This window comes from Enterococcus sp. C74 (assembly GCF_040887125.1).
Taxonomy (GTDB): domain Bacteria; phylum Bacillota; class Bacilli; order Lactobacillales; family Enterococcaceae; genus Enterococcus_B; species Enterococcus_B hirae.
The window spans coordinates 57,672-115,342 of record NZ_JBFOFA010000009.1 but is presented as its reverse complement, the minus strand read 5'-3'; the positions used below and the strand labels follow the sequence as shown (position 1 = coordinate 115,342).

Sequence of the window (57,671 nt, the reverse complement as noted above, 5' to 3'; positions counted from 1 at the left end):
GTTTACTTTCCCCAAAGAAACATGTCGAAAAAGAGTACTTCGCTGAAGTCAACGGTATCATGACCGAAGCCGATGTACAGGCATTTAGTCAAGGATTGACCATTGACGGTGGCGAAGAAACCAGACCTGCTCAATTAACCATTGTTTCAGTCAATTCGGAAGATGAAACATCGGTGATTCGCTTGATCCTGCATGAAGGAAAATTCCATCAAGTCAAACGGATGGTCAAAGCCGTAGGAAAAGAAGTCACTTATCTTAAAAGAATCCGAATGGGGAATTTCCTGCTCCCAGAAGACTTGGCACTCGGCGAGTATCGGCAAATGACAGCTGAAGAAGTCAAGCAGTTAGAGGGAAAGGAATTGTAATCAAACGAAATACGATGAAGAAACAAAAGCCAGCTAGCCTGTTTTTAGGCTCATTGTCAAATGATAAAATGATAGTTAGGGTATCTTTGATAAGCTAAGTAAAAGACATCTTGAATCCTTCGATGAATTGGTTCGCCCAATTCATTCTAAAGGAGTTCAAGGTGTCTTTTCTATTTTTTGAATCCTAAAAAAGATGTTGGCGAATTTCACCAACATCAAAAAGTATAGAATCGTTATTTATAGAGAGATCAGGTTAATACTAGCTTTGAAGTCAAGAAATAGCAGTTTGTCTTTACTTTAATTATTTAATTAGTTGTACAATATTTTTGTAGAAATAAAAAAGAAGTGAAGGGAATGAAAGCAGTAGCTTATTCAAATTTCCGTCGAAACTTACGTAGTTATATGAAACAAGTGAATGAAGATGCCGAAACGCTTATTGTAACAAGTAAAGATGTAGAAGATACTATTGTTGTATTATCGAAAAGAGATTATGATTCTATGCAAGAAAGGTTGAGAACACTTTCTAATAATTACGTTATGGAAAAAATTCGTCGAGGTGATGAGCAATTTTCTAAAGGTGCATTTAAGACACATGACTTAATCGAGGTTGGATCTAATGATTAAGGCTTGGTCTGGTGATGCTTGGGATGATTATCTTTATTGGCATGAACAAGGAAATAAAAGCAACATAAAAAAATTAACAAGTTAATAAAAGATCTCGATCGTTCTCCCTTTGCTGGATTAGGAAAGCCCGAACCATTAAAGCATGATCTATCTGGAAAATGGTCAAGAAGAATTACCGATGAACATAGATTGATATATAGAGTTGAAAATGAGACGATATTTATTTATTCTGCAAAAGATTACTATTAGTAGATTAAAACTATGTCAAGGGACAAAACGTTTAAGTTTTTGTCCTTTCTTATTATATTACAGACACATCACTTTAGTTTATATAAAGCAATATAGTTGCTGTTAACAAAAGAGTGAATAGAAGCAGTATAGGATTGATCGTCTGTTCAAAACTCCTGTTCAACTAATCGTGAGTATTGTCTATCTCAAAACGAATATATCTTGTACAGTAGCAACTTAAATACCTACTAGAATATCAGTGATTTTCATTCTAATGAGCGGCTGATTTTTCTGCATGTTCGACTTCTTTATCTATACCTAACACCCTTTTTTTATGCTCATTTCATTCGTGTTTATTTAGAAATTACTGCCATTAGCCAACGATTTTTTGAAAAGATTGATCGCTAAAATTGAACCTCTGCCTAATTTTGTTATCTATATTTTGTATCATTTTATCTATAATTTGTTTATTTATTCCTTTTGTTGTAAGCGCTATAATTGGCTTGTGAATGACACGAAAGGAGTTTTACGATGAAAAAAAGAAAGGGGTTAAATCATTTTTTTGCTAATCTATGGCGCTACAAAGCTTTAGTACTGATGGCTGTGCCGGGGATGCTATGGATGATTTTTTTCTTTTATATCCCAGTATTAGCAAACGTAGTAGCATTTAAAAACTTCCATATTTCTGCTGACGGGTTTTTAGCTAGTTTAAGAGAAAGCCCTTGGGTTGGTTGGGAAAATTTCCGCTTCTTATTTACTTCTGATCAAGCTTTCTTGATCACTAAAAACACCATTTTATATAATGTTACTTTTATTCTTTTGAATTTATTGATTTCCGTTGTTTTTGCCATCATTATGAGTGAATTACGGAATAAACGACTGGTAAAAGTTTACCAAACAATGTCGTTACTTCCTTACTTTCTATCATGGGTCATCATTGGGTATTTTGTTTATGCCTTCTTGAGTCCTGACAAAGGAATCTTTAATCAGTGGATCACTGGGCATGGTGGAGAAGCGATCAACTGGTATAACGAACCGAAGTATTGGCCGTTTATTCTTGTCTTTATCGGTACGTGGAAAGGGATTGGCTATAACAGTATCATTTATTTTGCTTCTGTTATGGGGATCGATCCTACTTATTATGAAGCAGCGATGGTGGATGGTGCCAGCAAATGGCAACAAATCAAACATGTGACGATTCCACAATTGATTCCGTTGATGACGATCTTAACGATTCTAGCTGTCGGGAATATTTTCCGAGCAGACTTTGGTTTATTCTACAATATCCCGAGAAATTCCGGGGCACTTTATGATGTCACACAAGTATTGGATACTTACATTTATAATGGCTTGACCTCTACTGGTGACTTTGGAATGACAGCTGCAGCGGGATTGTATCAATCCGTTGTCGGGTTTGTTCTATTGATGATCACAAATACGATTGCTCGTCGTTTCGACAGCGAATCAGCATTGTTCTAGGGAGGAGAAAGAAATGAAAAAAAAGAAAGTCGAACGAGTACAGATTCGTTCATTTAACAAAACAACCAATTTTTTCTCTAACTTGTTGATCGCATTGTTTGCTCTTTCTTGCATCTTACCGTTTCTATTCGTGATTGCGATTTCTTTTACGAAAGAATCCGCTTTGACACAATATGGCTACAGTTTTTGGCCAAAAGAATTTAGTACATTTGGGTATACTTACTTATTCGGTCAAATGCAAGACAAGATTTTCCAAGCTTTATTTGTGACGATCCTTGTCACTGTTCTAGGGACTTTGATCAATAGTACAGCGACTTCTTTATATGCTTATGCGATTTCACGATCAAACTTCCCATTTCGGCGCTTCTTTACCGTATTTTGTTTGATCACGATGTTGTTCTCACCAGGGATGGTTGCGAACTATTTAGTAATGACGAATCTCTTGCAGTTAAAAGATACGATCTGGGCATTGATTTTGCCAATGGCGGTCAGTCCGTTCAATATCATCGTGATGCGAACGTTCTTCAAACGCTCGGTCTCAGATTCGATCATTGAATCTGCAAGAATTGATGGGGCTAGTGAGCTGCGAATCTTTGTGCAAATCGTTTTACCGCTGGCAATTCCAGGGATTGCAACGATCAGTTTGTTTGCTGCCTTAGGGTATTGGAATGATTGGTTTAATGCGTTGCTTTATATTCAAGATGATAAACTGGTTCCTTTGCAATATTTATTGATGAAGATCCAAAGCAATATTCAATATTTGACACAAAATTCAGGAGCGGGCAGTCAATTGACAGGCGGACTTGCTTCTGTTCCGGGAGAATCAGCTCGAATGGCGATCGTCGTGATTTCTACTTTACCGATTGCGATCAGCTATCCATTCTTCCAGAAACATTTTGTTAAAGGATTAACGATTGGTGGAGTAAAAGAGTAATGCAATAAAAATATAAAACAATTTAGGAGGAAGAAAAATGAAGTTATGGAAGAAATTAGCCTTTACTGGCGTTTCTGCAATGATGGTTGGAACATTGGCAGCCTGCGGATCGGGGACAAAAGAAAAAGCTGAAGCAAGTGATTCAACAACCCTTCAAATGTATCAAATCGGTGATAAACCAGAGAATTTCGATCAGTTGATGGACATTGCAAATAAACGGATCGAAGATAAAATCGGAGTCAAAGTCAATATCAACTACATCGGTTGGGGCGATTACGAGAAGAAAATGAATGTCATTATCTCTTCTGGTGAAAACTACGATATTGCCTTTGCCAACAACTATGTATCAAATGCGCAAAAGGGTGCATTTACTGATTTGACAGAATTAGCACCAAAATATGCGAAAGAAGCGTATGATTCTTTAGATGAAGCGTATATCAAAGGGAATTTAGTTAACGGGAAATTGTATGCCTTTCCAGTAAATGGCAATGTGTTTGCCCAACAAGTGTTGACTTTCAACAAGCCGTTATTAGACAAATACAATTTATCGATTGATGGGATCGAATCTTATCAGGATGCGGAAAAAGTGTTACAAGAATTCCATAAAAAAGATCCAAATACAGCTGCTTTTGCGATTGGACAAGGATTTAAGGTCCAAGGAGATTTCGATTATCCATTAGGGAATACATTACCATTTGCGGTTGATTTGAACGGCGATGACACTAAGATCATCAATCAATACGACAACAAAACGTTTATCGAATTATTACGTACGATGCACAGCTGGTATAAACAAGGATTGATTCCTAGCGATGCTGCTACTAGTAATAAAGATTACCCACTTGAAGGGAATACTTGGTTAATGCGTGGCGAAACGCAAGGACCATACGATTATGGCGATACGATCTTGACTAATGCAGCGAAACAAGAATTGGTTTCAAAAGCAATCACTGTTCCATTGAAATCAACTGGACAAGCACAAATGGCCAACTTTGTCGTATCAAATACCTCTAAAAACAAAGAAAAATCAGTTGAATTTTTAGGTTTATTAAATAGCGATCCAGAATTATTGAATGGTTTAGTTTGGGGTATCGAAGGCGAAGCATGGAAAAAAGATGGCGATGACAAGATCAAATTATTAGATGGGTACCAACCAAACATGCACATGTCTGCTTGGAATACCGGTAACAATGAAATCTTATACACACAAGATACGATCACAGATGAAATGATTGCTGAAAGAGATAAATCAATCGAAGAAGCAAAAACTTCTCCAATCTTAGGCTTTAGTTTCAATACAGATAGCGTAAAAACAGAACTAAGTAATATCTCAAATGTCATGAATCAATACCTAGATGGATTAAATACTGGGACAGTTGATCCTGATGAAACATTACCGAAACTAAAAGATGCTTTGAACAGAGCAGGTTATGACAAAGTATTAACAGAAATGCAAAAACAATATGATGCATTTCGTAAGGAAAGTAAATAATTCAAGAAACTGAATCAGTTTCTAGAAAGAAGCAGAACTTTTTCCGAAATTTGCATGTCGAATTTTTGGAGAGTTCTGCTTTTTGATTAGTGTCCGAAGAAATGAAAGAAAAGCAACCAAGTAGCTAAAAGTTCATTAGGCTTTTTATCAAACTGGTTCTTTTACTTTTTTACTACTCTTGTATAATGAAAGGGAATACAATGTTTTTTATGGAGGGAATCGCATGTTAGGTAAAGCACTAGAAACATTATTTATCAGAGTGTGGGTGGTCATGAAATTAACTTTTTATTTTTGGATCTATACACTGATGGGAGCCATCGTATTAGGGATTGGACCTGCTTATAAAACAGTCAACGAATTGTTTTATCTTTATGGTTTTGAATATAAAGAGATTACGTTTAAGCGAGGGTGGGAAACATTTAAACAAACATTTGTCCGTGGGAATGTGTTGTTTGGTTTATTTTTAGCGGGGACATTTTTGCTTGGCTATAATTTATACTTATCTGTTCAAATTCAAGGCATTCTTTTTTTGATTACTGATTTTATCCTGATTTTTAGTTTACTTTATATTTACTCCACTTATCAGTATAGCTTGATTTTAGATAGTGAATACGAAATTTCGATTTCTAACCTACTTAAGTTAAGTTTTGTTTCAGGCTTTTCCAGTTTTTCGACCTTTTTGAAATTGTTGATTGGCGGAGGCATTATTTTTTGGCTAACTTGGAATTATAAAGGACTGATTCTCTTTGGTGTGATTGGCTTATTGACTGTTTGGAATGGGCTGGTAACCAAACAATGGCGGGAAAAACTGGATATGCAGTTAGAAAGCTATGAATAAATGGCGTATTTTATTTTCACAAGGAACACTTTTGAATCGTCTTTTCCGAAAATATGCGCTCGTACTGATTTTATTAACAACGGTGGCGACTGCTATCATCAGTGTTCATACGTGGGTACAAACGCAAGAGCAAGCCAAGCGAACGACAAGTGAGGCGTTACAAAGTACCAGTCGTACACTGAACGATAAAACGACACTAAGTAAAATCATTAAAGACCAATTGTTGGGGAACTCTGATAAAATCGAGAATGCGACTACTTATCTGACAAAACCGATCAATGAATATTTGATGTACGCTTATGATCAACAACAAAAAACGACCGATTTTGTCTCTTTTCCTTATCTAATGAGAGATATTTATGTCAGCTATGAGGAAGTCAGCTCCGTCTATGTTGTTTTCAGTCAATTGCCTGAGTATCTGGAATCTTCTAGAGCAAATAAAGGTGGGGTGATTAAAAGTGGTACGCCTAAATTGACAGATGCTTTTTATATCAAAATGTCGATCACGCAAGGTGGAAGCGAAGTCGGAAGCATGTTCGTCGGTTTTGAAAAAGCGGAATTGGATGCGGCATTAAAGAGTTTGAATACCTTTAGCGGCTTATCATTGTATATGATCTCTGGTACCACCAACCGTTTATACACATTCCATGATCAAGGAATGACAAAGGATAAACTAGCAACCCAAGAACAATTGATTACAACCAGCCTTCAAGAAAATTCCACTTTGCCACTGATAAACCTTGAAAAAAATAATTTCATCCAGTACCAACAATTACCCGATGATTACCGGATATTGGCTACTTTAGATCGTTCGATGGTTAGACGAGCGGTTATCCAAGATTTAGCACCATTGATTTTCGGTGTATTTCTATTAGATGTCAGTCTGTTATTCTTTTTATACCAAACCTTCAAGCGCTATTCGCAACAAGTAGATCTCGTGATGGATGCAATGAATGAAACGGCTAAAGGGAATTTGGAGACGCGGATCGATACGACCCAAACGGAATATGAATTAAAAGACCTTTCTATAGGGATCAATGAGATGTTGGATAGCATCAACCAATATGTTGAAGATATCTATAAATTGGAAATCAAACAGCAAGATGCCCACATGCGTGCATTACAAGCACAAATCAACCCTCATTTTCTCTATAACACGTTAGAGTATATTCGGATGTATGCGTTAAGTGAAGGCAGCGAAGAATTGGCAGATGTGGTGTATGCTTTTTCGGCCTTGTTGCGAAACAATACTAATCAAGAAAAGACGATCAGTTTAAAGGAAGAACTGGACTTTTGCGAAAAATATGTCTATTTATATCAGATGCGTTACCCCAACCGGATCGCCTATCATTTTTCCATTGATCCATCATTAGCAAGTATCGAAGTACCGAAGTTTGTGATTCAACCATTGATCGAAAATTATTTTAAACATGGGGTCGATTTTACACGTTTTGATAATGCCTTAAGCGTGAAAGTGTTTCGTGAAGGGCAACGAGTCCAGATTATTGTGAAGGATAACGGCAAAGGGATCACACCGGAACGCTTGGCAGAGATTGAATCAAGATTGGCGCATCCTAAAGTCGAATTGTATCAATCGATTGGATTGCAAAATGTGAATGAACGTTTGCGTGCAAGTTTTGGACATAGTTATCAGATGAAGCTAAGTACCAATCAAGAAGGAGGATTGTCTGTCACTATTACATTTAAAGAAAAGGGGTAGGAACATGTACCGAGTGTTATTAGTCGACGATGAATATATGATCTTGGCAGGGTTGCAAAAAATTGTTGATTGGGCAAGTTTGGGATTTCAGGTAGTCGCAACGGCAGAAAACGCGATGCAAGGATTGTCTGTTTTAGAAAATCAATCCATTGATTTAGTTATAACAGATGTCACGATGCCCGAAATGAATGGTTTAGAATTTATCGAGGCGGCTCAAAAGGAACATCATGCGTTTGAATTTATGATTCTTTCTGGTTATCAGGAATTTGATTATTTAAAAAGTGGGATGCAATTAGGGGCCATCAATTACTTGATGAAGCCGGTTAATAAAACCGAACTGATTGCTAGTTTAACCAAAGTGAAGCAGCAATTAGATCATCAAATTGAACAGAAAAATCAGCAAGAAATCTATCAAGAAGTCCTTTTTAGTCAGTGGCTCAATGAAGAATTAGATGAAGTGAGTGAAGAAGAGATTTTAGACAAAATCGGAGGGAAACAACGAAGAGTTTTACTCGCTCAAGTGTCTAGATCCGTCGGGAAATCAGTGAATCAGTGGCTGAAAAACCACCAAGAACTTTTTTATTATCAACGAAACTTTGGAGACATGGAACGCTTTACTTTGTTGCTGGAAGAAGCGTCAGTTTCTGCATTTTGCCGCTTCATTCAAGAGAAGAGTATGGAAGAAAACTGGTTGATCAGTATTGGAGATGAAACAGCAGATCCTGATAAGATCCCTGAGAGTTATCAACATGCCAAAGATAATTTACAACTGCATCAATTCTACGGTGAAAAAGACCAACATATCTTTTTTGCCGAACAAGAAGCAGCAAAAGAACAGGCAATTGATTTTTCTTCGTTTAATCGTGTGTTGAAAAGCGGGCAATTGGCTAGTGCCCAACAAATGATCACTCAATTTTTTGATCAATTCCAAACTGCTGTGATGACACCGGATGATATCCGTCATTTTAGTTTTTTGTTGTTTATGGATATCCACCGGGAATTGATTCGGCTAGAAGACGATGAATATTTAAAAGGGATTCAACAGATCAATCAAGCAAAAACAGTCCAAGAACTGCATCAACTCTTACTATCTTTGATCAAGGAACAGCAAAAACAAGTCCGATATAGCGAGAATGTCGAACGAGTGATGACGATCTTACACGAACACTACCGAGAACCTTTAACCTTGAAAGAAGTTTCAGAAAGCCTGCATTTGAATGTGATGTATTTGGGGCAATTATTCAAAAAAGAAACGAAAAAAAGTTTTTCAACTTATTTAAATCATCTCAGAATGGAACAAGCGAAATGGTTGCTGCTGCATAGCAATCAAAATATCAATGAAATTTCTAGTGAGATCGGCTACAACAACACAACCTATTTTTCAAAGTTGTTCAAAAAAATCGTCGGAAAGTCACCAAAAGAATATCGTGAAAAAAATGGAATGATCGTATAAAATCAGCTACTGTGGTTCAGGTGAAAGTGCTCATTACCCTCATCAAGTAAATCCAAGGTGCCGCATGTCTTGAAGCTTGTTTAAATTAGTATAATTCGGTACAATTTTTCTAGATGATGTTTAGAATTTTGAAAGAAAGCGAGCATGAAACTTTCTTTTTTCTGGTTGGTGAAAAGAGGATGCAGGATGGATTTTTTACGTAAATATGGATTTTATTTTTTATTGTCAGGAGTAGTAAGTGATTTTCTGACACCGTATGTTTTAGGAATTTTTTATCCTAAACTTAATCAAATGACTGCTGTGATCAGTCTTTTTGGGGATGTTGGTAGTCCCGTACGAAAAGCATTTTTGATTTGGTCGGTCATATCTGGCTGCTTGTATGTTTTGGCAATGCCAGCGTTATATCAAGCTTTTGTTACTACTTCAAAACCACTTGCTCTATTAGTGACAGCTGCCATCGGTCTATATGGTGTTACAGATTGTATTTTTACCGGGTTATTTAGTGTGGACACGAACGAAACTTCTTGGAATTTTTCGACTTGGATCCACAATCTTGGTTCAGGGATTGGGTATGGTGGATTTATTTTGTTCCCTTTATTTGTTTTCTTATTGTATCGCAAAATGGGCGATGCACAATTAACTCAATCGTTTTTTATTTTACTAGTTGCCAGTTTGGTTTTTGCAGGAATTTATGGCGTAGCACGTATTCCCGGATTAAATCAATTGCCGGTTTTGAATCAGTTAGGTTTTTGTCAACGGATCAGTTTTTTCTTTAATTATTTACCAATTGTGTGGTTAAGTATATTACACATTAGGGCATAGCGGACTGTAGCCCTAACTAAATGCTGGAAATTCGTAAAACTGATTGAAACCACAGGATAAATGTGTCAGACTAAACCTTGACCGCACATCGTGATGTGCAAATGTATATCGTAGGGGAGTCTAATGAAAGACATGAGAAATATCAAATTAACGATCGAATATGATGGGAAACGTTACTCAGGCTGGCAACGTCTGGGAGATGACGATAAAACGATCCAAGGCAAAATCGAAGCAATCATCTCACAGATGACTGGAGAAAAAATTGAGATCATTGGATCGGGGCGCACGGATTCTGGGACACATGCCAGAGGACAAGTGGCAAACTTTAAAACGACTTCTCAAATGAGTCGTAATGAAATGCTAACTTTTCTCAACCGCTATCTACCAAGAGATATCGTGATCAAAAAAGTGGAAGAAATGCCTGAACGCTTTCATGCTCGATACAATGCGACAGGGAAAAAATATAGCTATTATGTGTGGAATAATCCCGTTCCAACTGTTTTTGAACGAAATCATAGTTTCTATTTTCCACAAGAACTAGACCTGGAAAAAATGAATGAAGCTTGTCAAAAACTAATGGGAAGTCATGATTTTATCGGTTTTTCTGCCTTGAAAAAATCAAAAAAATCAACAGTTCGTACAATTCATGAACTCTCAATCGAACAAGAAGGCGGCATGTTGCACTTTACCTTTGTGGGCAATGGCTTTTTGTATAAGATGGTTCGGATCTTGATGGGTACACTCTTGGAAATCGGTACAGGAAAGTTACCTGTTTCGGCGATTGATGATATTTTTGAGAATAAAGTAAGACAACAGGCAGGAGAAACCGTGCCGGCACATGGTTTATTTTTAGACGAAGTGTATTACCAATAAACATTCATATCAAATAGAACAAACTGAGAGAGTCGTTTGATTGCCTGTAGCAGGCAAAAGAATGGCTGTCTCAGTTTTTTTGATTAACCTAATCTCTCCCACGACTCCTCTAAGCGGTCTATTCGCAATTTCGCTAGTTTCGTGATACATTCAGGACGAATTTACATATTTGACCAAGAAGTGAGGGGAAAAGTGGTGGAGCAAGAGCTAGCAGAATTATACAATCTCATTTTAAACCCTAATACCCGTGAATGGGAACGGACATTGTTGATCCAAGCGAAAAACCAAGTAGGGGAAAGAAAACAAAGAAAAGAAATCCTTGAAATGATTGAAGTCTCTTTACGACCACTAGCACTTCGGGGGAATTTGACGCCTGACGTCATGGACTTTTATTTGAAGATCACCCATGATCCGATGGGACAAGTGTCTTACGACTTTGCGAAACACCAGATCACCGATGAACGCTATCAAGAAAAAGCCGTCTTTGCCGGGGGCTGTTTCTGGTGCTTAGTCGAACCGTTTGAAACACGGCAAGGGATTATTTCCGTGTTGTCCGGATATACTGGCGGGGAGGTCGAACATCCTAACTATGACCAAGTTAGCAGTGGCACGACTGGGCATGTGGAAGCAGTGGAGATTATTTTTGATCGGCGAATGATAAACTATGAAGAACTATTAGCGATTTTTTGGCAAGTCACCGATCCAACAGATGCCTTTGGACAGTTTCAGGATCGTGGGGATCAATACCGCTCTATCATTTTTGTAGAAAATGAAGAACAAAAAATACTAGCAGAAAAATCCAAGCAACAAGTGATCGCTTCGCATCAGTTTGCGGAACCAATCGTCACACAGATTAAGCCAGCAACAACCTTTTGGCCTGCTGAAAATTATCATCAACAATTTTACAAAAAACAACAAAAACGTTATAAGAAGATCAAGAAGTCTCATCAACAATTTTTATTTTTTAAGCGGGCAAAGAAAAAATGGTCTGGGGAAGACGAATAAGTAATCGTGTAAGTGGAAGATGTTCTGTAAAAATCAGTCATTCCCTTAAAATTGCTAGATGATTTAATAACGATTAAAATCTAATAATACTTTTAAGTAAGCGCTGTTGATTAAGTGGTACACTTATTTGAGAAACCTCTCTCAAATAAAAGAAAGAAGGTACCTATGATGAAGAAAAGGCGTTTATTGGTTTTTAGTGTTCTTTTTGTATTTTCAGTATTTTCAATATTTTCAACATTTTTTGTGGTCCATACTTATGAAAAATCAGAAAGCACCCAAACAATTATCACTGAAAGCAAACAGCATTTACTAGACAATGTGGTGGCAAAACAACGTAACAATCGAGTAAATTTGTTGGATTCGGGGTCAGGCATTTCTGCTTCTGAAAATAGTAGACCGCCAAAAGATTTTATTGATGTTTCCTCACATAATGGTTATTTATCTGTCGAAGCATATGAAACAATGAAAAACTATGGGATCACAGGTGTAGTAGTTAAGTTAACAGAAGGGGATTCTTATAGGAACCCGCTGGCCCCTGAACAAGTTGCGAATGCTATCCAGGCGGGGTTGAAAGTGAGTGTCTATCATTATGCTTGGTTTAATTATGCAGAAGACACCGAAAAAGAAGCCCACTATTTATTAGCCTATCTAAAAGAATTAAATTTACCTTATTCTACTGTAGTTGTGAACGATAGTGAAAATCCTCAAATGAATCTAGCAAGAGCAACTGAAAATGCGCAAGTGTTTAGTCAGGCCATTCAAGCAGCTGGTTTTTCCCAGGTGGTTCATTATTCCAATCTTTCATGGTTTACGAATGGAACTTTAGACTTGGATGTCTTAGGAAAAGAGAACTGCTGGGTAGCACAATGGCCTCAGAATCCTTCAGAAAACGAACTTTTACATACAGAAAAAGCTGCTTGGCAATGGGCAAGTGATTTATACTTTCCAGAATTTACCGAAAAACAATTCGATATCAACGCCGATTACCTAGGGATATTTACCAAATGATCCATGGTGATGATTGAGGCTAAAGAGGATTTTTGTTAGTAATTCGCCAACGATAAGCGTATAATGCACATAGAACGATAGTTATCAAAAACGAAATACACGTACGCATACTAGGAAAAAGAAGTGACGAGTCGCATTTTTTGAAAGCGTATACTTGTTTAGGAGGAGAAGAATATATGTATGTAGCAAATCAGCAGCGATATGAAAAAATGACGTATCGAAAAACTGGAAAATCTGGGTTGAGATTGCCTTTGCTGTCTTTAGGATTATGGCAAAACTTTGGTGATTATGATCCTATAAGTAATCAACGGGAAATTTTACGTGGCGCCTTTGATATGGGGATCACACATTTTGATTTAGCCAATAACTATGGTGGTCCAGCAGGAGCAGCAGAGAAAAACTTCGGTCGGATCTTTAAAGAAGATTTTCAAACGTATCGTGATGAAATGATTATTTCAACCAAAGCGGGTTATCACATGTGGGAAGGGCCTTATGGGGAATGGGGTTCCCGTAAATCGATCATTGCTAGTTGTGATCAAAGCCTCAAACGGATGGGGTTAGATTACGTAGATATCTTCTATCATCATCGTCCTGATCCAGATACACCTTTGGAAGAAACGGCAGAAGCGCTTATGCAATTAGTTCGTCAAGGGAAAACACTGTATATTGGGATCTCTAACTACAACGGGGAAGACACGAAGAAAATGTCTGCTATCTTACGTGAAATGAACGCTCCATTTATTATCCACCAAATGCGTTACAATATGTTTTCAAGAGAGTTATTAGAAGAAGATTTAGCACCTGTTTTAGAAGAGACCGGTCTGGGAGCTATTACTTTTAGTCCTTTAGCGCAAGGGTTATTAACTAAACGCTATTTACATGGGATTCCAGAAGATTCTCGAGCCCATCGTAAAGAAATTCCTTTTCTATCAGAAGATCAAGTGACACCTACATTGGGTAAGATCAAGCAATTACAGGATTTAGCTGATTTGCGTGGACAGACGTTAGCACAAATGGCTTTAGTATGGAATCTACGACAAGAGTCAGTTACCAGTGTGCTTGTAGGCGCTAGTCGACTTAGTCAATTAGAAGAAAGTGTTCGGATGATGGATAATCTTTCCTTCTCACCTGAAGAAGAACAGAAAATTGAACAAATCTTAGGACACTAATGAAAGCTGTTTTTTCCTTTTTCTCAGAAAAATAACGTAAAGGAGGAGTTGCCATGGCTCATCAAGATTACGTTCATCTGAAAACAATTGATACAGATATTCGTTCATTTATTTTACAAAAAAATAAGAAACTGACCATAGAGTCCCAAATCCCTTTTATTACTTTTATGAATTATCATTTTGAGTATATAAAAGAAAAAATCATTCAAGACCAGAATGAAACAAAAAAAATTAATCAAGAAATGCTAGAGCAGTTGAAAAATAAGCAAATCATTAGTCAAAATTTAAATACAACGATCAATCAAAAAGCGACTTTTGGTCAAAAATCAGCAGATGCAATTGCCAATTTTGGTGGTAGTTGGCCGTTTATCTTTCTCTTTGTAGTGATTTTAGGTAGTTGGATCTTGTTGAATACGTTACATTTTTTTGGCCTATCATTTGATCGATATCCGTTCATTCTTTTGAACTTAGTGCTTTCTTGTTTAGCTGCTATCCAAGCACCGATCATTATGATGAGTCAAAACAGACAAGCAGCTAGAGATCGGATAGCAGCCGACCATGATTATCAAACAAACCTAAAAGCTGAGTTAGAAATTAGTTTGTTGCATGAAAAAATCGATTATTTGATGTCACAGCAATGGCAACAAATGCTGGAATTACAACAATTACAAATTGAGTTATTAACCCAATTAAATGAAAAATTCCAAGAAACGACAAAAAGTGAATAGTAGGACAAGCAGTTGAAAATAAGCTGGAATTCGCACAAAGGAGTCATTTTTGCGAAACTACGGCTTATTTTTTTTGATACCATGAATGAGCTACACAAATTTATCAGAGAAATGATCAACGTTTGCACACTAATTTTAGTGTGCAAAGAAAAAAGAAGTGTGCATCTATACAGTGTCCTCTTGAAAGCGTTAGCACGACAAGGGATTAAAGCGCTTTAAAAGTTGGCACGGTAATTGCTTTATATAAAAGTGTAAGATACAAGAAAGGGAAGTGTAGAAAATGGAAAAGAAAACAATCATGCTTGTATGCTCAGCTGGAATGAGTACTAGTTTATTAGTAACAAAAATGCAAAAAGCGGCAGAAGAAAAAGGAATCGAGGCTGATATCTTTGCAGTATCTGCTTCAGATGCAGACAATCAATTAGAATCAAAAAATGTAGACGTTTTACTTTTAGGTCCACAAGTACGTTTTATGCAAAATCAATTTGCTGAAAAATTAGCACCAAAAGGAATTCCTTTAGATGTAATCAATATGCAAGATTACGGAATGATGAACGGTGCCAAAGTATTAGAACAAGCAGAATCATTAATCAATAAATAATGGAGGAAACCAACAATGCAAGAGCAAAAAAATCTTGAAGCAATCATGGGTTTGATCATGTTTGGCGGAAATGCAAAAAGCGATGCAATGGAAGCGATTGCTGCAGCGAAAAAAGGAGATTTTGAGTTAGCTGATGCAAAAATCAAAGATGCGGAAGAATCTTTAGTGCAAGCTCATCACTCTCAAACAGAAATGTTAACACAAGAAGCACAAGGTAATCATATGGAAGTGACTTTATTAACGGTTCACAGCCAAGACCATCTGATGACTTCGATTGCATTTACAGATTTAGCAAAAGAAATCATTGATTTATATCGACGTTTAGATGCTTAAAGTAAACTGGTGAAATAGAAAAGAGGAAAGAAACATGGATAAATTTGTTGCATTTATGGAGAAACATTTTATACCTGTGGCATCAAAAATTGGTGCTCAACGTCATTTAGTAGCGATTCGTGATTCATTTATGGTCAGTATGCCTTTGATGATTTTAGGTGCGTTAGCAGTAATGATCAATAACTTGCCTATTCCTGGTTTCCAAGAATTAATGAATAAAATTTTTGGTGGCGAAGCTTGGAAAGGATTTGGCGCAGCTGCTTGGAATGGTACATTTGCGATTCTTTCAGTTTTGATCGCCTTTCTACTTGCTTATCATTTAGCAAATGGTTATCGTAAAGACGGCGTTTCTGCTGGAGTAATTTCTTTAGGTTCATTCTTCGCATTAGGCGGAGCGTTGGGCATGAGCTCAAATGGTTTATTTATTGCAATTATTGTTGGGATTATTTCAACAGAAATCTTTGTTCGTTTAAGTGGAAATGAAAAATTAATCATCAAAATGCCTGATGGCGTGCCACCAGCTGTAGCTAAAGCCTTTGCTTCATTATTACCTGCAATGATCACGATCTCATTCTTTGCTTTGATTGCTGCGATCTTTGCTGCATTTGGTGTAGATGATATCGTAGGCGCGTTTTATACAATTGTTCAAGAACCATTCATGGGACTAGCCAATTCTTATCCTTCAGCTTTGTTGTTAGCATTCATTACACCATTCTTATGGTTCTTTGGATTACACGGAGCAAATATGGTAGACCCTTTGATGCAAACAATCAATGCACCAGCAATCGAAGCGAATGTTAATGCGATTGCTGCTGGTCATAGCGCACCATACATTGTAAACAAACCTTTCTTTGATAGCTTTGTCAACTTAGGTGGTACAGGGGCAACATTAGGTCTGTTACTAGCGATTTATTTAGTGGGACGTAGAAATAAACCTTATATGGTTGTTACGAACTTGTCGATCGCACCAGGTGTTTTCAATATCAATGAACCAACAATGTTTGGTTTACCAATCGTATTGAACCCAATTATGTTTATTCCGTTTATTTTAACCCCAATGGTTTTAGTATCTGTTGCTTATTTTGCTACTGCTACCGGACTAGTTCCAGCTGCAACGGTGATGCCACCATGGGTAACACCACCAGTAATCGGTGGGGTATTAGCAACAAAAAGTATCGCTGGCGGTGTCTTAGCTGCTATCAACTTAATCTTATCTGTCTTGATTTACCTACCATTTGTGAAAGTAGCGACAGTTCAAGAAAAAAGAAAAGAAGCATTAAACGGCTAAAAGCACATAAAGGAAAGAAACAGCACATACAATCAAAAGTAGCTATTCTTTAGTGAAAAGATCTTGTTTCGTTTAATGAGCGATCAAAAAAAACAGTTGTCTGACAGAGGTCATGACAACTGTTTTTTTTTGGATAAATGGCTCAAGGATAGCTTTCTTTTTTCTTAGTGAAAAAGAAGGATAAAAGGAGGTTTTTTTGGAGTTTAAAAAAACCATTTCGATAACAAGCGTGCTATAATAGTGCAAATGTATAGGGGAGTGAAAGGACGAAATGAAAGGTTATGAGTTGGTTAAGATCAGAGAAAGACCTGAATGGTTGGAACAGGCAGCGCAATGGTTTACGTCAAAATGGCATCTTCCGCTTTCCTTTTACCAAGAGAGCATGGAAGATTCTCTTCAATCATCTAACGCTGTTCCTCAATGGTATATAGTCGTGACGTCAGAACAAAAAATTATCGCTGGAGCAGGGGTCATCGCGAATGATTTTCATGATCGTCCAGATTTGACTCCGAATGTTTGTGCGTTGTTTGTTGAAAAAGAGTATCGTAATCAAGGAATTGCCAAAGAGATTTTATCATTTATTCGAGAGGATATGGGAGCGCTTGGGATTTCGCAGCTCTATGTAGCGACTGACCATACAGGTTTTTATGAAAGATATGAGTGGGAATATCTGACGACGGTACAAGATAATGAAGGGATCCCGGTTTATTTATATCAACTAGCGATTTTTACAACGTGATCGGAGTTGATTACTCAAAAGGGTTCTTTATCTGATCAGTAATCTTTTGTTTCTGGTGAGCAATGCCAAGAAAAATCGGAAATTGTTTCTTGATGCTATTTTTGTTGGTATATTGGTTATTCGAGTATTATTAGTGGACGGTCCCATTTTTTAGCTTCAAAAAAATTCCAGGAGCAATAGAAAGTTCTATCAGTCCTGGAATTTAGAATGGTTGATTTGTTGGAAAAGCATGAATGAGCTCGCTGTCCTAAATAGGCGTTCCGTCTTTTTACCGAAAAATTAGGAAGCTTTCTTATTCATTCTTTTTTTCGCTCTTTTTTTGTTTTTTTTTCTCGTCATAGATGAAGACATTACGTACTATTTTCAAAATAGGTCGTGCAGTCAAAAAGATCGCTCCTACTAGATAACAATAGGTACTATAACGGTCTGGAATATCTGTTAACAACGCTACGCTTCCAAAAATATAAAAAATCCCTGTTAATAAATCAACTGCAAGAGACAATAATGTATAGCGGTTCTGGAAATAAAGACGAAAACGTTGTCCAGCAATTTCGATATCTTCTTCTTTCCCAATATCTATTTCATGGCTTTTTCGTTTTATTTCTGGCATCTCTCACTCACCTATCTGTGAACAAAGCTAAGGTTTCAAAACAACTTTGATATTTTTATCTTCTTTTTTGTCAAAAATCTCGTATGCTCGGGCAGCATCAGCTAAAGGCATCGCATGTGTGATGATTTGGGTTGGATCGAACAGACCCGCAGCAATCATCTCGTAAATTTTAGGCATCAAATGAACGATCGGTGCCTGACCATGCTTCACTGTGATATCTCTCATGAAAAATTCTTGTAGTGGGTACGAAGAAGCCGGGGTCATATAAACACCAGTGATTTGTACGGTTCCAAATTTTTTGACAGCTTGCGCAGCCATTTGGATCGGTGAAATCGTCCCGCTTTGCAAACTAACGAGATTCTTAGCTTTTTCTTTCACTGGTTCCAAGCCATCCATCCCTACACAATCAATGATGACATCAGCGCCACCTTTTGCTAATTCGTAAAGTTCTTTCCCAGCAGACTGAGTATCTTCTAACAAATAAGTTTCTACATGATTGTAACGAGCGGCTTTATCAATACGATGTTGGACCGGATCGACAGCAATCACTCGCTCTGCTCCTGCCATAGAGGCAAATTTTTGTGCAAACAACCCAACTGGTCCTGAACCTAAGACCACTACAGTGTCGCCTTTTTTTACGTTAGCATTTTGAACGCTCCAATAAGCAGTTGGAAGGATATCAGATAAGAAAAGGACTTTTTCGTCTGCAAGATCATTGTCAGGTACGATAAACGAAGTGCTATCAGCAAACGGTACCCGAAGATACTCAGCTTGACCACCCCAATGATTCCCATTTAAACGGCCAAAGCCAAATAAACCACCATAAAGTTGATCTGGATTTGAGCGATCACATTGACTTTCCATCTCATGGGTACAGAAATGACAATGCCCACAACTAATATTAAAAGGAATAACGACCCGCTGTCCCTTTTTTAGTTTTTTTACTGCAGGACCTACTTCTTCAACAATCCCCATTGGTTCATGACCAACGACATATCCTTTTTCTAAGACAGCCTCCCCATGATGATAGAGGTGAAGATCCGAGCCGCAAATCGCAGTAGCGGTAATTCGAATAATAGCATCTGTCGGTTCCACGATTTTTGGATCATCTACGTTTCTGATTTCCATTTTTTGTTTTCCTTGCCAGGTAACAGCTTTCATGAAATAAAACTCCTTTCTTCAAACCCTATAACATGTCATTTTTTGAACGAACAGCTAATTTCATTCTAAAGGAGGAGCTGGCTTTTGAGTAGTGAAACGCTTTTAGTAAAGGGAAAATCACTTTAAAATAACTGGCGTATTATTTAGTTTACATTGAGAAGCTTTATAGTTAGAAGTATAATTAAATTATGTTGATTTCTTAGGTTAAGTAAATAACAGATTAAAAAATAGATCAAAAGGGAGGTTATTTGTGATAAAAGAAAAAAAGGGAGAACAAATCAGAAAACTGATGGTCACATTTGCTTGTTCAGTGACTTTGTTTGTGATTATTTCCGTAGGAATCATTCAAGTGACGTTTTTTGATCAGGCGTATTTACTCGGTCAAATCGAAAAAACAAAGTATAGAGAATTGGTCCTCGCAGAAGCTGCTCAGAATTTTCGGAAAGAAAACACAGAAGAAAGTGAATTTTCAGAGGTCGTTGCAACGGCACTTTCACCAAGTTTTGTCGAAGAAGCCCTTCGACCATTTATCCAACATACATATGAAGAAACAAATTATGAGCTAAGAGACAGCAATGAGGTGAGTGAGAAAATTGCTCAAGCGGTGGCTACAGTTGCAACAAAAAAACAACTGACTATCGATAAAGAGGAGAAAAATAAAATCGAGACAATGATCTTTATTTACATGTATCACTTCCAAAGTGCATTAGGTGATCGATACTTGACTATTTTTATCGAAAACATCGTGTCTGCTCGAAAAATAGTGGTACCTCTTTTTTACATCTGTCTGGGTCTATTGGCTTTTTGGCTAGTCTATTTATATCGGGTAATTAACAAAACACCCTTTTCTTTCCTGCGTTACGGTATGTTTATTTTGGGAACGACTGGAAGTATGTTTTGCGTTTTAGCAGGATTGCTTTATATACAAGACGTTTTACATAATATAGCTTTTCATTCACAAGCGACTTTACAATTAATGACACATTACGTGCAAGATCTACTGATGTATCCAGCGATTATTGGGGGCATTCTTTTGTCTTGTGCTGTATTATTCGGTGGGGGAAGTAAGCTTCTGCAGAAACGGCAAAATAAAAAGTGGCAGAAAACTGGAAGCAGTACCTTAAAAAAAGCCTAAGATAATAGCTAAATAAAAATCATTCGTTGAATGATGAAATACTAAAAAACGACTGTCACTCCCGTTACTAGGAAGTGACAGTCGTTTTTTGTTGCGGTTGTTCCTTGTTGATAGCTTGTTGCATCGATCATTCAAACATTTTCTTAGCAGCACGCATCAATGTAGGAATATCTTTGTCATATCTTGGAGTTTTAACAAGACGTGACATTGGAATACCAGCAAAATGGAAAGCAGCGATCTCGCCAGAGCGTACGGCGCTTTGTTCCGTAAAGATCATTTGATAAGGTTGTTCGACAAACTCTCCAGTAAATGTCAAGTTCGTTGAGTGTTGAGGAATCACTTTTGGTCGGTCGCTTTTTGCTCGATTATTAAATAATGCAGAAGCATAAGGCATATACACAGGAATATTATTCACAACGCTATCAAAAATCTCGGTTTCCTTCGTTCGAATATTTTCAGGACCAGGATCGACTTTAGAAAGTTGTCCGATCAATTCTTCTAACATTTCTTTCCCAGTCATCTTGATATATTGCTTATCTACAAATTCTCCACGACGTCGAGGGTATAAGAAATATCCCCAAATGACGGTTTCGTTTGGTTTTTGTGAAGTAAAATGTGGTTGGTGATGAACGACGATCGACATATTGACATCTTTTTGTCCGAGTGGCGTGATTGGTGTAGTGGAGATAAATGAATTCAATGCATTACCAGGGACTTGTGTCGTGATCCGAGTAATTTCATTTAAAAGCAAATGGTCCTTAGTTGTTAGAGTGAAACTGACCCATTCACTGGCATCACGATCGGCAAAAAATTTGTCAGGGTTACCTAAATTATAGAAACGTTCACTGGCTTTCTTCCACAAGCTAGAAGCAGCGCCATAATCCATATTTTCAACAGCTGGTGTATCGTAGTCACCTAGTGTAGCCGAATCAGTAATTGATCCGTTAGTGAAAAGCACACCCGTATCACCATCAACCACGACGTGTTCTTCCTCATTGGTTAACGTGTTGATCATTTTTAAGCCAGTCACTGTAATTTCATCTTGCATCGGAGTTTCTTTGAATTCCCAATCGACTACGCGGCGGTTCAAAATGATTTGACATCCTTGGTCTTTTAAATAATTGATCAATGGCAACATGATACTTTCATACTGATTGTAGCGAGTTCGGTTTACTCCTACCAAATGTTCGATTTGTGTAAATTCATAAATCATTTGATGCATATAGCGACGAAGTTCTTGGGCAGAACTACGAGTACGAAAAGCAAAAGTTGTTTCCCACATAAACCAAAAGTTTGTCTCAAAGAAGTGAGGATCATCTTTGAAGTATTCTTCAATTGTGACATTATCTAATTTTTCTTCTTCTGAATCAGGCATGGCGATCAGCTTAGTCAATAACAAACGATCTTTATTGTTAAATCCTAGTTTACCACCGTCAATAATCCCTTTGCCGCCTTCCATCAAACGTGCTTTATCAAATGTTCGGTGTTTTGCATCAAAATCTCTAGTATCTTCAGCCGCAGTCATTCCTGGTTCGGTGACAGAGGGGATTCGGCTTAAGAGATCCATCAAATCTACGTATGTTCGATAATTGAGCATACGTCCACCACGGGCGATATAGCCCTTTTTGTTTTCTAAGGGATGATTTTTATTCCAATATTCATCGACAACGGTATCCGTTGGGGCACCATCATTGGAGCCATGGTCATCTAAAGAATAAAACGTAATCTGATCACCACGCCAGTTTCCTTCTTGAATCAAATAAACAGCAGCTGCCATATTGGCGATTCCAGCGCCAATCATTATTGCTTTACTTTTTCTCATTGTGATTCCTCCAGTATTTTACAAGTGAACAGTCTGACGATTCGTTTCTTTGACTAGATCGATTCAAATTCATCATACAAATGACGATCATCTTCTAACAAGCCTGTCTTTTTACCAAGATAAACAGCACCCAATGTTAATATGCCTAGTCCAATACCTAGTTTGATCCATTTTTTACTCATAAGATGTTCCTCCTTTGTTTTTTCTCTCGTCCTTCTATGTAAAAGGATAGAACCTTTCATTCTAATTGCCAAATGATAGGGTAACCAAATATCCGAACTTTGGACAGATTGAACAGAGTGTCTAATTTTGAGCAAAAGTAAGTCAATAGAATCGAAAAGTTGGTCAGCTGAAAAAATGGAAAGCTTGGGAAGGAAATCAAGATTGGCAGAAAATCTGGAAAGAATGGTTTGCCAGATAGCAATGAAAGGATATGTAAGAGGTTTGTGTTATTTTATATCTGATGAATCATTAGGTAATTAGAATTATTTTTTGAAAAAAGTTTCATTAGATTTGATTTTAAAATCAAAATTCTAAATAAAATGCTTTCAAAAATAAAAATCGCATAAAAATTTTATGTTATAGTAAAACTGTTAAAAATCCTATATATAACAAAAAAAGGCAAAATAAAAAAGCACCGAGACAGTGCTTGCTTTAAAAGCTGATAACGGACAATGCCTTATTTTAACTCGCTATGTTGATTTGAATGCTACCAACAAATTGATTATAGCATAATACCAAAGAGTTACAAGTAGAAAAAGAAAATCACTTTGTCTAACTATTCATGATGGTTGACAATTGTAAAGAAGACAACTTGCTAAGTTGTGTAAATGTTAAAAGAAGGGATGGATAGTGAATGACAAAGGACTATACGATTGGTTTAGATATAGGAACCAATTCTGTGGGCTGGGCGGTACTAACAGATGATTATCAATTAATGAAAAGGAAAATGAGCGTTCACGGAAATACTGAAAAAAAGAAAATCAAAAAAAATTTTTGGGGCGCACGATTATTTGATGAAGGTCAAACAGCGGAGTTTAGAAGAACTAAGCGAACGAATCGCCGAAGATTGGCTCGCAGAAAATATCGACTCAGCAAATTACAAGAGCTTTTTGCTGAAGAACTCTGCAAACAAGATGACTGCTTTTTTGTACGTTTGGAAGAAAGCTTCTTAGTTCCAGAAGAAAAACAATACAAACCAGCATCGATTTTCCCCACGTTAGAGGAAGAAAAAGAATATTATCAAAAATATCCGACAATCTATCATTTGCGCCAAAAGTTAGTCGATTCAACGGAAAAAGAAGATCTCCGATTGGTTTATCTGGCATTGGCTCATCTATTGAAATATCGTGGTCATTTTTTGTTTGAAGGAGACTTGGATACGGAGAATACCTCTATTGAAGAAAGCTTTCGTGTTTTTTTAGAACAGTATGGCAAACAATCAGATCAACCACTGATCGTTCACCAACCCGTTTTAACTATTTTGACAGATAAATTATCGAAGACGAAAAAAGTGGAAGAAATCCTCAAATATTATCCTACAGAAAAAATCAACAGCTTTTTTGCTCAATGTTTAAAATTGATCGTTGGGAATCAAGCGAACTTTAAACGTATATTTGATTTGGAAGCAGAAGTAAAACTCCAATTTTCAAAGGAAACCTATGAAGAAGATCTGGAGTCTTTGTTAGAAAAAATCGGTGATGAGTACCTAGATATCTTTTTGCAAGCGAAGAAAGTCCATGATGCGATCTTATTATCAGAGATTATTTCTTCAACTGTCAAACATACGCAAGCAAAACTGTCTTCAGGGATGGTCGAACGGTATGAACGGCATAAAGCTGATTTGGCAAAATTCAAACAATTCGTGAAAGAAAACGTACCGCAAAAAGCAACGGTTTTTTTCAAAGATACCACCAAAAATGGTTATGCTGGTTATATCAAAGGAAAAACAACCCAAGAAGAATTTTATAAATTCGTCAAAAAAGAGCTAAGTGGGATAGTAGGAAGTGAGCCTTTTCTAGAAAAAATCGATCAAGAAACCTTTTTATTGAAACAACGTACTTATACCAATGGGGTTATTCCTCATCAAGTACATCTAATAGAATTGAAAGCGATCATTGATCAACAAAAACAACATTATCCATTTCTAGAAGAAGCAGGACCAAAAATCATTGCGTTATTCAAATTTCGAATCCCTTATTATGTCGGTCCTTTGGCAAAAGAACAAGAGGCTAGTTCTTTTGCTTGGATCGAGCGGAAAACAGCTGAAAAAATCAATCCGTGGAATTTTTCAGAAGTCGTAGATATCGAAAAATCAGCGATGCGTTTTATTCAAAGAATGACAAAGCAAGATACGTATTTACCGACAGAAAAAGTACTTCCTAAAAATAGCTTACTTTATCAAAAATATATGATTTTCAATGAACTAACCAAAGTGAGCTATAAAGATGAACGAGGTGTGAAACAGTATTTTTCAGGTGATGAGAAACAGCAGATTTTTAAACAGTTGTTTCAAAAAGAGCGAGGGAAAATCACTGTCAAAAAATTACAAAACTTTTTGTATACGCATTCCCATATTGAAAATGCCCAGATTTTTGGTATTGAAAAAGCATTTAATGCTTCGTATAGCACGTATCATGATTTTATGAAATTAGCAAAAACAAACCAAAAATCCATGCAAGAGTGGTTGGAACAGCCCGAAATGGAACCGATTTTTGAGGATATCGTAAAAATACTCACCATTTTTGAAGACCGGCAAATGATTAAACATCAATTAAGTAAGTATCAAGAGGTCTTCGGTGAAAAGTTGCTCAAAGAATTTGCAAGAAAACATTACACTGGCTGGGGAAGATTCTCAGCTAAATTGATCCATGGCATCAGAGATCGAAAAACGAATAAAACGATCCTTGATTATCTAATCAACGATGATGACGTTCCGGCTAACCGTAACCGTAATTTGATGCAGCTGATCAATGATGAGCATTTATCTTTTAAAGAAGAAATTGCAAAAGCAACGGTGTTTTCTAAACATAAATCATTAGTTGACGTCATACAAGACTTACCAGGAAGTCCAGCGATCAAAAAAGGAATTTGGCAAAGTCTTAAAATCGTGGAAGAAATGATTGCGATCATTGGATACAAACCAAAGAATATCGTGATCGAAATGGCAAGAGAAAACCAAAAAACGCATCGGACGAAACCACGTCTTAAAGCTTTAGAAAATGGGTTGAAACAGATTGGAAGCACGTTATTAAAAGAACAGCCAACAGATAACAAAGCGCTCCAAAAAGAACGGTTGTACCTGTACTATTTGCAAAATGGCAGAGATATGTATACGGGAGAACCGCTAGAAATCGAGAATCTTCACCAATACGAAGTGGATCATATCATACCGAGAAGCTTTATTGTGGATAATTCTATTGATAACAAGGTGCTAGTTGCTAGAAAACAAAATCAAAAGAAGCGCGACGATGTGCCGAATAAACAAATAGTCAACGAGCAAAGGATCTTTTGGAATCAACTGAAAGAAGCCAAATTGATTAGTCCAAAAAAATATGCGTATTTAACCAAAATTGAACTGACACCAGAGCATAAAGCCCGTTTTATTCAGCGGCAATTAGTCGAAACGAGACAAATCACGAAACATGTTGCGAATATTTTACATCAATCTTTTCATCAGGAAGAGGAAGGAACAGATTGTGATGGGGTACAGATCATTACGCTAAAAGCAACATTGACGAGCCAATTCAGACAAACTTTTGGGCTTTATAAAGTACGTGAGATCAATCCACATCATCATGCGCATGATGCGTATTTAAATGGTTTCATTGCGAATGTTTTGTTAAAAAGGTACCCTAAATTAGCACCTGAATTTGTCTATGGAAAGTATGTCAAATATAGTTTAGCAAGAGAAAATAAAGCTACCGCTAAAAAAGAATTTTATTCCAATATTTTAAAGTTCCTTGAATCAGACGAACCGTTTTGCGATGAAAATGGGGAAATTTATTGGGAAAAAAGCCATCATCTCCCACGGATCAAAAAAGTTCTTAGCTCCCATCAAGTGAATGTAGTGAAAAAAGTCGAACAACAAAAAGGTGGTTTCTATAAGGAAACGGTCAATTCAAAAGAAAAACCTGATAAACTGATCGAACGGAAAAATAATTGGGATGTGACGAAGTACGGTGGTTTTGGAAGTCCAGTCATTGCCTATGCCATTGCGTTTGTTTATGCCAAAGGGAAGACACAAAAGAAAACCAAGGCAATTGAAGGAATTACCATCATGGAACAAGCGGCTTTTGAAAAAGATCCGACTACATTTTTAAAAGAAAAAGGCTTTCCTCAGGTGACAGAGTTTATCAAATTGCCAAAATATACCTTGTTTGAGTTTGATAATGGGCGCAGAAGATTCCTGGCAAGTCACAAGGAGTCGCAAAAAGGGAATCCTTTCATCTTATCGGACCAATTAGTAACCTTGTTATACCATGCGCAACATTATGACAAAATCACCTATCAAGAAAGTTTTGATTACGTCAATACTCATCTTTCTGATTTCTCAGCCATCTTAACCGAAGTTCTCGCTTTTGCAGAAAAGTATACACTTGCGGATAAAAATATAGAGCGAATTCAAGAACTCTATGAAGAAAACAAATATGGAGAGACTTCGATGATCTCACAATCCTTTTTGCAGTTGTTACAGTTCAATGCGATAGGTGCTCCAGCAGACTTTAAATTTTTCGGAGTAACGATCCCTCGAAAACGTTATACCAGCTTAACGGAGATTTGGGATGCTACGATCATTTACCAGTCGGTCACTGGTTTATACGAAACGAGGATAAGGATGGGTGACTTATGGGCTGGCGAACAGTAGTAATCAATACCCATTCTAAACTGACTTATGCAAATAATCATCTGGTGTTTAAAAATGCGCAACAAACGGAAAAAATCCATTTGTCTGAGATCGATATCCTTATTTTAGAAACAACCGATATCACGATCACGACAATGTTGTTGAAGCGTTTAACAGATGAAAAAATCTTAGTGATATTTTGCGATGACAAGCGATTGCCGTCATCGCAATTATTCTCCTATTATGGGCGACATGATAGTAGTTTGCAGTTATCTAAACAAATTCAGTGGGAATCGGACTTGAAGGGCGTAGTTTGGACAACGATCATTGCCCAAAAGATCCATAACCAATGTCGTTTTTTACAAGAAAATGATTTTGTTGAAAAGGCATCTGCGCTTTCCAAGTTATCAGGAGAATTGGAAACATTTGATCCGACAAATCGTGAGGGACATGCGGCAAGAATCTACTTTCAAACGTTGTTTGGTAATCAATTCACGCGGGAGGAGTCGAATGAAATCAATGCGGGGTTAGATTATGGTTATACGCTGCTAATGAGTTTGTTTGCAAGAGAAATCGTTAAAAATGGTTGTATGACACAATTCGGTTTAAAACATGCGAACCAATTTAATGATTTTAATCTAGCAAGTGACTTGATGGAACCATTTCGTCCGCTAGTTGATCAAATTGTTTATACATATCGTGATCAACCTTTCCCGATTATCAAAAGAAGGCTGTTTGATTTGTTTTCACAAAAGTATTTATATGGGAAAAAAGAAATGTTCTTAACGAATATCGTGACGGATTACACCAATAAAACGATTAAAACATTGAATAATGAAGGGAAAGGAGTTCCTTATTTCGGAATATGAGTTATCGTTATATGAGAATGTTATTAATGTTTGATCTGCCGACAGAGACGAGCGATGATCGAAAAGTTTATCGAAGGTTCAGAAAGTTTTTACTGAGTGAAGGCTTTATCATGCATCAATTTTCAGTATATAGTAAGTTGTTGTTGAACGGTACTGCTAATCAAGCGATGCTCGGTCGATTAAAAGCCCATCATCCTAAAAAGGGCTTAGTTACCTTACTAACGGTCACTGAAAAACAATTTTCACGAATGGTTTATTTGTGTGGGGAAAAAGACCTGAGTCCAGCTAATTCAGACGAACGAGTCATTTTTTTAGGAGAGGATGTGGAGGATGAACCTTAACTTTTCTTTATTAGAACAACCGATAAGCTTTGAAAAAGCGCTGATTTTTGTAATTGAAGATGTGGAAGTTTTTTCAAAAGTCGTTCATGGAGTTTACCAGTATGGTGAAAATAGCATGTTAAAGTTTTTCAATGATAAATTACAGCTACTCAAACCATCAGAATTGATGGTTGTGACGGATATCTTAAGTTTTGATAGCCAAGCTCCAACTACATTGAAGCTGATCTATGCTGACTTAGAGCAACAATTAAATGAAAACATCGAACTAAAATCAAGGATTGATCAATTAACCACCAAGGTTCAGGAATGGATTAGTGAGGAACTCTTAGAACATGAATTAGATTTAGTCTGTGAAGAAATGAGTATGGTTGAGCTATTCAAAGCATTAAAAATAAGAATTACGACGCAACCAGAATCAATCTTTCAAAAAATAATGGAGATTTTACAGATTTATAAGTATCTAGTGAAAAAGAAATGCCTGGTTTTTATTAATGTTGGAGCGTACTTAACAACCACAGAAATGGCTGAACTACAGGAATATATTTCTTTGTGTCATATGCCTGTCCTTTTTATCGAACCACGAAAAATAAAAGGATTGAAGCAAACTGTTTTAGATCAAGACTATTTTTTGTGTGAAGAAATGTGGTAAAATAAGAACAATCAAAATAACAAAAAACAGCATGAATGAGCATTCAAGACGAAAGTTTTGCTATGGACGAGTAGCGCGATTACGAGATTTCGTGAGAAAAAATTTTTTCTGCGAGGTTTTAGAGCTATGTTGTTTTGAATGCTTCCAAAACTGCAAGAATGTTGTCGTAATAATCAGCTTTGTTTTAGAGCTATGTTGTTTTGAATGCTTCCAAAACCATTGACGCCATTAATTTTACAAGAGAGTGGTTTTAGAGCTATGTTGTTTTGAATGCTTCCAAAACTTTCTGTAGTTATTTCGTTTCTGACTATGTGTTTTAGAGCTATGTTGTTTTGAATGCTTCCAAAACAGCTAGACTGCAAACTGAAATAGAAAACTCGTTTTAGAGCTATGAATGCTTCCAAAACTAAGTGAAGGTCATTATTGGTACGAAGAGAGTTTTAGAGCTATGTTGTTTTGAATGTTTCCAAAATGTAGAAGCGTTGTGCTTTACTCGATCGCTGTTTTAGAGTTGTGTTATTTTGAGTGCTGACCTCATCAACTATGATAAGAGGTAGCTTTAGAGTTATGTTGTTTTGAATGAATGAAGATGCCTACTTTATCATGAAAAGTAGGCTCTTTTTTTACTTATATATAGGAAAGTGTCTTCAGTTGTTGAATCTGCTAAGTTTTGATCATTGAAAGGGGGAATCGTGCCTTTTAAAAATGAATGGGTATGTTTACGGAACAGGACACAATTGTTCAGTCTTATCAACATTGAAACGAATTCATTTTCTCAAAGAAAAGATGAGTTGCTAATTTCGTGCTTTTTCTCTATCATCAAACAGTAGGCATTTGTTCGTGAACTAAAATGAATGTGAGAGGGGACAGTGAGATGTTTGATACAAATTTGATAACTTATTTGGACTGGTTGATCGCAATTTTAAATATTGCTTCAATCATTATTTTGCTGGTAGGGATTTTTTTAGTCTTAAAAAATCTTTTTGACTGGCACCCACTGAAAAAAGACTACGAACAGCGTAATTTCCGAAATGCGGAAGTACGCAAATTATTGGCTAGTTATATTTTGCTGAGTCTAGAGGTGCTAGTGGTAGCAGATATCATTGAATCAGTTATCAAACCAACTTGGACAGATATTTTAAAATTAGCAGTGATCATCATTATTCGAACGGTTATTTCCTATTTCTTGAATTTAGAAACACAAGATAAAAAGCAAGTAAAGGTAGGAACACATAATGGAAATTAATTTGATCGAGAAACTTGCCCCTTATTTGGAACAATTAGTCATCGTATTAGACGTTTTTGCTATTTTAATCATTCTCTGGGGTGCTTGGTTAGCTATCAAAGATTTTCTCTACTTTTCTTTTACGGAACGAAGAATCAAAGCAGAGCGGATTAACCAAAACAATGCAATCAAAAAAATGTTAGGTGGCTATATCTTGTTGAGTTTAGAAGTCCTGATCTCAGCTGGTATCATTGAGTCCATTATCAAACCAACCTTGGAAGATGTCTTCCAGTTAGCTGCTTTGGTTGTGATCCGAACGATCATTTCGTTCTTTTTAAATAAAGAAATCGGCTCGGATGCACGACAATAAGTTATAAGTATCACTCAACTAGTTTTAATGGTGCGCCAACATAGAAATATTTGCAATATAGAAAAAATCTCAAAACGACTTTCCAGGTTTTGAGATTTTTTGTTTTGCTTTTTAATTGCCTAACATCGGCCAGTTTATAGAACGAACGTTATTGAACAGTTGTGCTAACAACTTGGTTTCTTCACTGGAAGCTGGCTTTCAGTGAAGCATACGCCGGTTTTTCCTAGCACGGCTTATCGAACTGCTTGAACTGCCCAGACAATCGATTTTTCAATTGTGTCTACGGAAACGGGAACAATTGTCGGAAACTGTTCTGCTTCTGGCGTATAGAGAGTTTTTTCACATAAAATTCGAGTGTTTTCTTGTTGTGCAGCACTTTTTATTGCTTCGTCTAAGTGCTGATAAACAACGGGATCGACTTCCATATCGAAAGTAGTGACGGACTCTAAGGCTTCTCGGTAAATCAGATATTTTACGTCTGAGTTGGTAACGATACGGACGTGGAGTTTTGTTTTATTAATGCGTAAAATGCCACTTAATTCAATAACGAAAGCTTCCAAACAATTGATTTTAAGTCGTAGTCTATAAGGTAATTGGGCTAACCATTGGTTGAATAAAGGCTGTATTTCGGCTAATAAGGATTGCTGTTCTGGGGACAGAAGATAAAATTTTTCAGGTACAAAGAGTTGATAATTATCCCATGCGGTGCGCATCAAACGAATTAAAGCGCGTTCGAATGCTCGGTTACCGATGAATTTTCGATTGAAATAGCTTTCAAACTGGGTAATCAGTTGCTTGATTGATTGGCTATCTTCAATGAAAACTTGATGGAGGTGACAGAAGTCTTCTTCGATTGCTTGGTAAGAATTGAAGCCATAATCACTGAGATTAAATAAGATCAAAGCAAAGTATACTTCATTTTCTTGATAATAATGTTTTAGTTTAGTTGTATGCCATGCATCCATCACATATTGATAAATGGGGCGTTTTTGAAGTTCGGCTATAAAATCTTGTTCAATCGATAAGGGATGCCTTTTTTGAGACAAATAGCTGATCAACAATCCAATACGTAAGATCTCACGGTTGTCTTTATCGTAGATACGCCTACTATTAAAGGTTACCGATTCGATAAATTCATCTATTGCCAGGAAGTAGTCTGCTGGAAGTGTTGGGATCTTCAAGGTGCCCGTTCGATAAGTCACATTCAATAATAATAAACGACGTTCGATCTCCGTAAATCGTGGAGAGTGGTGTTGGATTTGAATGTCACAATCTTCAAAATAAGCAAGTACTTGTTTTTTTAATGAATACGCTTTGCTAACAGAAATATACTCGATTTCAGTCAGTTGGAGATAATTAGGTTCATTTTCAAGATATAACTGACAAGTTTTAAGAAATAAAGAAGGGCGTGCTAATTTTTGTATCAGGCGAAAACGAGGGATCGTAGGATCAAAATACAAGGAACAAGTATCTTTTTCTCGGTGGCTATAGATGATCTCATCCTTGAGTTCAGTTCGAATCGTTTTGATGTCATTGAGTAACGTTGTTTTGCAGACTTGTAATAAATGGGATAGTTCGTCTAAATCGATTTCTTTTTTGTGATAGAATTGACCGCAAAGAAATAACTGGCGTAAAATATTTTTTTCCAAATAGTCTTCAAACATTAAAACTCCTCCGCTTTGTAGATGGTTGAACAATGTACCATTCATTATGCCATGATTTAAAGTTTAAAACACCTTTATTTTTTTTCATATGAATGAAAAAGCTTGTTTTGACAAGCTTTTTTGTTATAAAACGATGTTTTATAAAAATATAAAGAGAAAAAATTCTTGTGAAAAAAATACAATAAAAGTAAAAAATGGATGAGTAAACGGATAAATAAAATAATTGTTTTTTTAATATACGTATTTATTTTTAAACACACTTAAGAAACAACAGTTTTTTATCTCATGTTTTTATAAAATATTCGTTATTATGAGTAGAAAATTCTGAAAAATCAGACTTTCTTTATTTTTTTCTAAAAAAAGGGGTTATTTTACAATGTTATAAAAAAAATTATCTCATTTTTTGTTCTATAGTCAGTAGTGTGATACAGATGGATGGTTTCATCTGCAGTTACAAAATCGTTGGCCAACGAGAACAATATGGAGGTAATAGACATGAAAGATATGGATATCAAAGCCGTCTTTATTGGCGACAAATCAGAAAATGGCGCATTTTACAAAATGCAATTGAACAAGATGGTCGATGAACATTTAGGCTGGAGAGAGAATTATCTTCCTGGTGACGTTGCAGCCATTAGTGAAGCCGACAAACAAGCACCTCGATATATCGCCACTCGTGAGCATATGGTGGAAGTCTTGGATGAAGTCAGTCAACGGATGCGTGCAGGATCAATCCCTTGGCATTCTGCTGGGCGTTATTGGGGGCAAATGAACGCTGAGACATTGATGCCTGCCTTGCTTGCTTATAACTTTGCTATGCTTTGGAATCCGAATAATGTGGCATTGGAATCTTCTATGGCAACTTCACAAATGGAGGCAGAAGTAGGGCAAGATTTTGCTGATTTATTCAATATGACCGGTGGCTGGGGCCATATTACAGCAGATGGCTCGATCGCAAACCTTGAAGGTCTTTGGTATGCACGTTGTATCAAATCTATTCCCCTTGCAGTGAAGGAAGTTTATCCTGAAAAAGTCAAAGATAAAACAGATTGGGAACTATTGAATCTTTCTGTCGAAGAAATCTTAGAAATGGTTGGAACCTTCAGTGATGAAGAATTAGATGCTGTCAAAGCAGCTTCATCTCGTAGTGGGAAACACCTCCAAGAACTTGGTAAATGGTTAGTGCCACAAACGAAGCATTATTCATGGATGAAAGCTTTAGACATTTGCGGGATTGGGTTAGATCAAATGATCGCTATCCCAGTTCAAGAAGATTATCGTATGGATGTTGCTATTTTAGAAAAAACGATCCGTGAATTAGCCGCACAAAAAATTCCAGTCCTAGGTGTGGTAGCGGTCGTTGGGACTACGGAAGAAGGCCAAGTGGATAGTGTAGATAAAATCGTCGAATTGCGAGAAAAATTATACAAAGAAGGAATTTATTTCTATCTTCACGTTGACGCAGCTTATGGCGGGTATGCACGTGCATTGTTCTTAAATGAAGCAGGCGAGTTTGTACCTTATGAATCTCTGCCAGACTTTTTTGAAGAACATCATGTATTTAATTATGATGTTTCCATTGATCAAAGTGTTTACGATGGGTTCAAAGCAATCTCTGAGGCAGATTCGGTCACGATCGATCCGCATAAAATGGGCTATGTTCCTTATGCTGCTGGAGGTATCGTAATCAAACACAAAGAAATGCGTAACATTATTTCCTATTTTGCTCCTTATGTTTTTGAAAAATCAGTAAAAGCACCGGACATGTTAGGCGCCTATATTTTAGAAGGATCAAAAGCCGGGGCAACGGCTGCTGCTGTTTGGACTGCTCATCGTGTATTGCCATTGAACATTACTGGTTATGGTCAATTGATTGGTGCCTCGATTGAAGCAGCTCAACGTTTCCGAGCATTTTTAGAACAATTGAGCTTTACCATCAAAGGGAAAACGATTGAAGTTTATCCTTTGAATCATCCAGATTTTAATATGGTCAATTGGGTATTTAAAGTCAAAGGATGCACGGATTTAAAAACGATCAATGAATTGAATGAAAAAATGTTCAATCGTTCTTCTTATATGGAAGGGGATGTTTATAGTGAACATTTCATTACTTCACATACGACCTTTATGAAAGAAGAATATGGAGATTCCCCACTTCCTTTCATTGAACGGATAGGTCTTTCGAAAGAAGAATGGCAAAAAGAACAAAAAGTGACATTGCTAAGAGCGGCAATTATGACACCATATCTTAATGATGACAAGATTTTCGAGTTCTATACGCAAGGCATTACCAAAGCCATGGAAAAAACACTCAATGAAATCTTATAACAATAAAAATTAACCGATAAACTGTCTAGTGAAGAACGGTGTTACAGGAAGCTATGATCAAAGAAGATAGATGATGCACGTTGAATTGTTGTATTCAGAGTAGAAAGAGTGGATGTTCAAACGCTTTTCCGATTCAAGATATCAAGATTATGTCAAACTCAGATAGTTGAAGACTAGTGAGTAATCGGATAAACGCAAGCAGTTCTTTTTCAAAATGAAATACTGCCATTAATTTTTTTCGTTCATAGCTTTTCCCCCCTGTAACGTTCAAATTAGATAGTTTATTCTGTGTTGATGGAAAGAAGGAAAATAACAATGACAGATTCGAAAACTTCACAAATCACTACACTGACATTCATCGGTATGACTTGTGCCTTAGTTGCTAGTGTTCGGAACATTCCTGATGTTGCAGCCACGGGTTGGACGATGCTTTTCTATATGCTTGTAGCGGTATTATTTTATGCTTTTCCTATTTCGTTGATCTCAGGTGAATTTGCTGGGATGTTTCCCCAAAAAGGTGGACCAGAACTTTGGGTCTCAAATTCTTTAGGACGAAAATGGGGCTTTGTTGTCTCATGGCTTTTATGGGTCCAAATGTTTCCAGGGATGGTGATGGTCGCTTCAGCGCTAGCACCTTTATTGGGTAATATGATTGATAACGTTCCTTTAGGGTTGAACAGTAAATTTACTTTGATCGTTATTCTAGTCGTGTATTGGATCATTACATTATTAAATTTGAAATTTGATATGGCTAAAATTGGTGGGAAGATCGGTGTTTGGTTAGGTCTATATATTCCATTAGCAATTATGCTTCTTTTAGGTATTTTTTCATGGATCAAAGTCGGTATCCAACCACATGCAACATTAGGTCATTTTTCTTGGGCTAAATTGATCCCTGATGCCGAAACAGCGAAATCATTCGTTTACTTTGCACCAATCATGTTTATCTTTACGGGGATCGAGATGTCATCTGTCTACATCACCCGTTTGAAAAATCCTGTAAAAACTTATACTAAAGGGATCTTTGCTGCATTGATTTTTCTCTTCTTTGTGAATACGTTGAATGCGTTAGTCGTAGCAAATGTGGTACCTAAAGGCCAAATGGAGTTGAATAATATTGCGCAATCCATTTCAATCTATTGTCAGATTCTAGGATTACCACATATCATCGTTAATATTTTCAGTCTATTAGTCTTTGTAGGTGTAGCTGTCCAATTATCTGCATGGGCTTCAGGACCAGCCAAAACAGTCACTGCAAGTGCGAGAAAAGGAGCATATCCACCAAAATTTAATTTTTGGAAAACAAACCAATTTGATGTGTCAAAATCAGTAATCTTAACACAATCAACAATTATTTCGATCTTTGCTTTGTTTTATTTGTTGATACCAGGTGTCAATCAGGCATTTCTGATGTTAGTGAACTCCACGACAGTGATTTATTGTATTGTATATGTCATTATGGGGATTGCTATTTTGAAATTAAGAAAAGCCAAACCTGAACTTGCCCGACCATTTAGAATCGGTAAAAAAGGTGGTAAGGGTGATTTAGGTGCATGGATCGTTGTACTTGTTCTTTTTGCAGCAATTGGCTGTTCGGTAGGTTTGACGATGCAAGCTGGAACGTTGATCAACTTTATCGCAGTAACAGTGATTAGTTTGATCTTATTCATTGCCCCATTATGTATTGATAAAATCAGAAAACCATCATGGGAACAAGAAGTCCAACAAAAATTGAATCAAGAATAAAGAAAAGGTGAGTAAGATGGAAAGAACCACAATGAAGAAAACTTTGACGAACCGGAATATCCAGATGATTGCGCTAGGAGGTGCGATCGGGACTGGACTATTCTTAGGTTCTGCCAAAGCAATCAAGTTGGCGGGACCTGCTGTCTTGCTTACTTATTTTGTTTGCGGCCTCGCTATTTATGGGTTGATGTATGCGATGGGTGAGCTCTTTTTATCCAATAGTGAGTTTCAATCGATCGGCGATTTCATCCAATACTATTTAGGCGAACGATGGGCATTTTTAGTCAACTGGACGTATTGGTTATGTTGGATGGGTGCTGGATTGACCGAATTGACAGCGATTGGTTTATATATCCGCTTTTGGTTACCAGCACTCTCTCCCTTAATCAGTGGGATCTTCGCACTTATTGCCTTAGTGATCATTAACGTAGTTGCGGTTCGTTGGTTTGGTGAGTTGGAATCCTTGTTTTCAACTATCAAGATTTTTGGGATTTTATTATTTATTCTTTTAGGGATTGGCGTTTGCTTTTTGTACTTCAAGTCACCAAAAATTGGTGTCAGAGAAAATTTTGATCAGCTCCAAACCATTTTTCCATTTGGACTAACCGGCTTAGTTGCTGCTTTTCCAATGGTTTTATTTAGTTTTGCCGGAGTTGAAATGATCGGTTTAACGGTGGGCGAAACAGCAGATCCACAGAAAAACCTTAAAAAAGCGATCCAATGCTTACCCGCACGTATCCTCTTTTTCTATATTGGAACGATCGTGGCGATTTTGTTAGTCGTACCTTGGCAATCTTTAGATTTAAAAGAAAGTCCGTTGGTCACGATGTTACAGTTCATTCATTGTAGCAAAGGGGCAGGAGTCATCAACTTGATCATCTTGGTTGCTTCACTTTCTTCCACGAATAGTGCCATTTATAGTACGAGTCGTATCTTATATAATACGGCAAAAGAAAAAAATCTTTCAAAATGGTTTCTAACATTATCTTCTCGGGGTGTGCCCTTGCACGGTATCTTATTTACTGGAGGCATGTTTTTATTAGGTCTTTGTTTACACTTTTTTGTATCAGATAGTCGGATTTTATTTCAATTACTTGCAGGCATGACCACGATTTCGTTCTTATTTGTCTGGTCAGCTATTTTATTTGCCCATCTAAAATTAACGAACAGTCAGTTGAAAAAATGGAAAGATCGACTCATTCTATGTTTTTTTGGTTTGGTAGGAATCAGTTTGTTTTTTGAACCAACTACTCGTGTGATTCCCGTAGTTTCCGTCGTTTGGTTTGGTGCCTTGAACTTGATCTATCAACGGATTCGTCAGACCGCTCCAAAATGATTCGATATTTTTCCCCTATTTTTTTCAGGGCCCTCTGAAATAATTGACGTTAAATCAAGTCTCTCCTACCTATAATAAAAGTATCACAACCGAAAGAGGAGGGATTGCGATGGTCTGGTATAAAGAAACAGCCCAAGAAGTGATGAAGACACTCAAAACGACTCCAGATGGGCTAAACCAAGATGAGCGTATCAGTCGTTTAAAAGAAAACGGCTATAATCATATAGAAGTAAAAAAGAAAGTTAGTCCATTACGAAAGTTTTTGAAGCATTTGACAGAGTTATTGATGATTATCTTATTGGTTGCTTCTTTGTTAAAATTTTTTACAGGAGAAGTGATTGAAGGCAGTATTATTCTGGCAGTCGTTCTCGTCAATAGTTTTGTTGGTTATTGGCAAGAGCGAAAGGCTGAGGAAGCGTTAAACGGCTTAGAAAAACTTTTAGGACAGAACGCGGTGATTTTCACAGAAGGGATCAAAGAATTGGTTCCAGCTAAAGAATTAGTGCCAGGTGATTTGTTAGCGTTGAAAGCAGGCGATGTTGTACCTGCAGACGTTCGCTTGATTGAGGTCCATGACTTCATGGTAGAAGAAGCAGCATTGACGGGGGAGTCGGAAGCAGTTGAAAAGACTAGCGAACGATTGACGACAACCGTCTCAACCGGAGATCAGAAGAATCTGGCATTTTCTGGTACCTTAGTTCAAACAGGGACTGCGATTGGTGTGGTTATCGAAACGGGAGATACCACTGAAATCGGGAAAATCAATCAGGCACTACAATCAGTCCAACAACAAACTACACCACTCGTTAAAAAAATCAACCAACTAAACAAGCAGATCTTTCGTGGGATTCTTTTCCTTAGCTTGTTCTTACTCTTTTTCACGACATTTAGATATGGCTTGGAAATGAACTTCTTATTTTCAACGATTATTGCTTTGATCGTTTCGATGATCCCGGAAGGTTTACCAGCAGTACTTACGATGATCCTTTCTTTAGGTGTGAACGAAATGGCTAAAGAGCAAGCGATTATTAAAGGTTTGCCTTCTGTGGAAACTCTTGGCTCTATGACCGTGATTTGTTCGGATAAAACAGGAACCCTGACAAAAAACGAAATGAGTGTTGTCGAAACAGTGACGGATCAAGAAGAAACCATGTTGGCAATCATGAAAAACTGCCAAGAGATCCAAACCAAAGCAAATCAAAACGTGGCCGAATTAACAGGAAACCCGACTGAACTTGCTTTACTGCGTTACACGGCAAAAGCATCACTACCTTTGGAGCCAGTCAAAGGAAAAATCCCATTTAGTTCAAGCTATAAATACATGGCAACAATGCATGACAAACAGGAACATGCGATTGTTTATGTCAAAGGGGCACCAGAAGTATTACTAGCAAAAGCGAACTTGACATCGAAACAAGTCGGAAAATGGCAAGAGGAAGCGATGAAACTCGCCCAAAAAGGACAACGAGTCTTAGGCTTTGCTTATAAGACACTTGCTCCTGATCAAGAATTAGGTCATGATCAATTGAATGAACTGACCTTTGTAGGGATTGCAGGAATTATCGATCCACCAAAAGAGAGTGCAATCCGAGCAGTCAAAGAATGTCAAAATGCAGGGATCTCGGTGAAAATGATCACAGGAGACCATAAAGACACTGCGCAGGCAATTGCTGAACAAATCGGTCTCAAACACACAAAAAACGTGTTAGAAGGAATTGACATTGATCGCTTATCCGATGAAGAACTAGCGAAACAAGTGAAATCAGTAGATGTATTTGCCCGAACGACACCTGAACACAAGTTACGGATCGTGGATGCTCTTCAAAAAAATGAAGAAATCGTTGGAATGACGGGTGACGGTGTGAATGATGCGCCAGCTTTGAAGCGTGCTGATGTAGGAATCGCTATGGGAATCAAAGGGAGTGAAGTGAGCAAGCAGGCAGCGGACATGGTACTGGGTGATGATAATTTCCATACGATCGCTAAAGCGGTCAAAGAAGGGCGGAGGATTCTCGACAATCTTCAAAAAACAATCAATTTTTTCTTACCAACAGCTTTAGCCCAAGGACTGGTCATTATTTGGGCACTACTCGTTAACCAGCCGTTACCACTGACACCTGTCCAAATTTTATGGGTGAACATGGTTACTACGATCACGTTATCCTATGCTTTAGGATTTGAAAAAGCAGGTAAGGACACGATGAGTCGCTCACCGAGAGATCCAAAGCAAGGGATTCTCACCCGCTACAGTGTGTTTCGAATCTTTTATGTGTCATTGCTGATCATGATTCCTGCTTATTTACTAGCAATGAGCTTTGAAGGACAAGCGCTCCAACAAACCATGCTCTTACAAAATATCGTAGCTGCTCAAGCTGTGTATATGATCAATTGCCGCGAGTTACTTGATCCTTCATTGAATCGAAGTTTATTTGAAAACAAAGCGTTGTTCTTGTCACTCGGGATGTTGATCCTCTTACAAGCAGGAGTGATTTACTTACCGATCGCACAACAGCTAATTGGGACAACAAGTCTTTCCCTGACAGAGCAACTACCGATCTTACTAAATATTCTATTACTTTTTGTAATCGTTGAGATCGAAAAGCGGATCAGTAAGATGATCGCAAAAAAACGAAATGCTGAGTTACCCACGTAAAAAGTACCACCACAAACAGGAAATAAAAGCTTATAAACGTACTCTTTGGCCATTACCAAATAGACATTTATAAGCTTTTGTTAGTTACTTGATCATTGATCGATGTTAAGACAGAGCATAAAAAAACTAAGTGTGAGTTACAAATACGATCGCAACGATAAGTCACTTAAACGATCCAATTCATTTTTTGTCGGGATCGTTGAAAGATAAATGACAGGCATTGGCGGTGTATCGATCGGAATATTTGAAACTAATAGATCATTTTTCTTGATAGTGATATCTGACAGTTGACTCAATTCAATTGGCTCCAAGATCACTCGTTTTCCTAAATAAGCATTTAATTCTTGTTGCAAAAAAGCTTTCCATGAAGGTTCCCCTTGAAAAATAAAATAAATCGTTGCTTGATACGGCTGCACGGCTAAAAGTGTCTGTTGGATCAATAAAGAAAGTAAATAAAAGAAATAAGTCTCATTGGTGACCTTTTTGACCATGCTCGTTGATTCTTTGACTTGTTGCAACAAAGCGAATTTATGAGGATATAACTCTGGGTATTCTTGTTCATATTCTTTTAAATAATAGTGATATTGTTTGGTTGTTTGTTCGATCAATAACGGTGATTCATAGTATTTCAGGAGTAGTAAAATCAAATTTTCTGGTAAGTTTGTTTGTTCTAACTCTTTGATAGCTAAGCTTTCTGATAGACGATTTACAAATTCACGAATGTTTGTTTCTGCAGGGTGACGGTGTAAAATATCCAAGATCATAGGCGGGTAAGAGTTGTTATAGTTCCAACTGTCAAGAAAACAGGAAAAAGCAAACGCTGCTTCTTTATCTTTAAGATAGACCCCTTCAGTTCGGTACAGTTTTTCTAATTCAGGAGCATAGAGTAAAAATAATTGATCCTGGGTAGAAAACAATGAAGTCGGGATCCGACAACCAGCTTTGATCCGAATCGTGTTGATAAAAAACCAACAAATCCCGAATACCTCTTCGGTGTCAACAGCTAACTCAGCTTGTCGTAAACGTTTGAGAAATCGGAAGTAGTGAGATTCATGGATCGAGTAATCCTCGAAGAAATAGTTGTTATGGGTAAACGGCATAAGTAACCGATGGTAAAATAGCCGAATGGTTTCTTCTTCACCTGAAAACGACAAACGGTGGCGGTTTTGTTCGATCTGTAATTCGTAGACGACTAATTGTTGATTCAATTTTTTGACATGACGATTCAATGTTTCATAAGACAAGCCGTTACGTGCTAAAAAGGTGGGGGTAGCGACTTCTTTAATCGTTAATAATTCTTTCAATAATTGGACACTGATCGACTGTGTCAGAAAAATTTCCCACAGTTCATTTGTCAGGAGATTCTGTTCGTTTTTTAGTTGAATCCCTGATTGGGCACTATTGATTAGCCAGCCTTTAGGTAATTGGGTTTTGATTGTTTGAAGATCAGAAAAAATCGTACGCTCTGTGGTATTGACAGCTTCGGCTAATTCGTTCACAGTTATTTGCGAGTGATTCAGTAATAGTTCCACTAAAGAGACTTGGCGTTTGATATCTTTTTCAGTAATGATTTTTTTCATTAAAGAATACATCGGATCAACCTTTCTTTGTTAAGTATGACAAGTGAGGAAGACACTCGTTTCGCCGTATCTTCATAATGAAACCTGATTATTTTAGATAGCGCTTACCATTAGTATAATGAAAAAAGGCACAATATCAAATAAAGGATGAGTTTTTTTGATTTTTTTACTTCAATCAGCCTTCGTTTATTTAAAGTAGAAGTTAGCTAAAAAATTTGACTTATACTAAAATAAGTAAAAAGATAGTCATGTGAGAGGAGTGAGTAGAATGGAAACTAGACTAAACGATTATCGCCGCTTACTAGCGATTGCTCAAGCTGGGTTGCTTTATGAGAAAGACGTGTTTGACAAAGAACGATATGAAGAGCTGCAAGAAATCTCGTTGAAGCTGCTGAGTGAAGTGGGATTGGAAACAAAGGAAGAATGGACAAGCCTAATAGAAGCTCATGAAGGATATCCAACACCAAAAGTTGACGTACGTGCATGGATCAAACAAGACGAGAAGATTCTATTGATCGAAGATACAAAAACACAAGAATGGTCATTACCAGGAGGGTTTGCAGAAGTTGGTTTGTCTCCTAAAGAAAATATACGTAAAGAAGTCAAAGAAGAAACTGGGTTAGAGGTAGAAGTAGGTCAATTATTAGCGATATTTGATACGAATCTGCGCACAGACATCCCTCAAGCCTTTCAGTACTATAAGATTGTTTTTTCTTGCGCTATCTTGTCAGGTACATTTGTGGCAAACCATGAAACTTCTAATATGAAATTCTTCCACTTAAATGATTTACCAAAACTCTCGCTGAAACGTACGACCAAAGAGCAACTATTGATTTTAGAAAAAGCTACCTTGCCTTATTGTGATTGATCAGGGAAGGTAGTTTTTTATTTTTAGTGATTTTTTGTTGCAAATGCAATAAAAAAGAGTAAAATCATACTAAAGCTAGGTAAGGGAGGGTTAAAATGGACGAAATCATTCGAGAGATTGGAGCAATTGCCCGTGCCTTGGACTCGATTAGTAACATTGAGTTTCAAGAAGTTGATTTGACAAGAGGACAATACCTGTATTTAGTACGAATCTGTGAACATCCTGGCATTATTCAAGAAAAGTTAGCTGAGATGATCAACGTTGACCGAACAACAACGGCACGTGCGGTGAAAAAATTGATAGCAAAAGACCTGATAAAAAGCATGCCAGATAAAAACAATAAAAAGATAAAAAAACTTTACCCAACGGATCGTGGAAAAAAAGTCTATCCGTTTATCCTTCGAGAGCATCATTATTCCAATCAAGTAGCTGTCAAAGGGTTATCCCAGCAAGAAGTTTTGCAATTACACACACTTTTGCAAAAAGTTCGGAAAAATGTGAGTGAAGATTGGCATTATATAAAAAAAGGAAACAAAAGAATTTATTGAAAGGACTGGAGCGGTGAAAACAATCGAAATCGTAGGGATCAAAGAAACGGAAGTAGAAAAATTACAGGCAATTAGTATCGAGACCTATCAAGCTACCTTTGGTGAACACAACAGTGAAGAATTGATGACGACCTATTTGGATGAAGCTTATGCGCTCGATAAATTGAGGCGAGAACTACAAGAGGAACAGTCAGAATTTTATTGGGCAGTACTAGATGACCGGATTGCTGGCTATCTAAAATTAAATATAGGGCAAGCACAAACAGAAGCAATGGGAGAAGGATTTTTAGAGATCGAACGTATTTATGTCCGATCGCCATTTAAATCTAAAGGGATTGGATCTAGATTGATCGAATTTGCTGTGCAAAAAGCGCAAGAAAAACAAAAAGAGGCGATTTGGTTAGGGGTATGGGAACATAACTATCCTGCCTTAGCTTTTTATAGAAAACATGGATTCCAACATCATAGCCAACATATTTTTTATATGGGAGATGATGCTCAGACAGATTATCTATATGTCAAAAATTTACAGAAATAAAAGGAGCAGAAACATGGAAAAAATCATCGCAGAACAAAATTTTTGGGAAGTCTTTCCAGAAGCAACAATTGAAGTTTTGGTAGTCGAAGGTATCGATAATCATGTAGATAAAGCCAAAGAAGAACAATTCCATCAACTATTGAATGATGCAGCGAAAGAAGCAAGAGGATATTTGACAGAAGAAACATTCAGTCAAAATGAAGTCATTGCCCAATGGCGTCAAGCTTTTTCACGTTTTAAAACCAAAAAAGGAGCCCGTTCATCGATTGAAGCGTTATTAAAAAGAGCTAGCCAAGAACGTGAATTTTTCCCTATCAACCCATTAGTCGATATCTATAACAGTATTTCTCTAACATTTGGTGTGCCATGTGGAGGAGAAGATCAAGAAAAAATCAAAGGGGATCTTCATCTAGGAAAAGCTCATGGTGGTGAAAGTTTCTTACCTCTAGGAGCAGAAGCTGATGCACCAGCTTTACCAGAAGAAATCATTTATTACGATAACGAAGGAGCAATCTGTCGCAGTTTCAACTGGCGAGAAGCGCAACGGACAATGCTGACGGAAGACACGACTAAAGCCATTTTGGTTATTGAATCAGTCACAAAAGAGCAAGCATCACGTGGCGCAAAAGCAATGACAGAATTGAAAAAACGCGTGGAACAAACATTTGGCGTAGAAGGGAAAACATTTACGCTAACGAAGGAACATCCAGAAATGAACATTTGAAGTAGGAGCGAAACGTAGGAAGGAAAAGTAGCTCAACCAATAAGATCACATAGAAAAACGAGGGATTTTTCTATGTGATCTTATTTTCTCTAACGAGTGTAGTTTTGAATGGTTTCGTTTCGCTATTGTGCCATCAAATCTTATCAAAACAAGACAAACTGACAAAGAATCGTCACAGTCTGTCAAATCGTGTCAGATTTTTCGATCTCTAAACCGAAGATTCTTTGATTATCCGCTTTCATGATATACTTAATGAAAAGGATCAACACCATCAAAGGAGGATCAGAGATGATCGGTAAAACCAGAGTCATGCTTTATGCAGAAAATGTTGAAGTGCTTAGTCAATTTTTTGTCGAAACTCTAGGCGCAACAGTTAGTGAAACGATTGAGTTACCAGAAGAATTTCAAAGTACGATCGTGCAACTTTCACCAGAATTTGAATTAGGGATTTTTCCAAAAGTTTTTGTCCAACGATTTTCGCCAGAAGTGTTAGGTACGACTCCTTCGATCATTTTCTTTACGGATCAATTTGAGGAGATCTATCAAAAAATAGAGAATGCTGGTGAAATCATGGAGAACAATGGCGTAGAGACGTTCAACTTTTCTGATCCAGAAGGAAACTATTTTGTGATCGGTAAGTTGTAATGTTTGAAATCAGAAGAGGTCCTGGTGTTTGAAAAGGAGATGCACAGGACAAGGAATTTAAATAAATGAATAACAAATTTTTGAAGGAAAGGAGAGACTGTCATGAATCTAATCGCAAAAATGGAAGAATATTCACAGAGACGACGAGAAGAAAAAAGTGAAAAAATCCGTATGAAAAACTTGAAGACAGGGAAAAAGCCAACAAAAGGTTGGGGGAAAATGGTAGATACAGGATATGGCGGCTTGAATTCGTTGACTCATTCTAGTGAAATTAGTAAATATTTTTCGGCAGAAAGTGACATCAAGGGATTCATTGCTGAAGAACAAAAACGCATCGGAAAAGAGCAGCAAAAAAAATAATAGCCAAAGTAAAACGATTTGGCACGCTAGTCTGTTCGAAACCCTCCTTTTCTATTAAAAAAACTGTTAAATCAGTACATAACGATCAAAAAAACTTAAAGTTCGGATTTTGCTTAAAATCCGACTTTTTTGTTTACTTATGTTCTGATTTAGTATATGATTAAACACGTTGTTTTTAAATAATTCAAAATTTCGAGGGACTTTTTTATAAATGTTCGGTTTTAGGGGGATGAAAGATGAAGGGAAAACTACTTTCCTACTTCGAGATTGAAAAATTAGGTACCACCGTCAGAAGAGAAATACTTGCAGGCTTTACAACATTTATTTCAATGGCGTATATCTTATTTGTCAATCCAACAGTTTTAGGCGCATCAGGAATGGACGAAGGTGCGGTGTTTACGGCTACAGCATTAGCAAGTGCGATCGGCTGTATTTTAATGGGGGTCTTAGCACGTTACCCGATTGGTACTGCGCCAGCATTAGGGATTAATGCCTTTTTTGCTTATTCCGTTTGTTTGGGAATGGGGATTCCTTGGGAAACAGCTTTAGCAGGCGTGTTTGTTGCTTCTTTGATTTTTATTTTGATCACGATTTTCAAATTACGTGAAATGATCATTGATGCGATCCCAGCTGATTTAAAATATGCGATCTCAGGAGGGATTGGTTTATTTATTGCTTTCCTTGGCTTGAATGAAGGGGGAGTCATCGTTTCAAATGAATCTACATTAGTGGGGTTAGGTTCACTAAGCGTAGGTTCAACATGGTTGACGATTTTTGGCTTAGTTGTGACAGCGATCTTATTGATAAGACGTGTTCCAGGAGGTATTTTTATTGGGATGGTAGCTAGCACGATTCTTGGATTAGTGACTGGACTTATTCCTATGCCTTCTCAATTAGTTTCGGCTGCACCAAGTTTAAAGCCAACATTCTTAGTTGCATTGAAACATATCGGAGACATCAACTCACTACAAATGTGGGTAGTCGTATTAACCTTTTTATTAGTTACATTCTTTGATACAGCAGGAACGTTAGTCGGTTTAGCTAATCAAGCAGGTTTTATGAAAGATAACAAAATGCCTCGTGTTGGGAAAGCTTTAGCTTCTGATTCAACAGCCATGCTTGCAGGTTCTTTATTAGGAACTTCACCAGTTGGGGCTTTCGTTGAATCTTCTGCCGGAATCGCTGTTGGTGGCCGTTCTGGGATCACTGCAGTAACGACCGGGATCTTATTCCTATTCGGTTTATTCTTTTCACCGTTGCTATCAGTAGTGACTTCACAAGTAACAGCACCAGCACTGATCATTGTCGGTGTATTGATGGCACAATCGTTACGTCAAATCGAATGGGGCAAGTTAGAGATCGCCATTCCTGCTTTCTTGATCTTGATCGGCATGCCGTTAACTTACAGTATTTCTGATGGGATCGCATTAGGATTTATTTTCTATCCAATTACTATGATCGCAGCAAAACGCGGAAAAGAAGTATCACCGATCATGTATCTGTTATTCTTTGTCTTTATTGGCTTCATGTGGATACTGAACGTTAGTTAACTTGATTTAGTTGATTATTTTTTTGATGTGTGACAAGTAAAAGAACCTTGGCAAATGGAGATCTCACTATTGTTAGCGAGAAAACAAATGCCAGGGTTCTTTTTTGGAAAAAATTGTTATCGGTAACAACTGAAAGTAAAAGACGATAGCATCAAGGTTTAGGCGTGGTGAAAGAAATAAGGAGAATAATGGCTATTTACTCTCGTTTTTGAAAGCGTTACAATTTTTGCGAGGTATATAATCTTTAACCAATGGAGGAAAGTATGGAGAAAAAATGGTGGCATCAATCAGTTGTCTATCAAGTATATCCTCGTAGTTTTCAAGATACGAATGGGGATGGAGTCGGGGATTTACAAGGAGTGATCGCTCGATTAGATTATCTGCATTATTTAGGGATCGATACGATATGGTTATCTCCCGTATATGAATCTCCTAACGACGATAATGGTTACGATATCAGTGATTATCAAGCAATCATGGCCGAATTTGGCACGATGGCTGATATGGAGGAACTGATTGCAGAAGCAAAGAAACGTGAAATAAAAATCATTATGGATCTCGTCGTCAACCACACATCAGATGAACATGCTTGGTTTATCGAAGCTCGTCAAAGTAAAGAAAATCCGTATCGGGATTATTACATTTGGCGTGACCCAATCAATGGAAATGAGCCTAATCAATTACGGTCGATATTCAGTGGCTCCGCTTGGCAGTTTGATGAAACAACTAGTCAGTATTATTTACATCTTTATAGTAAAAAGCAACCAGATTTAAACTGGGAAAATCACCACTTACGTCAAGAGATCTATCAGATGATGAACTTTTGGATCGACAAAGGAATCGGTGGTTTCCGAATGGACGTGATCGATACGATTGGGAAGTTACCTGATCAAGAAATAACAAGTAATGGTCCCAAGCTTCATGACTATTTACAAGAGATGAATCAAGCTACTTTTGGAAACAAAGATCTGATGACAGTGGGCGAAACTTGGGGAGCAACTACGGATATTGCCAAGCTTTATTCTGATCCCAAGAGAAATGAACTATCGATGATCTTTCAATTTGAGCATGTCGGTTTGGATCAACAGGCAGGAAAAGACAAATGGGATTTAAAACCATTAAGTATTCCTGAGTTGAAACAGGTATTATCAAAATGGCAAACTTCTTTAGGGAATGAAGGGTGGAACAGTCTATTTTGGAATAACCATGATTTGCCAAGGATCATCTCACGTTGGGGGAATGATCAAGATTATCGAGAAGAAAGTGGCAAAATGTTTGCGATTTTGCTTCATATGATGAAAGGGACACCTTATATTTATCAAGGAGAAGAAATCGGGATGACAAACTACCCGATCAAGGATATTTCTGAAGCGCAAGATATTGAAACGATCAACATGTATCACGAACGGTTAACTTTAGGATTTACTCCGGAAGAAATCTTGTGTTCGATCAATGCAAAAGGGCGTGACAATGCGCGTACACCGATGCAATGGGATAATAGTGAACATGCTGGATTTACCACAGGAACTCCTTGGCTACACGTCAATCCAAACTACCAAACGATCAATGTGAAAACAGCCTTAGCAAAGAAAGATTCTATTTTTTATACGTATAAGCAATTGATCGAGTTACGGAAAAACAATGAACTCATCGTCTGGGGAGATTATCAGTTGGTAACAGATACGCCCGATGACGTATTTGCCTATTATCGGACGTTGAATAATGAACAATGGTTAGTCGTTTGCAATATGTCTGAAAAAAATCAGCCATACACATTGGCTGATCAAGCGATGACACTAGTCATTTCAAACTATCCACAAAAACAGATACCAACAGGCAAACTGAATTTACGTCCTTATGAAGCTTTTGTTTTGAAGACGAGCAAATAAATGACTTGTCCGAACACCTCAAAAAAGAGTATGATAAAAGAAATTTAGACAAGTGTGAGGACCATGATGAAAGTATTGTTTGATTTGATTCCAAAAAAACAAGAGGAGATGGTACTTTTTCAAGTTCATGAAAAGGTACCATTTTTAACTTCGATTGCTGATATTTTAGAGAAATACAAAGTGGAAACTATTTTAGTGAGAGACTATAAAAAAGAAAGAGATGTCTATTTAGATTTATTCTCGATTTTTTATATCGAATACCTTGATCGCAAATGTTTCTTTTATACGGAAAATGAAGTGTATGAGCGAAGATTGACACTAGCTCAGTTAATGAAAGAACTCCCAGAACCATTTATCCAAATATCGAAAACGACTATTTTAAATATCTATATGGTTAAAGAAATCAATTCGTCGCTTTTAAATGGAAATCTCTATGTCACATTACAAAATACAGAAGAGTTACTCGTTAGCCGTTATTTTTCCAAAGCATTAAAAGAAAAAATCGATCAGACTTTTCGCAACAAGTGACAAGAAAAATGCAAGAAATGACAATCAAACTAGCTTCAAGAAGGAAACCTTGTAGAATAAATGTACCTGATAGCTGGTAAGATGAAAAGGAGAGCCCGATGAAATTGATACAACGTATGATGAGAAGTATTGGTATTGGAAGCTTTGCTTTCTTGCTGTTCAAATTAGTTTCACAAACCCATGAGATCACAAGAAATGAGATTCTTTTTGTCTTCTTTCTCTCGGCTTTTATTGGCGTAGTATCGCTGATCGAGCGAATTGAGAAGCTTAATTATCTTCAGATTATACTGCTGCATTTTATTAGTACGTATGCCTTTAGTTATTTCTTGTTGGTGCTGTTGAATGGAAGTGTTTCTGTTCATTTTGAGAGATACACGCTAACCTTTGTGAGTATCTATTTCATTGTGTGGCTTTGTTTGATCATCAGGAACTTTTTACGAGCCCGATTGTTAAATAAACGAATCCAAATAATCAATACACGGCATTCAGGAATTTCAGGAAAGAAAGAAGAATAAAACGTGGAACATCTACAAAATTATCTCATTGTGTTAGTATTGATTCTCTTTTTTTTACAGAGATTACTTAAAGAAAGAGCAATCAAAGACACGATGAAAAGTGAAATCATCATTGTATTAGTTGGACTTTATTTAATCATAAGCAACTGGCAAGAAATCATTAAGACTAACCATACACTTATCCTTATTGTTTTGTCTGTTTTGCTGGGATTCATCTTTGGCGTGTTACGTGCCCAAACTGTAAAAATCTATCAAAGACAAAGTGACCAACAATGGGTAAAAAAGGGAACTTGGCTGACCGTTCTTGTATTTATCATAGGGGTCATTATCAATCGTGTCAGCGTATTGCCTTTTGGTGAAAGCGTACCTGCAGTTGCTGAAACTTTGCATATCGGTGTCTCATTATTAGGTGCCAAAGCAGTTTATCTGAAAAAAGTATAAACCAATCAGCGCATAAACAATACCAATCAGTCGCAGTTTTTTTCTTATTTGGCGGTACCTAGTGACAATTTTTTTGAATCATTCTTTTATGAATGGAATAAGACCTTTCTTCAACAAGGAGAGCATGTGAAAAGATAACAGTATGAAACATCAAGAAAGTAAGAAGACTTCAAAAATGATAAGAAATACCAAGACAATTTTTTGCCGTATCTGTTCTCTACTTATCTTATTTCAAATTTTTGGTGCAGCTCATTGTTTGAAGGTGCTTGAATCTTGTTTCTGCGTTTTTATATCCCCTAAAACAGGTTAAGTTATTCTTTCTCGTAATTTTACATGCTCTTGTTTTCCCTTGTTACTACAGCCTTTTTTGACAAATAACAAAAATCATACTATGATATGTTACGCGGATATTAGGGGGAGAAAACATGGGAAAACCGATTGAACAAGCGTTAAATGATTGTCTGTTTTTTAGTGTGAAAAAATTAGATCGCCTGTTGAATAAAATGGCAGATGAAGCATTTAAGAAAACGGGTTTGACACCGACATATGGGTTTATTTTATTGATTTTAAAAGAAAAAGATGGGTTACCACAAAAGGATATCGCCCAATTACTTTGTTCTGCACCTTCAACGATTGCTCGTTTTGTCGAAAAATTGGAATACAAAGGCTATATCAAAACAGTCAGTGATGGACGCTTGTCATTAGTTTATCTGACGGATCAAGGACGGGAATTTGTAAAAGAAATCGATAGTAGTTGGGAAGAACTACATCATGCATATCAAGAGATTCTAGGATCTGTAGAAAGTGAATGTTTATCTAAAGAAATCAATTCAGCCACTGAAAAACTACAAAAAAAATAAATTTTTTTAATCTCGTTAGTTGTATGCGCAACTAATTATGTGTTTTAATAAACGAAGAGAACTGAATGGAGGAATCACCATGGCAAATTTTAACGAAACAATCACTTTTCCTTCTGGTGTGACATTACCTAACCGTTTGATGATGGCACCTATGACCACCCAGTTAAGTTTTTATAATGGTGTGATTACGGAAGATGAGATCACGTATTACCAAGAACGTTCGAAGGGACTAGGCGCTGTTATTACAGGGGCTGCGAATGTGCAAGATATAGGAAAAGGCTGGCCCGGTGAACTTAGCATAGCGCATGATGAAATGATACCTAGGCTCGGTGACTTGGCAAAGGCAATCAAAGAAAATGGGGCAAAAGCGATCGTACAAATCTTCCATGGCGGACGTATGACGAGTCGAGCAACATTATCAGGCGAACAAACTGTTTCGGCTAGCGCAATCCCTGCAGAACGACCTAATGCGGAAACACCACGTGCCTTATCAGAAGACGAAATCTTAGAAACGATCAAGGCTTTTGGTGAAGCGACTAGAAGAGCAATCGAAGCTGGATTTGATGGTGTAGAATTACACGGTGCTAATACGTATTTGATCCAACAATTCTTTTCGCCACATTCTAATCGTCGTGAAGATCAATGGGGTGGAAGCTTAGAAAATCGCTATCGCTTTATTGATGAAGTAGTGAAAAGTGTGTTTCAAGCTGTCGAAACATACGCAACAAAGCCTTTTATCGTAGGTTATCGCTTTTCACCAGAAGAATTTGAAACGCCTGGTATCCGTTTTGAAGATACCATATGGTTAATGGAAAAATTACGTGAAACAAAATTGGATTACCTTCATGTTTCATTAAATACGTATGATCGTGTTGCTCGTTCTGAGCAATACAATGAGCAATCGATGCTTCACTATCTCCATGAAACAGTGCAAGGAAAAATACCATTAGTGGGTGTAGGAAATGTCCGTAATCGCCAAGATGTTGAAGCCGTTTTATCTGATGCAGAACTTGTTGCAGTCGGTCAGCAACTATTAGTTGATCCCGAATGGGCGGTCAAATTAATGGAAAATCGCGATACAGAACTTGTGACCAAACCATTTGCAAAAGCATATCAAGAACTCTATTTACCTAATCCATTGTATAATTTTTTACAGATCCGTTATCAATCAAATACTAATAGATAAGTGAAGATCTATTAGTAAAGAAAGAAGAGAGAACAATGAAAGTATTGATCGTCTTAACGAATGTGGAAAGATATAAAGGAACCGACCGTCCAACAGGGCTGTGGCTGAGTGAGCTGACTCATTTTTATGATGCTTTAGTCAAAAATAATATCTCAGCTGATTTTGTCAGTCCTAAAGGTGGGTATGTTCCTTTGGAGCCGAAGAGTCTGGAAGCGATGGATGAAATCGATTGGAACTATTATCAGGACGAAGATTTCCGTAACCGAGCGTTAGGAAGCACCTTGAGTCCAGCTGAAGTCGACCCAAACGAGTATCGTGCGATTTATTATACCGGTGGACACGGAACCATGTGGGACTTTCCTGAAGCAACGGATCTAGGAAAAATTGCTTCATCGATCTATCAGAATGACGGAATCGTTTCAGCTGTTTGTCATGGTGTAGTCGGATTACTTCCTGTAGTTGACGTTTCTGGTCAACCGATTTTAGCGGGAAAAACGGTCACTGGTTTTAGTAACGAAGAAGAAACAGCGAATGGAACAACGGACAAAGTACCTTTTCTAACAGAAGATGCCTTGAAAGAAAAAGGAGCAAACTATCAAGCAGGACCAGCTTTTACAGCGGTCGTACATGCAGATGGACAGTTGTTGACCGGACAGAATCCTCAATCTGCGCATCAATTAGGAATCCAAGTCGTTGAATCTTTGAAGAAATAAGTTGTTAAGGGAAAAAGTTCAGCAAAAAACGAAAATAAACAGTTCCGACGTAGAGGTTGAGACAAAAGTGTTTAGCATCAAGAAATAAGAAGGAATTTCCGAAAATTGACAAGAAACACAAAAACTAGTTTTTGATGTTGATTGTTACCTACTTGGTGCTCCTCAAGTTTTTGGTAAATTTCGGCAAATTTTCCGAAGATGCTGCTTTTGTCTCACCGTGAACAAGAGGTCGTGAAAAGAGTGTTTTGACCTGAGCGCTCACCAAGTAAAAACTGCGACGAGTAATCGCAGGAGCATTAAGGATGGAAATCTCGAAACAGCTTCCCATGTTTTGAGATTTTTTGACTTATCGCCGAAGGTCAGCTCTTTGAACACCGTTTATTCGTTTTTAGAGATACTAGAAGAGACTGAGACAAGTTTTGTCCCAGTCTCAATAAACAATCCAATTTAACAATAGAAGAAAACTTTATAAAGTAGAGGGTGGAATCTGAAACGTCCTCCAAAATTTAGATTTTTTAGTCTAACTGTTTGGAGTCGCTTCAGATTTTGCCCTCTTTGAGTACATTTTTTGAAACATTAACGGTTACATGATACTCTTCAAATAGGCTATTGGAAAAGAGGGAAATGGATGAGGATCGTGATCATTGGTGGTTCTTTTGCGGGGATCTATGCAGCAATTTCTTTGCGAAAAAGTTGTCCTGACAGTGAAATCATACTTTTGGAAAAACAGGACAAGATTGGGTTTATACCGAGTGGACTCAATTTACTGTTAAAAAAGCAACTCACAAATAAAGAGCAACTTTATTGGTTGACTAAGGAAGAATTGCAAGCGCTATACGCAATTGATGTTCAAGTACGCACGGAAGTCGTTTCACTTGAAATAGCCACGAAGACTGTGTTTATCCAAAATGGGCGACAGCTTACTTTTGATACGTTAGTGATTGCAACGGGTTCGAGTCAGCAATTCAAAAATGGAAACAAAAGTACGCAGATCCGTTCTGTTAAAGATATCCACTTAAAAGAATCTTTGGAACAAAGTCTTGCGAAGGCACAAAAGATTGCTGTGATTGGTGCGGGACAAGTAGGACTTGAATTAGCAGAAGGGTTATATCATCAGCAAAAAGAAATCCATCTCTATGAAAGCCGATCAACATTGTTGTTCCGTTATTTCGACCCCGAAATGGTTCAACCGTTAACACATGAGTTATTGCAACGGCATATCCAATTGTTTTTCAATGAACAAGTGCAAACGCTCGAAGAAAACGAGCAAGTGGTCGTAGTGACGGATCAAAAAACAGAAAGCTATGATTTAGTTCTGCTAGCGAATCACACGCGTCCAGACCATCATCTCTGGCAAGATCAGTTGAAGCTAAATGAAGATGGTACGATTTGGGTCGATGAGTATTTGCAGACGTCAGCGAAGGATATTTATGCAATCGGTGATGCGATCCAAGTGACGTTCCAACCGACTCAAGAAAAAATGTATGTCTCTTTGGTCAATAATGCACTACGTACGGCACAAGTGGTCAGTCAAACGATTAGTGGCAAACGTACGAAAGATCCGGGAACCTACCGAGCAATTGGAAATCATTGGTTTGGTTATTTTCTAGGAAGTGTCGGGCTAACGGAAGAAGAAAGTATTTTTTATCCGCAGACTGTCCGTAAAACATATTTGCTTGCCCGCTTAGCTGCGACCAATAGTGAAACGGCGAAAATCAAAGTGATGTGCAATGAAAAGGGACAATTACTTGGTGCGCAGTTGCGAAGTCGAGAGGAGATATTCGATTTATTGGATCGATTCACTCTCGCTATTGAGGAAGGCTGGACGTTAGAGAAATTATTCGAACGGGAGTTATTCTTCCAGCCAGAATATCGGTTGCCGCTTCAATTGATAAAGGTGGTTGATACGCTCGATGAAGATTGAACAATTACTAGAGAAAAAAGAGCAGTTGCAAGTGTTGATTCTTAGGGAAATGGTGTTGCATGGTGGAACTGTAGGCACGAATCAATTAAGGGAACAAGTCAATCTTTCTAAAACATCATTTGATCAATATATAGCAGAAATCCCAATGATCGGTATGATGATGGGGAAGAAAGTAGCAATCAAAAGAAATGAATTTCAAGTCACATTAGAGTTGGCTGAAGATGTCAGCTTAGAAAAAATCATTCTATTCTTAGTTCAACAAAGCTTGAAATTTAATCTGCTTGTTTATTTATTAGAACATCACCAAGCATCGATCGTTCGTCTAGCGACAGCTTTTAATATCAGCGAATCTTCTGTCTTTCGTAAGATCAAAGAATTGAATCAGTTACTGCAAGAATTTTCTCTACAAATCAAAAATGGCCAACTCTATGGCGAGGAATTGCAAGTTCGTTATTTCTACTATGTGTTATTCCAATTTATCTCTGAATCACAACGTCCCCTTTTCTTACAACAGACGCCTGATAAAGCGCCACTTATTTTAGGATTGGAACGAGCCTTAGAAACGACATTCTCTCAAGAGTCAGCTAGTAAAATCGCCTGCTGGCTGGGGATCACTCGTAAACGGCTATTGAGTGAAAAAACGACGTTTGCTACATTGAAAGAAAAGAAAATACTTTACCAAAAGGATCGTTTGTATCAAGCACTTGATCCGGTCATTTCACTTTATTTAAGTCGGACAGCTGCTGAGATCAGTGGCTATGAGCCTTTAATGTTTTACAGTTTTTTTGTCTCGTTTGCTGTGTTATCAGAAGAACATTTTTATCAATATGATTTAACCCGAAGCAAAAAATTACCAACAGCTGTATTAGATACGTACATTAGAGAAACGATGTTGTGGCACTATCGTCCACGAAAGTTGAAGATCAAGGAAGAAAAAGCAGTCGGTTATCAATTAGCTCAAATCGATAATGAGTTTTATTTTTTTCGAGGAGTCATGATGATCTATGAGCCAGAACATCTCTTGCAACAACAGAAAAAGATGTTAGGCCGCTCCCTTAGTCAATTACTCGAACGATTGAAAGAAACAACGCTGACACAACTACCTGCTAAACAAGGTGAAGAAGCTGCTTTAAGTTATCTCATGATTCAGTATGCCAATATTCTTATGATGATCGATTTTTATATTGCGAAATCGGTCACTATCGGAATCGATATTGAAACATTACCGATTTATCGAGTGGCATTTCAACAATTTTTGTTAAGAGAGTTAAAAGGAATCAGTGGGATTGAGATTGAAAATCGACGACCAGGAAAAAAGTATGATTTAGTGATCACATTTAATCAAGAAGATCCTCATCAAAATTATTATTATTTATCAGAGTTTGCTTCAAGCTATGATATCGCAAGGTTAAAGCAAAAAATCGAAGAAGAAAAAAAAGCAAAAAATTAAAAACTGTCAAAAAAACAGAAAATAAATGTTTTTTTGGCAGTTTCTAAAAAATGAAACGGTGTAAGATAAAGATAAATTTAGAAAGCGTTTGCAGATAATGGAGGAGATCAGAATGACAGAATCAACATACATCATGGCGATTGACCAAGGAACGACAAGTTCACGAGCAATTATTTATGACAAAAAAGGTAGACATATCGGTAGTTCACAAAAAGAATTCACGCAATATTTTCCTAAAGAGAGCTGGGTGGAACATGATGCGAATGAAATCTGGAACTCCGTACAGTCGGTCATTGCAGGGGCATTCATTGAATCTGGGATCAAACCGAATCAAATTGCAGGCATCGGGATCACTAACCAACGTGAAACGACGGTGATCTGGGAAAAAGATACTGGACGTCCGATTTATCATGCTGTGGTATGGCAATCTCGTCAATCCGCATCAATTGCTGATAATTTAAAAAAGGAAGGCTACCAAGACTTTTTCCATAAAAAAACAGGTTTAGTGATTGATGCCTATTTTTCTGCTACAAAAATACGTTGGATTCTTGACCATGTAGAGGGAGCGCAAGAACGTGCTGAAAAAGGCGAATTGCTTTTTGGTACGATCGATTCATGGCTGGTATGGAAATTAACAGACGGTCAAGCACATGTGACGGATTATTCCAATGCAAGTCGGACGATGTTGTTTAATATTCACGATCTTGATTGGGATCAGGAAATCCTTGATCTCTTGAACATTCCTCGAGCAATGCTGCCAAAACCGACTTCTAATTCAGAAATTTATGGTTATACACAAGGGTATCATTTCTATGGTAGTGAAGTGCCGATTTCTGGGATGGCTGGTGACCAGCAAGCTGCTTTGTTTGGACAAATGGCTTTTGAACCTGGAATGGTC

At 37.3% G+C, this 57,671-nt stretch carries 52 protein-coding genes, 1 pseudogene and 1 CRISPR repeat array (2 of these 54 cut by a window edge); of the genes and pseudogenes, 47 read left to right on the top strand and 6 right to left on the bottom strand.

Going from position 1 to position 57,671, the window contains the following annotated elements; all coding sequences use genetic code 11:
* The 19 genes and pseudogenes from AB3H93_RS11705 to AB3H93_RS11615 all read left to right on the top strand — a co-directional run.
* On the top strand, positions 1-365 hold the 3' portion of the coding sequence (locus tag AB3H93_RS11705) for a pseudouridine synthase (protein ID WP_034700491.1). The gene continues 361 nt to the left of window position 1, outside the view; the window shows 365 of its 726 coding nt (coding positions 362-726); the start codon falls outside the window, past its left edge; the stop codon is at positions 363-365.
* Between the two features lie 354 nt (positions 366-719).
* Positions 720-989, top strand: coding sequence for a type II toxin-antitoxin system Phd/YefM family antitoxin (locus AB3H93_RS11700; RefSeq protein WP_088745541.1), 270 nt, complete (start codon positions 720-722; stop codon positions 987-989).
* Positions 982-1,238: pseudogene (locus AB3H93_RS11695) on the top strand (Txe/YoeB family addiction module toxin). The gene AB3H93_RS11700 and the pseudogene AB3H93_RS11695 overlap by 8 nt, the downstream one beginning before the upstream one ends.
* A gap of 510 nt (positions 1,239-1,748) precedes the next feature.
* Positions 1,749-2,696 carry a sugar ABC transporter permease gene (locus AB3H93_RS11690; RefSeq protein ID WP_010721015.1) on the top strand — a complete coding sequence of 316 codons (948 nt, stop codon included), beginning with the start codon at positions 1,749-1,751 and terminating at the stop codon, positions 2,694-2,696.
* Positions 2,697-2,709: 13 nt separating this feature from the next.
* A complete protein-coding gene (locus tag AB3H93_RS11685; RefSeq protein ID WP_010721014.1) occupies positions 2,710-3,630 on the top strand; it encodes a carbohydrate ABC transporter permease in 921 nt (306 codons plus the stop codon).
* 37 nt (positions 3,631-3,667) lie between these two features.
* Positions 3,668-5,122 (top strand): ABC transporter substrate-binding protein, encoded by a 1,455-nt coding sequence (locus AB3H93_RS11680; protein ID WP_010721013.1) that lies wholly within the window; start codon positions 3,668-3,670, stop codon positions 5,120-5,122.
* A gap of 223 nt (positions 5,123-5,345) precedes the next feature.
* Positions 5,346-5,960, top strand: a complete 615-nt coding sequence (locus AB3H93_RS11675; RefSeq protein ID WP_368020614.1) for a YesL family protein — start codon at positions 5,346-5,348, stop codon at positions 5,958-5,960.
* Entirely contained in the window at positions 5,953-7,680 is a 1,728-nt protein-coding gene (locus AB3H93_RS11670; RefSeq protein WP_034700488.1) for a sensor histidine kinase, read from the top strand. The genes AB3H93_RS11675 and AB3H93_RS11670 overlap by 8 nt, the downstream gene beginning before the upstream one ends.
* Positions 7,681-7,684: 4 nt before the next feature.
* Positions 7,685-9,133: a response regulator transcription factor gene (locus tag AB3H93_RS11665; RefSeq protein WP_034867981.1), complete on the top strand. Its 1,449-nt coding sequence runs from the start codon at positions 7,685-7,687 to the stop codon at positions 9,131-9,133.
* Positions 9,134-9,319: 186 nt separating this feature from the next.
* A complete protein-coding gene (locus AB3H93_RS11660) occupies positions 9,320-9,955 on the top strand; it encodes a DUF998 domain-containing protein (RefSeq protein WP_368020613.1) in 636 nt (211 codons plus the stop codon).
* 132 nt (positions 9,956-10,087) lie between these two features.
* The gene (gene truA, locus AB3H93_RS11655; protein WP_053766251.1) at positions 10,088-10,828 is read left to right on the top strand and encodes a tRNA pseudouridine(38-40) synthase TruA; all 741 of its coding nucleotides are present in this window, start codon (positions 10,088-10,090) and stop codon (positions 10,826-10,828) included.
* 195 nt (positions 10,829-11,023) lie between these two features.
* A complete protein-coding gene (msrA, locus tag AB3H93_RS11650; RefSeq protein ID WP_368020612.1) occupies positions 11,024-11,833 on the top strand; it encodes a peptide-methionine (S)-S-oxide reductase MsrA in 810 nt (269 codons plus the stop codon).
* Between the two features lie 168 nt (positions 11,834-12,001).
* Entirely contained in the window at positions 12,002-12,841 is an 840-nt protein-coding gene (locus tag AB3H93_RS11645; protein ID WP_096709866.1) for a GH25 family lysozyme, read from the top strand.
* Between the two features lie 176 nt (positions 12,842-13,017).
* Positions 13,018-14,010, top strand: a complete 993-nt coding sequence (locus AB3H93_RS11640; RefSeq protein ID WP_368020611.1) for an aldo/keto reductase — start codon at positions 13,018-13,020, stop codon at positions 14,008-14,010.
* A gap of 53 nt (positions 14,011-14,063) precedes the next feature.
* The gene (locus tag AB3H93_RS11635; RefSeq protein WP_368020610.1) at positions 14,064-14,738 is read left to right on the top strand and encodes a DUF1003 domain-containing protein; all 675 of its coding nucleotides are present in this window, start codon (positions 14,064-14,066) and stop codon (positions 14,736-14,738) included.
* A gap of 280 nt (positions 14,739-15,018) precedes the next feature.
* Entirely contained in the window at positions 15,019-15,339 is a 321-nt protein-coding gene (locus tag AB3H93_RS11630) for a PTS sugar transporter subunit IIB (protein ID WP_010721003.1), read from the top strand.
* Positions 15,340-15,354: 15 nt separating this feature from the next.
* Positions 15,355-15,672 (top strand): PTS lactose/cellobiose transporter subunit IIA, encoded by a 318-nt coding sequence (locus tag AB3H93_RS11625; RefSeq protein ID WP_010721002.1) that lies wholly within the window; start codon positions 15,355-15,357, stop codon positions 15,670-15,672.
* A 34-nt stretch (positions 15,673-15,706) separates the two neighbouring features.
* Entirely contained in the window at positions 15,707-16,960 is a 1,254-nt protein-coding gene (locus AB3H93_RS11620; protein ID WP_010721001.1) for a PTS sugar transporter subunit IIC, read from the top strand.
* A 271-nt stretch (positions 16,961-17,231) separates the two neighbouring features.
* Positions 17,232-17,699 carry a GNAT family N-acetyltransferase gene (locus AB3H93_RS11615; protein WP_010721000.1) on the top strand — a complete coding sequence of 156 codons (468 nt, stop codon included), beginning with the start codon at positions 17,232-17,234 and terminating at the stop codon, positions 17,697-17,699.
* Between the two features lie 292 nt (positions 17,700-17,991).
* Here AB3H93_RS11615 and AB3H93_RS11610 read toward each other — a convergent pair whose 3' ends face one another.
* Positions 17,992-18,309, bottom strand: a complete 318-nt coding sequence (locus AB3H93_RS11610) for a YrhK family protein (RefSeq protein WP_010720999.1) — start codon at positions 18,307-18,309, stop codon at positions 17,992-17,994.
* A 27-nt stretch (positions 18,310-18,336) separates the two neighbouring features.
* Complete coding sequence (locus tag AB3H93_RS11605) at positions 18,337-19,470, bottom strand: alcohol dehydrogenase catalytic domain-containing protein (RefSeq protein WP_368020609.1); 1,134 nt, start codon at positions 19,468-19,470, stop codon at positions 18,337-18,339.
* A gap of 250 nt (positions 19,471-19,720) precedes the next feature.
* Between AB3H93_RS11605 and AB3H93_RS11600 the strand changes: the two genes are divergently transcribed.
* Positions 19,721-20,605, top strand: coding sequence for a hypothetical protein (locus AB3H93_RS11600; protein WP_368020608.1), 885 nt, complete (start codon positions 19,721-19,723; stop codon positions 20,603-20,605).
* 127 nt (positions 20,606-20,732) lie between these two features.
* On the opposite strand, the gene AB3H93_RS11595 is transcribed toward AB3H93_RS11600, so the two are convergent.
* Both AB3H93_RS11595 and AB3H93_RS11590 read right to left on the bottom strand, forming a co-directional pair.
* Complete coding sequence (locus AB3H93_RS11595) at positions 20,733-22,427, bottom strand: oleate hydratase (protein ID WP_368020607.1); 1,695 nt, start codon at positions 22,425-22,427, stop codon at positions 20,733-20,735.
* A 53-nt stretch (positions 22,428-22,480) separates the two neighbouring features.
* Entirely contained in the window at positions 22,481-22,609 is a 129-nt protein-coding gene (locus AB3H93_RS11590) for a hypothetical protein (RefSeq protein WP_010720995.1), read from the bottom strand.
* Positions 22,610-23,283: 674 nt separating this feature from the next.
* Here AB3H93_RS11590 and cas9 point away from each other — a divergent pair.
* From cas9 to AB3H93_RS11560, 6 genes are all read left to right on the top strand, one after another.
* Positions 23,284-27,294, top strand: coding sequence for a type II CRISPR RNA-guided endonuclease Cas9 (gene cas9, locus AB3H93_RS11585; RefSeq protein WP_368020606.1), 4,011 nt, complete (start codon positions 23,284-23,286; stop codon positions 27,292-27,294).
* Complete coding sequence (gene cas1 / locus AB3H93_RS11580; protein WP_368020605.1) at positions 27,276-28,142, top strand: type II CRISPR-associated endonuclease Cas1; 867 nt, start codon at positions 27,276-27,278, stop codon at positions 28,140-28,142. Before cas9 ends, cas1 begins: the two co-directional genes overlap by 19 nt.
* Positions 28,139-28,483, top strand: a complete 345-nt coding sequence (cas2, locus tag AB3H93_RS11575) for a CRISPR-associated endonuclease Cas2 (protein ID WP_010720992.1) — start codon at positions 28,139-28,141, stop codon at positions 28,481-28,483. The genes cas1 and cas2 overlap by 4 nt, the downstream gene beginning before the upstream one ends.
* Positions 28,473-29,132 carry a type II-A CRISPR-associated protein Csn2 gene (csn2, locus tag AB3H93_RS11570; protein ID WP_126342973.1) on the top strand — a complete coding sequence of 220 codons (660 nt, stop codon included), beginning with the start codon at positions 28,473-28,475 and terminating at the stop codon, positions 29,130-29,132. Before cas2 ends, csn2 begins: the two co-directional genes overlap by 11 nt.
* Positions 29,133-29,247: 115 nt before the next feature.
* A CRISPR array of direct repeats spans positions 29,248-29,714; the repeat unit is 26 nt; unit sequence GTTTTAGAGCTATGTTGTTTTGAATG.
* Between the two features lie 292 nt (positions 29,715-30,006).
* Positions 30,007-30,378: a DUF1622 domain-containing protein gene (locus tag AB3H93_RS11565; protein WP_368020604.1), complete on the top strand. Its 372-nt coding sequence runs from the start codon at positions 30,007-30,009 to the stop codon at positions 30,376-30,378.
* A complete protein-coding gene (locus AB3H93_RS11560; protein ID WP_063627609.1) occupies positions 30,368-30,727 on the top strand; it encodes a DUF1622 domain-containing protein in 360 nt (119 codons plus the stop codon). The genes AB3H93_RS11565 and AB3H93_RS11560 overlap by 11 nt, the downstream gene beginning before the upstream one ends.
* 233 nt (positions 30,728-30,960) lie before the next feature.
* Here AB3H93_RS11560 and AB3H93_RS11555 read toward each other — a convergent pair whose 3' ends face one another.
* Positions 30,961-32,391 carry a helix-turn-helix domain-containing protein gene (locus AB3H93_RS11555; RefSeq protein ID WP_081128833.1) on the bottom strand — a complete coding sequence of 477 codons (1,431 nt, stop codon included), beginning with the start codon at positions 32,389-32,391 and terminating at the stop codon, positions 30,961-30,963.
* A gap of 495 nt (positions 32,392-32,886) precedes the next feature.
* Between AB3H93_RS11555 and tdc the strand changes: the two genes are divergently transcribed.
* The 4 genes from tdc to AB3H93_RS11535 all read left to right on the top strand — a co-directional run bounded on the left by tdc (position 32,887) and on the right by AB3H93_RS11535 (position 40,454).
* Positions 32,887-34,719, top strand: a complete 1,833-nt coding sequence (tdc, locus tag AB3H93_RS11550) for a tyrosine decarboxylase (RefSeq protein WP_010720987.1) — start codon at positions 32,887-32,889, stop codon at positions 34,717-34,719.
* A 315-nt stretch (positions 34,720-35,034) separates the two neighbouring features.
* Positions 35,035-36,465, top strand: coding sequence for an amino acid permease (locus tag AB3H93_RS11545; protein ID WP_010720986.1), 1,431 nt, complete (start codon positions 35,035-35,037; stop codon positions 36,463-36,465).
* Positions 36,466-36,481: 16 nt separating this feature from the next.
* Positions 36,482-37,801: an amino acid permease gene (locus AB3H93_RS11540; RefSeq protein ID WP_368020603.1), complete on the top strand. Its 1,320-nt coding sequence runs from the start codon at positions 36,482-36,484 to the stop codon at positions 37,799-37,801.
* A gap of 109 nt (positions 37,802-37,910) precedes the next feature.
* A complete protein-coding gene (locus tag AB3H93_RS11535) occupies positions 37,911-40,454 on the top strand; it encodes an HAD-IC family P-type ATPase (RefSeq protein WP_240273632.1) in 2,544 nt (847 codons plus the stop codon).
* Positions 40,455-40,591: 137 nt separating this feature from the next.
* On the opposite strand, the gene AB3H93_RS11530 is transcribed toward AB3H93_RS11535, so the two are convergent.
* Entirely contained in the window at positions 40,592-42,046 is a 1,455-nt protein-coding gene (locus AB3H93_RS11530) for a helix-turn-helix domain-containing protein (protein ID WP_368020602.1), read from the bottom strand.
* A gap of 256 nt (positions 42,047-42,302) precedes the next feature.
* Here AB3H93_RS11530 and AB3H93_RS11525 point away from each other — a divergent pair, with 256 nt between their 5' ends.
* The 17 genes from AB3H93_RS11525 to glpK all read left to right on the top strand — a co-directional run.
* Entirely contained in the window at positions 42,303-42,902 is a 600-nt protein-coding gene (locus AB3H93_RS11525) for an NUDIX hydrolase N-terminal domain-containing protein (protein ID WP_368020601.1), read from the top strand.
* Positions 42,903-42,997: 95 nt separating this feature from the next.
* Positions 42,998-43,450 (top strand): MarR family winged helix-turn-helix transcriptional regulator, encoded by a 453-nt coding sequence (locus tag AB3H93_RS11520; protein WP_053766210.1) that lies wholly within the window; start codon positions 42,998-43,000, stop codon positions 43,448-43,450.
* 13 nt (positions 43,451-43,463) lie between these two features.
* The gene (locus AB3H93_RS11515; protein WP_010737014.1) at positions 43,464-43,988 is read left to right on the top strand and encodes a GNAT family N-acetyltransferase; all 525 of its coding nucleotides are present in this window, start codon (positions 43,464-43,466) and stop codon (positions 43,986-43,988) included.
* A 13-nt stretch (positions 43,989-44,001) separates the two neighbouring features.
* Positions 44,002-44,712 (top strand): B3/4 domain-containing protein, encoded by a 711-nt coding sequence (locus AB3H93_RS11510; protein WP_010737015.1) that lies wholly within the window; start codon positions 44,002-44,004, stop codon positions 44,710-44,712.
* 288 nt (positions 44,713-45,000) lie between these two features.
* On the top strand, positions 45,001-45,357 hold the full coding sequence (locus AB3H93_RS11505) for a VOC family protein (protein WP_010720978.1): 357 nt from the start codon (positions 45,001-45,003) through the stop codon (positions 45,355-45,357).
* 102 nt (positions 45,358-45,459) lie between these two features.
* On the top strand, positions 45,460-45,717 hold the full coding sequence (locus tag AB3H93_RS11500; RefSeq protein ID WP_368020600.1) for a hypothetical protein: 258 nt from the start codon (positions 45,460-45,462) through the stop codon (positions 45,715-45,717).
* A gap of 236 nt (positions 45,718-45,953) precedes the next feature.
* Entirely contained in the window at positions 45,954-47,267 is a 1,314-nt protein-coding gene (locus AB3H93_RS11495; protein WP_123874957.1) for an NCS2 family permease, read from the top strand.
* Positions 47,268-47,530: 263 nt separating this feature from the next.
* Positions 47,531-49,156: an alpha-glucosidase gene (locus tag AB3H93_RS11490; RefSeq protein ID WP_368020599.1), complete on the top strand. Its 1,626-nt coding sequence runs from the start codon at positions 47,531-47,533 to the stop codon at positions 49,154-49,156.
* A 66-nt stretch (positions 49,157-49,222) separates the two neighbouring features.
* On the top strand, positions 49,223-49,684 hold the full coding sequence (locus AB3H93_RS11485; RefSeq protein ID WP_010737019.1) for a LytTR family DNA-binding domain-containing protein: 462 nt from the start codon (positions 49,223-49,225) through the stop codon (positions 49,682-49,684).
* A 98-nt stretch (positions 49,685-49,782) separates the two neighbouring features.
* Positions 49,783-50,199, top strand: a complete 417-nt coding sequence (locus tag AB3H93_RS11480; RefSeq protein WP_010720973.1) for a DUF3021 family protein — start codon at positions 49,783-49,785, stop codon at positions 50,197-50,199.
* Positions 50,200-50,202: 3 nt separating this feature from the next.
* Positions 50,203-50,640, top strand: a complete 438-nt coding sequence (locus AB3H93_RS11475) for a hypothetical protein (protein ID WP_010720972.1) — start codon at positions 50,203-50,205, stop codon at positions 50,638-50,640.
* A gap of 425 nt (positions 50,641-51,065) precedes the next feature.
* Positions 51,066-51,500 (top strand): MarR family winged helix-turn-helix transcriptional regulator, encoded by a 435-nt coding sequence (locus AB3H93_RS11470; protein ID WP_368020598.1) that lies wholly within the window; start codon positions 51,066-51,068, stop codon positions 51,498-51,500.
* Between the two features lie 79 nt (positions 51,501-51,579).
* A complete protein-coding gene (locus AB3H93_RS11465) occupies positions 51,580-52,686 on the top strand; it encodes an NADH-dependent flavin oxidoreductase (RefSeq protein ID WP_368020597.1) in 1,107 nt (368 codons plus the stop codon).
* A gap of 35 nt (positions 52,687-52,721) precedes the next feature.
* A complete protein-coding gene (locus AB3H93_RS11460; protein WP_368020596.1) occupies positions 52,722-53,399 on the top strand; it encodes a type 1 glutamine amidotransferase domain-containing protein in 678 nt (225 codons plus the stop codon).
* Between the two features lie 628 nt (positions 53,400-54,027).
* Positions 54,028-55,323: an FAD-dependent oxidoreductase gene (locus tag AB3H93_RS11455; protein ID WP_368020595.1), complete on the top strand. Its 1,296-nt coding sequence runs from the start codon at positions 54,028-54,030 to the stop codon at positions 55,321-55,323.
* Positions 55,313-56,773, top strand: coding sequence for a helix-turn-helix domain-containing protein (locus AB3H93_RS11450; RefSeq protein WP_178306354.1), 1,461 nt, complete (start codon positions 55,313-55,315; stop codon positions 56,771-56,773). Before AB3H93_RS11455 ends, AB3H93_RS11450 begins: the two co-directional genes overlap by 11 nt.
* A 112-nt stretch (positions 56,774-56,885) precedes the next feature.
* Positions 56,886-57,671: the 5' portion of a glycerol kinase GlpK gene (gene glpK, locus AB3H93_RS11445; RefSeq protein WP_010720962.1), read on the top strand. It continues 711 nt past the right edge of the window; 786 of the gene's 1,497 nt are visible here — the first part of the coding sequence; it begins with the start codon at positions 56,886-56,888; its stop codon lies off the right edge, out of view.

Bases quoted from the DNA above. Each gene is read 5' to 3' on its own strand.
- AB3H93_RS11700 (WP_088745541.1), top strand. From the start codon at position 720: ATGAAAGCAGTAGCTTATTCAAATTTCCGTCGAAACTTACGTAGTTAT.
- AB3H93_RS11690 (WP_010721015.1), top strand. From the start codon at position 1,749: ATGAAAAAAAGAAAGGGGTTAAATCATTTTTTTGCTAATCTATGGCGC.
- AB3H93_RS11685 (WP_010721014.1), top strand. From the start codon at position 2,710: ATGAAAAAAAAGAAAGTCGAACGAGTACAGATTCGTTCATTTAACAAA.
- AB3H93_RS11680 (WP_010721013.1), top strand. From the start codon at position 3,668: ATGAAGTTATGGAAGAAATTAGCCTTTACTGGCGTTTCTGCAATGATG.
- AB3H93_RS11675 (WP_368020614.1), top strand. From the start codon at position 5,346: ATGTTAGGTAAAGCACTAGAAACATTATTTATCAGAGTGTGGGTGGTC.
- AB3H93_RS11670 (WP_034700488.1), top strand. From the start codon at position 5,953: ATGAATAAATGGCGTATTTTATTTTCACAAGGAACACTTTTGAATCGT.
- AB3H93_RS11665 (WP_034867981.1), top strand. From the start codon at position 7,685: ATGTACCGAGTGTTATTAGTCGACGATGAATATATGATCTTGGCAGGG.
- AB3H93_RS11660 (WP_368020613.1), top strand. From the start codon at position 9,320: ATGGATTTTTTACGTAAATATGGATTTTATTTTTTATTGTCAGGAGTA.
- truA (WP_053766251.1), top strand. From the start codon at position 10,088: ATGAGAAATATCAAATTAACGATCGAATATGATGGGAAACGTTACTCA.
- AB3H93_RS11645 (WP_096709866.1), top strand. From the start codon at position 12,002: ATGAAGAAAAGGCGTTTATTGGTTTTTAGTGTTCTTTTTGTATTTTCA.
- AB3H93_RS11640 (WP_368020611.1), top strand. From the start codon at position 13,018: ATGTATGTAGCAAATCAGCAGCGATATGAAAAAATGACGTATCGAAAA.
- AB3H93_RS11635 (WP_368020610.1), top strand. From the start codon at position 14,064: ATGGCTCATCAAGATTACGTTCATCTGAAAACAATTGATACAGATATT.
- AB3H93_RS11630 (WP_010721003.1), top strand. From the start codon at position 15,019: ATGGAAAAGAAAACAATCATGCTTGTATGCTCAGCTGGAATGAGTACT.
- AB3H93_RS11625 (WP_010721002.1), top strand. From the start codon at position 15,355: ATGCAAGAGCAAAAAAATCTTGAAGCAATCATGGGTTTGATCATGTTT.
- AB3H93_RS11620 (WP_010721001.1), top strand. From the start codon at position 15,707: ATGGATAAATTTGTTGCATTTATGGAGAAACATTTTATACCTGTGGCA.
- AB3H93_RS11615 (WP_010721000.1), top strand. From the start codon at position 17,232: ATGAAAGGTTATGAGTTGGTTAAGATCAGAGAAAGACCTGAATGGTTG.
- AB3H93_RS11610 (WP_010720999.1), bottom strand. From the start codon at position 18,309: ATGCCAGAAATAAAACGAAAAAGCCATGAAATAGATATTGGGAAAGAA.
- AB3H93_RS11605 (WP_368020609.1), bottom strand. From the start codon at position 19,470: ATGAAAGCTGTTACCTGGCAAGGAAAACAAAAAATGGAAATCAGAAAC.
- AB3H93_RS11595 (WP_368020607.1), bottom strand. From the start codon at position 22,427: ATGAGAAAAAGTAAAGCAATAATGATTGGCGCTGGAATCGCCAATATG.
- AB3H93_RS11590 (WP_010720995.1), bottom strand. From the start codon at position 22,609: ATGAGTAAAAAATGGATCAAACTAGGTATTGGACTAGGCATATTAACA.
- cas9 (WP_368020606.1), top strand. From the start codon at position 23,284: ATGACAAAGGACTATACGATTGGTTTAGATATAGGAACCAATTCTGTG.
- cas1 (WP_368020605.1), top strand. From the start codon at position 27,276: ATGGGCTGGCGAACAGTAGTAATCAATACCCATTCTAAACTGACTTAT.
- cas2 (WP_010720992.1), top strand. From the start codon at position 28,139: ATGAGTTATCGTTATATGAGAATGTTATTAATGTTTGATCTGCCGACA.
- csn2 (WP_126342973.1), top strand. From the start codon at position 28,473: ATGAACCTTAACTTTTCTTTATTAGAACAACCGATAAGCTTTGAAAAA.
- AB3H93_RS11565 (WP_368020604.1), top strand. From the start codon at position 30,007: ATGTTTGATACAAATTTGATAACTTATTTGGACTGGTTGATCGCAATT.
- AB3H93_RS11560 (WP_063627609.1), top strand. From the start codon at position 30,368: ATGGAAATTAATTTGATCGAGAAACTTGCCCCTTATTTGGAACAATTA.
- AB3H93_RS11555 (WP_081128833.1), bottom strand. From the start codon at position 32,391: ATGTTTGAAGACTATTTGGAAAAAAATATTTTACGCCAGTTATTTCTT.
- tdc (WP_010720987.1), top strand. From the start codon at position 32,887: ATGAAAGATATGGATATCAAAGCCGTCTTTATTGGCGACAAATCAGAA.
- AB3H93_RS11545 (WP_010720986.1), top strand. From the start codon at position 35,035: ATGACAGATTCGAAAACTTCACAAATCACTACACTGACATTCATCGGT.
- AB3H93_RS11540 (WP_368020603.1), top strand. From the start codon at position 36,482: ATGGAAAGAACCACAATGAAGAAAACTTTGACGAACCGGAATATCCAG.
- AB3H93_RS11535 (WP_240273632.1), top strand. From the start codon at position 37,911: ATGGTCTGGTATAAAGAAACAGCCCAAGAAGTGATGAAGACACTCAAA.
- AB3H93_RS11530 (WP_368020602.1), bottom strand. From the start codon at position 42,046: ATGTATTCTTTAATGAAAAAAATCATTACTGAAAAAGATATCAAACGC.
- AB3H93_RS11525 (WP_368020601.1), top strand. From the start codon at position 42,303: ATGGAAACTAGACTAAACGATTATCGCCGCTTACTAGCGATTGCTCAA.
- AB3H93_RS11520 (WP_053766210.1), top strand. From the start codon at position 42,998: ATGGACGAAATCATTCGAGAGATTGGAGCAATTGCCCGTGCCTTGGAC.
- AB3H93_RS11510 (WP_010737015.1), top strand. From the start codon at position 44,002: ATGGAAAAAATCATCGCAGAACAAAATTTTTGGGAAGTCTTTCCAGAA.
- AB3H93_RS11505 (WP_010720978.1), top strand. From the start codon at position 45,001: ATGATCGGTAAAACCAGAGTCATGCTTTATGCAGAAAATGTTGAAGTG.
- AB3H93_RS11500 (WP_368020600.1), top strand. From the start codon at position 45,460: ATGAATCTAATCGCAAAAATGGAAGAATATTCACAGAGACGACGAGAA.
- AB3H93_RS11495 (WP_123874957.1), top strand. From the start codon at position 45,954: ATGAAGGGAAAACTACTTTCCTACTTCGAGATTGAAAAATTAGGTACC.
- AB3H93_RS11490 (WP_368020599.1), top strand. From the start codon at position 47,531: ATGGAGAAAAAATGGTGGCATCAATCAGTTGTCTATCAAGTATATCCT.
- AB3H93_RS11485 (WP_010737019.1), top strand. From the start codon at position 49,223: ATGAAAGTATTGTTTGATTTGATTCCAAAAAAACAAGAGGAGATGGTA.
- AB3H93_RS11480 (WP_010720973.1), top strand. From the start codon at position 49,783: ATGAAATTGATACAACGTATGATGAGAAGTATTGGTATTGGAAGCTTT.
- AB3H93_RS11470 (WP_368020598.1), top strand. From the start codon at position 51,066: ATGGGAAAACCGATTGAACAAGCGTTAAATGATTGTCTGTTTTTTAGT.
- AB3H93_RS11465 (WP_368020597.1), top strand. From the start codon at position 51,580: ATGGCAAATTTTAACGAAACAATCACTTTTCCTTCTGGTGTGACATTA.
- AB3H93_RS11460 (WP_368020596.1), top strand. From the start codon at position 52,722: ATGAAAGTATTGATCGTCTTAACGAATGTGGAAAGATATAAAGGAACC.
- AB3H93_RS11455 (WP_368020595.1), top strand. From the start codon at position 54,028: ATGAGGATCGTGATCATTGGTGGTTCTTTTGCGGGGATCTATGCAGCA.
- AB3H93_RS11450 (WP_178306354.1), top strand. From the start codon at position 55,313: ATGAAGATTGAACAATTACTAGAGAAAAAAGAGCAGTTGCAAGTGTTG.